General features: G+C 71.6%; 38 protein-coding genes (1 of these 38 running past the window's edge). 20 read left to right on the plus strand and 18 right to left on the minus strand.

Going from position 1 to position 57671, the window contains the following annotated elements; translation table 11 throughout:
- Together ABZX90_RS39170 and ABZX90_RS39175 are read right to left on the minus strand one after the other, a co-directional pair.
- Positions 1 to 1064 (minus strand): serine/threonine-protein kinase (locus ABZX90_RS39170; RefSeq protein WP_355213106.1); only part of this gene is annotated, 1064 nt, incomplete at its 3' end.
- A gap of 105 nt (positions 1065 to 1169) precedes the next feature.
- The gene (locus ABZX90_RS39175; RefSeq protein ID WP_351130839.1) at positions 1170 to 2879 is read right to left on the minus strand and encodes a serine/threonine-protein kinase; all 1710 of its coding nucleotides are present in this window, start codon (positions 2877 to 2879) and stop codon (positions 1170 to 1172) included.
- A gap of 511 nt (positions 2880 to 3390) precedes the next feature.
- On the opposite strand from ABZX90_RS39175, the gene ABZX90_RS39180 reads away from it, so the two are divergent.
- From ABZX90_RS39180 to ABZX90_RS39220, 9 genes are all read left to right on the plus strand, one after another.
- The gene (locus ABZX90_RS39180; protein ID WP_355213108.1) at positions 3391 to 7341 is read left to right on the plus strand and encodes an FHA domain-containing protein; all 3951 of its coding nucleotides are present in this window, start codon (positions 3391 to 3393) and stop codon (positions 7339 to 7341) included.
- A gap of 417 nt (positions 7342 to 7758) precedes the next feature.
- Positions 7759 to 9171, plus strand: coding sequence for an extracellular solute-binding protein (locus ABZX90_RS39185; protein ID WP_355213110.1), 1413 nt, complete (start codon positions 7759 to 7761; stop codon positions 9169 to 9171).
- Between the two features lie 7 nt (positions 9172 to 9178).
- Positions 9179 to 10519 carry a sugar ABC transporter permease gene (locus ABZX90_RS39190; protein ID WP_355213112.1) on the plus strand — a complete coding sequence of 447 codons (1341 nt, stop codon included), beginning with the start codon at positions 9179 to 9181 and terminating at the stop codon, positions 10517 to 10519.
- Positions 10516 to 11427: a carbohydrate ABC transporter permease gene (locus ABZX90_RS39195; RefSeq protein ID WP_351130833.1), complete on the plus strand. Its 912-nt coding sequence runs from the start codon at positions 10516 to 10518 to the stop codon at positions 11425 to 11427. The genes ABZX90_RS39190 and ABZX90_RS39195 overlap by 4 nt, the downstream gene beginning before the upstream one ends.
- A 151-nt stretch (positions 11428 to 11578) precedes the next feature.
- Positions 11579 to 13885 carry a bifunctional glycosyltransferase family 2 protein/CDP-glycerol:glycerophosphate glycerophosphotransferase gene (locus ABZX90_RS39200; RefSeq protein WP_355213114.1) on the plus strand — a complete coding sequence of 769 codons (2307 nt, stop codon included), beginning with the start codon at positions 11579 to 11581 and terminating at the stop codon, positions 13883 to 13885.
- Positions 13886 to 14008: 123 nt separating this feature from the next.
- On the plus strand, positions 14009 to 16168 hold the full coding sequence (locus tag ABZX90_RS39205; protein WP_355213116.1) for a CDP-glycerol glycerophosphotransferase family protein: 2160 nt from the start codon (positions 14009 to 14011) through the stop codon (positions 16166 to 16168).
- A gap of 1 nt (position 16169) precedes the next feature.
- Positions 16170 to 18386, plus strand: coding sequence for a CDP-glycerol glycerophosphotransferase family protein (locus ABZX90_RS39210; RefSeq protein WP_355213118.1), 2217 nt, complete (start codon positions 16170 to 16172; stop codon positions 18384 to 18386).
- 134 nt (positions 18387 to 18520) lie between these two features.
- Complete coding sequence (locus tag ABZX90_RS39215; RefSeq protein ID WP_355213156.1) at positions 18521 to 19774, plus strand: hypothetical protein; 1254 nt, start codon at positions 18521 to 18523, stop codon at positions 19772 to 19774.
- Between the two features lie 84 nt (positions 19775 to 19858).
- Positions 19859 to 21547 (plus strand): hypothetical protein, encoded by a 1689-nt coding sequence (locus tag ABZX90_RS39220; protein WP_355213120.1) that lies wholly within the window; start codon positions 19859 to 19861, stop codon positions 21545 to 21547.
- Here the strand turns inward: ABZX90_RS39220 and ABZX90_RS39225 are convergent.
- Positions 21537 to 21950 carry an organic hydroperoxide resistance protein gene (locus ABZX90_RS39225; protein WP_261709466.1) on the minus strand — a complete coding sequence of 138 codons (414 nt, stop codon included), beginning with the start codon at positions 21948 to 21950 and terminating at the stop codon, positions 21537 to 21539. The two genes, ABZX90_RS39220 and ABZX90_RS39225, sit on opposite strands and share 11 nt — an antisense overlap.
- A 124-nt stretch (positions 21951 to 22074) precedes the next feature.
- On the opposite strand from ABZX90_RS39225, the gene ABZX90_RS39230 reads away from it, so the two are divergent.
- On the plus strand, positions 22075 to 22572 hold the full coding sequence (locus ABZX90_RS39230; RefSeq protein WP_355213122.1) for a MarR family transcriptional regulator: 498 nt from the start codon (positions 22075 to 22077) through the stop codon (positions 22570 to 22572).
- On the opposite strand, the gene ABZX90_RS39235 is transcribed toward ABZX90_RS39230, so the two are convergent.
- Entirely contained in the window at positions 22466 to 24055 is a 1590-nt protein-coding gene (locus ABZX90_RS39235; protein WP_355213158.1) for a glycosyltransferase family 39 protein, read from the minus strand. The two genes, ABZX90_RS39230 and ABZX90_RS39235, sit on opposite strands and share 107 nt — an antisense overlap.
- A 93-nt stretch (positions 24056 to 24148) precedes the next feature.
- Between ABZX90_RS39235 and ABZX90_RS39240 the strand changes: the two genes are divergently transcribed.
- The 4 genes from ABZX90_RS39240 to ABZX90_RS39255 all read left to right on the plus strand — a co-directional run bounded on the left by ABZX90_RS39240 (position 24149) and on the right by ABZX90_RS39255 (position 29025).
- Positions 24149 to 25417, plus strand: coding sequence for a glycosyltransferase 87 family protein (locus ABZX90_RS39240; protein WP_355213124.1), 1269 nt, complete (start codon positions 24149 to 24151; stop codon positions 25415 to 25417).
- 54 nt (positions 25418 to 25471) lie between these two features.
- Entirely contained in the window at positions 25472 to 27103 is a 1632-nt protein-coding gene (locus tag ABZX90_RS39245; RefSeq protein WP_355213160.1) for a glycosyltransferase family 2 protein, read from the plus strand.
- Positions 27104 to 27267: 164 nt separating this feature from the next.
- Entirely contained in the window at positions 27268 to 28248 is a 981-nt protein-coding gene (galE, locus tag ABZX90_RS39250; protein WP_355213126.1) for a UDP-glucose 4-epimerase GalE, read from the plus strand.
- 108 nt (positions 28249 to 28356) lie between these two features.
- Complete coding sequence (locus ABZX90_RS39255; RefSeq protein WP_355213128.1) at positions 28357 to 29025, plus strand: methyltransferase domain-containing protein; 669 nt, start codon at positions 28357 to 28359, stop codon at positions 29023 to 29025.
- Positions 29026 to 29160: 135 nt separating this feature from the next.
- Here ABZX90_RS39255 and ABZX90_RS39260 read toward each other — a convergent pair whose 3' ends face one another.
- Positions 29161 to 29817 carry a TetR/AcrR family transcriptional regulator gene (locus tag ABZX90_RS39260; protein WP_355213130.1) on the minus strand — a complete coding sequence of 219 codons (657 nt, stop codon included), beginning with the start codon at positions 29815 to 29817 and terminating at the stop codon, positions 29161 to 29163.
- Positions 29818 to 29992: 175 nt separating this feature from the next.
- Between ABZX90_RS39260 and ABZX90_RS39265 the strand changes: the two genes are divergently transcribed.
- Positions 29993 to 30913 carry an ABC transporter permease gene (locus tag ABZX90_RS39265; RefSeq protein ID WP_351130822.1) on the plus strand — a complete coding sequence of 307 codons (921 nt, stop codon included), beginning with the start codon at positions 29993 to 29995 and terminating at the stop codon, positions 30911 to 30913.
- A gap of 16 nt (positions 30914 to 30929) precedes the next feature.
- A complete protein-coding gene (locus tag ABZX90_RS39270) occupies positions 30930 to 31751 on the plus strand; it encodes an ABC transporter ATP-binding protein (RefSeq protein WP_355213162.1) in 822 nt (273 codons plus the stop codon).
- A gap of 138 nt (positions 31752 to 31889) precedes the next feature.
- Here the strand turns inward: ABZX90_RS39270 and ABZX90_RS39275 are convergent, their stop codons facing one another.
- The 4 genes from ABZX90_RS39275 to ABZX90_RS39290 all read right to left on the minus strand — a co-directional run bounded on the left by ABZX90_RS39275 (position 31890) and on the right by ABZX90_RS39290 (position 41662).
- Entirely contained in the window at positions 31890 to 33041 is a 1152-nt protein-coding gene (locus ABZX90_RS39275; RefSeq protein ID WP_355213132.1) for a glycosyltransferase, read from the minus strand.
- A complete protein-coding gene (locus tag ABZX90_RS39280) occupies positions 33038 to 35989 on the minus strand; it encodes a bifunctional glycosyltransferase family 2 protein/CDP-glycerol:glycerophosphate glycerophosphotransferase (RefSeq protein WP_355213134.1) in 2952 nt (983 codons plus the stop codon). Before ABZX90_RS39280 ends, ABZX90_RS39275 begins: the two co-directional genes overlap by 4 nt.
- A gap of 37 nt (positions 35990 to 36026) precedes the next feature.
- The gene (locus tag ABZX90_RS39285) at positions 36027 to 36521 is read right to left on the minus strand and encodes a GtrA family protein (protein WP_351130817.1); all 495 of its coding nucleotides are present in this window, start codon (positions 36519 to 36521) and stop codon (positions 36027 to 36029) included.
- Positions 36522 to 36724: 203 nt separating this feature from the next.
- Positions 36725 to 41662, minus strand: coding sequence for an NAD-glutamate dehydrogenase (locus tag ABZX90_RS39290; protein ID WP_351130816.1), 4938 nt, complete (start codon positions 41660 to 41662; stop codon positions 36725 to 36727).
- 708 nt (positions 41663 to 42370) lie between these two features.
- Here ABZX90_RS39290 and ABZX90_RS39295 point away from each other — a divergent pair.
- The gene (locus tag ABZX90_RS39295; RefSeq protein WP_351130814.1) at positions 42371 to 42937 is read left to right on the plus strand and encodes a DJ-1/PfpI family protein; all 567 of its coding nucleotides are present in this window, start codon (positions 42371 to 42373) and stop codon (positions 42935 to 42937) included.
- A 51-nt stretch (positions 42938 to 42988) separates the two neighbouring features.
- Here ABZX90_RS39295 and ABZX90_RS39300 read toward each other — a convergent pair whose 3' ends face one another.
- The 3 genes from ABZX90_RS39300 to ABZX90_RS39310 form a co-directional block, all read right to left on the minus strand.
- Positions 42989 to 43654, minus strand: a complete 666-nt coding sequence (locus ABZX90_RS39300; RefSeq protein WP_351130812.1) for an HAD family hydrolase — start codon at positions 43652 to 43654, stop codon at positions 42989 to 42991.
- A gap of 63 nt (positions 43655 to 43717) precedes the next feature.
- Entirely contained in the window at positions 43718 to 44233 is a 516-nt protein-coding gene (locus ABZX90_RS39305; protein ID WP_351130810.1) for a hypothetical protein, read from the minus strand.
- Between the two features lie 679 nt (positions 44234 to 44912).
- Entirely contained in the window at positions 44913 to 45173 is a 261-nt protein-coding gene (locus tag ABZX90_RS39310; RefSeq protein ID WP_351130809.1) for a hypothetical protein, read from the minus strand.
- Here ABZX90_RS39310 and ABZX90_RS39315 point away from each other — a divergent pair.
- Positions 45172 to 45441 carry an Rv3235 family protein gene (locus ABZX90_RS39315; protein ID WP_351130807.1) on the plus strand — a complete coding sequence of 90 codons (270 nt, stop codon included), beginning with the start codon at positions 45172 to 45174 and terminating at the stop codon, positions 45439 to 45441. The genes ABZX90_RS39310 and ABZX90_RS39315 overlap by 2 nt on opposite strands.
- Before the next feature lie 214 nt (positions 45442 to 45655).
- Here ABZX90_RS39315 and secA read toward each other — a convergent pair whose 3' ends face one another.
- Entirely contained in the window at positions 45656 to 48499 is a 2844-nt protein-coding gene (gene secA, locus ABZX90_RS39320; RefSeq protein WP_351130806.1) for a preprotein translocase subunit SecA, read from the minus strand.
- 244 nt (positions 48500 to 48743) lie between these two features.
- On the opposite strand from secA, the gene ABZX90_RS39325 reads away from it, so the two are divergent.
- On the plus strand, positions 48744 to 49310 hold the full coding sequence (locus ABZX90_RS39325; protein ID WP_355213138.1) for a GNAT family N-acetyltransferase: 567 nt from the start codon (positions 48744 to 48746) through the stop codon (positions 49308 to 49310).
- Positions 49311 to 49521: 211 nt separating this feature from the next.
- Positions 49522 to 50775 (plus strand): crosslink repair DNA glycosylase YcaQ family protein, encoded by a 1254-nt coding sequence (locus ABZX90_RS39330; protein WP_355213140.1) that lies wholly within the window; start codon positions 49522 to 49524, stop codon positions 50773 to 50775.
- A 26-nt stretch (positions 50776 to 50801) separates the two neighbouring features.
- On the opposite strand, the gene ABZX90_RS39335 is transcribed toward ABZX90_RS39330, so the two are convergent.
- The 5 genes from ABZX90_RS39335 to mtrB form a co-directional block, all read right to left on the minus strand.
- Positions 50802 to 51548, minus strand: coding sequence for a response regulator transcription factor (locus ABZX90_RS39335; protein WP_351130801.1), 747 nt, complete (start codon positions 51546 to 51548; stop codon positions 50802 to 50804).
- A 205-nt stretch (positions 51549 to 51753) separates the two neighbouring features.
- Positions 51754 to 52479 carry a ribosome-associated translation inhibitor RaiA gene (gene raiA / locus ABZX90_RS39340; RefSeq protein WP_351130799.1) on the minus strand — a complete coding sequence of 242 codons (726 nt, stop codon included), beginning with the start codon at positions 52477 to 52479 and terminating at the stop codon, positions 51754 to 51756.
- A 282-nt stretch (positions 52480 to 52761) separates the two neighbouring features.
- Positions 52762 to 53721: a ComF family protein gene (locus ABZX90_RS39345; protein ID WP_355213143.1), complete on the minus strand. Its 960-nt coding sequence runs from the start codon at positions 53719 to 53721 to the stop codon at positions 52762 to 52764.
- A gap of 230 nt (positions 53722 to 53951) precedes the next feature.
- Positions 53952 to 55793 (minus strand): LpqB family beta-propeller domain-containing protein, encoded by a 1842-nt coding sequence (locus ABZX90_RS39350; protein WP_355213164.1) that lies wholly within the window; start codon positions 55791 to 55793, stop codon positions 53952 to 53954.
- Positions 55783 to 57671, minus strand: the 3' portion of a protein-coding gene (mtrB, locus tag ABZX90_RS39355) for an MtrAB system histidine kinase MtrB (protein WP_355213145.1). It continues 196 nt past the right edge of the window; the window shows 1889 of its 2085 coding nt (coding positions 197-2085); the start codon falls outside the window, past its right edge — the gene reads right to left on this strand; it ends in the stop codon at positions 55783 to 55785. The genes ABZX90_RS39350 and mtrB overlap by 11 nt, the downstream gene beginning before the upstream one ends.

Here is a 57671-nt window from a genome sequence, read left to right on the forward strand (position 1 = left end):
GGCGCCCCGCGCCGCGGGCGCGCCCCGGCCGTGCCGCGGGCCCCGCCGGCCAGCTCGTCGGGCGCCGGCACCCGCATCGAGGTGTGCGTGTCCCGGTTCGAGTCGGGCGCGGCCCCCGGCACGAGGGGGACGGCACCGCGCCGCGCCCGTGCCGCCGCGGGCGGCTCGGCGGTCTCCTCGTACTCCTCGTCCTCGTCCTCGGACTCCGCGTCCGGCGAGTCCACGTCCAGGGGCGGCATCCCGGCCAGCATCGGCAGCTGCTCCCGCAGCCGTGCCCCCAGCTCGGACGCCCGCAGCCGCGACGCGGGCGCCTTGGCCAGGCACTGCACGATGAGCTGCCACAGCTCGTCCGGGATGCCGGGGAGCGGGACCACGGTCTCCGTGACATGGCGGCGCAGGACCGCGCCGGGGTGTCCGCCCCCGAAGGGCGTGAACCCGGCGAGCAGCTCGTAGAGCACGGTCGCCAGCGCGTAGATGTCGACGGCGGCGCGCGGCGGCAGGCCCTCGATGATCTCGGGCGCCAGGTAGTCCGGCGTTCCGATGATCTTCGTGGCCCGGGTCCGGCGCGGCGAGTCGATGAGCTTGGCCACACCGAAGTCGGTCAGCAGGGCCGGGTGGGAGCCACCGGGGCCGAGCGGGCCCTGCATGTCGAGCAGGACGTTCTCGGGTTTCACGTCGCGGTGGACGACCCCGGCGGCGTGCGCGGCCGCGAGTCCGTCCGCGACGTCGGCGACGATCGCGACCGCGGCCTCGGGGGCGAGCCGCCGCTCCCGGTCCAGCCGGGTGCGCAGGTCGGTGCCCCGTACGAGGTCCATGACGAGGGCGAGGTCGTTGCCGTCCACCACCATGTCGCGCACCGCCACCACGTGGGGATGGTCCAGACCGAGCAGTGCGGTGCGCTCCTGGACGAAGCGCCCCACGAGCTCCTGGTCGGACGCCAGGTCCTCGCGCAGCAGCTTGATGGCGACGGGCCCCTCGGGTCCCTCGCCCAGCCACACCGTGCCGGCGCTCCCCCGCCCCAGGATCTGGTTCGCGGTGTACCGGCTGCCGATCTTGCGTGCCAAGACTGCTCCTACAGACGCGTGTTGCCGCTTAAAGTACGCGCCCGAGGAGCCAACCTTCACCGCCGAGACCGAAATCACCCGTCAGATATCGACAAATCCCCAGAGTCAGTTGCTCGGGGGGTTGTTTCCGCCGAGATCCTCGATCCATCCGCTGACCTGGTCGTAGTAGTGGGTCAGCTGACCCCAGAACGTCCGGCCCGAGCCGATCCAGTCCTGAAGGGGACTGAATTCCCAGACCAGCCAGGCGGCGACGAACAGGATGACGATCGTGAACAGGCACCCCTTGAGGCAGCCGAGCCCCGGGATCTTCATGGGGTTGGAGCTGCGCTGACGGGGCTCGCGCGGCTGACGCGGCGCGGGCTGCTGGGGCCGCTGCGGCTCGGGCGCGTACCGCTGCGGCTGGGGCTGCTGCTGGGGCGCGGGAGCGTAGCGCTGCGGCTGCTGGTGCTGCGGCGCGTACTGCTGCTGTTGCTGCTGCTGCGGGTATCCGTATCCGGGCGGCGGCTGCTGACCGCGCTGTGGACGCTGCTGCTGGGGCTGCTGGGGCTGCTGCTGCGGTCGGGCGACCTGCCGCTGGGGGCGGCGGCGCAGCGGGTCCTCGTTCGGGTCGAGGTACTGGACCTGCGTCTGTTCATTGCGGTCGCGGGCCGCGCGCATCTGGTTCTGCCAGGGGTGCGGGTCCTCGCCCTGGCCGGGCTGTCCGCCCGGCTGGTGCGGGGGCACCGGCGGCAGCACGGCGGTCGGGTCGGCCGCGCCGCGGTTCGGCAGCACGGCGGTGGGGTCGGCGGCGCCGGAAGTGTGCGGCAGCACGCTGGTCGCGCCGTACGGGTCGTAGGAGCCCGCGTTGTGGGGCAGCACCTGGGTGAAGTCGGCCGCGCCGGGCGTCTCCGGGACGGGCGCCGGGGCCGGGTCGGGGGCGAGCAGGGCGCCCACGCCCTCGGCGGCGGCGATCTGCGCGGCGTTCGCGTGCACGCCGACGCCCGCGGCGACGGCGCGCAGTGCGCGCGCGAGGTTCTCGGCGCTGGGCCGCTCGTCCGGGTTCTTGCGCAGGCAGCGCTCTATGACGGTCCACAGCGGGTCGGGGACGGTCGAGGGGCGGCGCGGTTCGGCGCTCAGGTGCTGGTGCAGCACCTCGAGGGCGGATCCGCCGCCGAACGGCGGGCGCCCGGTGACCAGCTCGTACATCAGGATGCCCGCGCCGTAGATGTCGACGGCGGACGTCTGCGGGCGCCCCTCGGCGGACTCCGGGGCGACGTACGCGGGCGTGCCCACGAATTCGTGGGTGCGCGTGAGGCCGGGGGAATCGGCGAGCCGGGCGATGCCGAAGTCGGTGAGCATCGGGTGCATCCCGCCGCCGTCCTGCTTGAGCAGGACGTTCGCGGGCTTCAGGTCGCGGTGCACCACGCCGTCGGCGTGGCTGGCGGCGAGCGCGTCGGCGACCTGGGCGGTCAGGAGGGAGGCGGCGACGGGCGAGAACGGCCCGTTCTCGCGCAGATAGCGGTGCAGGTCGGGCCCGTCGACCAGGTCCATGACGAGGGCGAGGAGATCGCCTTCGACGACGAGGTCGCGTACGCGCACGATGTTGGGGTGGGTCAGGCGCAGCAGCACCGACCGCTCGCGCAGGAACCGCATCACGATGTCCGCGTCGCTGGCGAGCTCTTCCTTCAGGACCTTGATCGCCACGGTCTCGCCGGGCTGACCGGCGACGGCCGCCTCCGCGCCCGCGGTCTCCCGCTGGCGGGCTCGCCAGACCGTGCCTGTGGCGCCGCGCCCCAGCGGCTCCTCAAGGAGGTACTTGCTCCCTACCGGCCGCACGTCATGCGCTCCCTGTTGCTTGCTTGCCTGGTCCGACCACCGTGATCACCGTGGTACAGGTGTTCCGACCCACTGTAGTGCCGCTCCAGCCGGCACCGGGCTGTCGTCCTCGTGTGCTTCCCCATAGGTCCCGTGCGCGTCTGTGGTCCGCATAAGCGCTTACGTACGCACCCCCGTCCGTGTTCGACGGAAAGGCGCCGGATGACGCTCGTTCATGCTCGTTCACGCTCGACAGAAAGACGCTCACTCCGGTCACTTGGTTGCCGCGGGCCGGGCGTGACCGATCTCAAGCGGACACCGGGCGGGCCATGGTCAGGCACTTTTACGGGCAGAGCCGACCAATCAAGATCACTTACGGGTGGGGGGCGGGCGTGTTGTCGGTGGCAGGTGCGAGGATGCCTCCAGTACTGGCCGACGTGCCCGTGCGCGGTGGGGGAAATCTGCGGTGGGGGACCGCAGCGCAGCCTCGTCCTCGTCGCGGACACCTGCGCGGAAGGGACCCCTGACGGCGATGCAGATCCGGCTGACCGTCGTAGACCCGCTGGGCCCGCCCTCGGAGCCGCGGGGGCGAGCCACCGCCTGCGATGTGCTGGTCACCGCGCCCGCCGGGACGGCGCTGGCCGCGGTCGCGTCGGGGCTGGCCTCGGCTGTCGGCGGGAGCGGGGGCACCTCCCAGGGCGAGCGGGGCCGTGAGCCCGGCGGAGGCCAGATCGTGCTCTACGCGGGCGCGGAGCGGCTCGACGCCCAGCGCTGCACACTCGGCGAACCGCCCCTGACCGACGGCGCCGTGCTCGGCCTGGGCGCACCCGCCGAGCCCGGTCCCGACCTGGACGACGTCTCCGCCCAGCTCCACGTGGTCGCGGGACCCGACGCTGGTGGCGTCCACCTGCTGCACGGCGGCCAGATCCACATCGGCCGCTCCGCGGACGCCGACGTGCCGCTGGACGACCCCGACGTGTCCCGCCTGCACTGCGCGGTCACCGTCACCCCCGAGGGCCGCGTCTCGGTCGCCGACATCGGCTCCACGAACGGCACGACACTCGACGGCTCGCGCGTCGGCAGCCGCCCGGTCCGCCTCACCGAGGGCGCGCTGCTGCGTGTCGGCGAGTCCGCCCTGCGGCTCGCCCCTCCGGGTGGCCCGGGCACCGTGGAGACGGCGCCGGACGGCGAGGGCCATGTACGGGTGGCGGCCGGAAGCGCCGACGACGGGACCTCCGGAGCCGCCCGGCCCGGCACCCCCGCGGGCGCCGGCACCACCGCCCGGCCGGACACGGCCTCCACGGCACCGGGCGGTTCCTCCCCGGCGGACTCGCGGGGCAGGTCCGACACCGAGCCGGGTGCGCCCTCGTCCGGGCCGCCGAGTGCGTCGCCGGGTGTGCCGCAGCCGCGCGGGGCCGTGCCCCACGCGCGCGGGGAGAGCGCCTCCCTCGCGCAGGGCGGCGCCCTCCCGCCCGTGGGCGAGACACATCACGCTTACGGGACCGCGGAGTGGGGGGCCTCCGGTGGCGGCGTCCCCGGGGCGCTGGAGCACGGACGGGCGGTGCCCCCGGCCGTGCCGGAGCAGGGCGGGGCACCCCGGATCGAGAGCAGGCCGCGCGGCAGGACGGCGGAGGGCGGCGGTTTCGCCCCCGGCGCGTCCGCGCGCGCGGACGCCCGCCCGGGCGGGCCCGCGGGAGCTTCCGGAGGACGGGCCGGGACGGAGGCCGCGGCCGAGGAGCCCTTCGGCACCGGGGCCGCCGACGCGTCCGTCGCCCTCGGCCCGGTCGTCCCGGGTGCGCGCAAAGGCACGCCGACGCGAGGCACGGACATCCCGCCGGGGGTACGCAGGCGGGGCGGTATAGGAGCCTGGGCCCGGCGTCTGGCCGGCGGCCGCGGAGGACCGGCGGGCACCGAGCAGGAGACGTACGACGACGGAGCCGTCGCGGTCGAGGACCTCCTTCCCGCCGTAGAGCGGTCGCCCGAGAGCTGGCCGGACCCGGCGACCCTGCTGCTCACCGCGCTGGGGCCGGGTCCCCGGCTGTGGGAGCGGGGCCCGGGACACCCCGAGGCGCTGACGGTGCGCCTCGGCACGGCCGACCGGGCCGCGCCGGACGGCTCGGGTCTGCTCCCCGCGGTGCCGGTGACCGCCGGGCTGCTGGAGGCCGGCTCACTGGGCCTGGCCGGACCGCGGGCGCGTCTCGCGGGGCTGGCCCGCGCGGTCGTCGCACAGCTCGCCGCCCTGCACTCCCCCGACACCCTGGAAATCGTCCTCATCAGCGCGGACCGCAGCCGCACGGTGGAGGAGCGCAGCGCCGAGTGGTCCTGGCTCGGCTGGCTCCCGCATCTGCGCCCGGCCCACGGCCAGGACTGCCGTCTCCTTCTCGCGTACGACCGCGAACAGGCGGCGGCGCGTACCGACGAACTCCTGCGCCGCCTGGAGGACCATCTGGCGGAGGGCGCACCGGGGGGCCGGGGCCCGCTGTCCACCGGCACCGGCGCGACCGTTCCGGCCGCCCGGACCGGGACGCACGACTACGGCGGGAGCGTCGGCCCGGCCGGCGCCGACGGCCCGCGGGGTGCGGTGCGGCGGCCTTCCTGGGCGCGGGCCGAGGGCCCCGACAACGGCGGTGCCGGTTACGACGGTCCGTTCACGGTGGTCGTCGTGGACGGGGACCCCGGAGGCGCCGACGTACGGGAGGCCGTGGTGCGCCTCGCGCAGGAGGGCTCGCGGGCCGGAATCCATCTGGTGTGCCTCGCCGAGACCGCGGCGGCGTCGCCCGCGTCGCCGGTGACGGAGACGTACGAAGCGGCCTGCGAGGCGTCGCCCGCGTTCCGCGCGTGCGGAGCGGTGGCGCTGCTCAGCGGGGACGTGGCCACCGCACTGCGGTTGATGCGGGTGGCACCGGGCGGGACCGGCGAGCGCGTCCCGGAGGGCGCGCCGCACGCCGGGGACCGGCGCGGCGGACCCGACCGCACCGGACCGGGAGCCGCCGGACCCTCGCACACCGGATCAGCGCGCTCCGGACCCGCGCATGCGGGGCCGTCGCACTCCGGTCCCCGGCACGACGGATCCACCCACAAAGGCATCCCCCACCCCGGAGCCGGAAGGGGAACCGGCGCCCTCGCTGACGCCGCCGCGCCGCGCGCGGGCCGTACGTCCTCCGGCACCGCGGGACAGCTGCCGCGCGGCCCCGTGGGACATGGCACCGTCGCCGCCGTGGACGCCGTGTCGGTCGCCTGGGCCGAGCGGTTCGCCCGGGCCCTCGCGCCGCTGCGGACGGACGCGGCGCACGGGGACCGGCACACGCGCGTGTCCGCACCCCTGCCTCAAGCGGCACGGCTGCTCGACGAGTTGGGGCTGGCACGGGCCACCCCTGCGTCCCTGATGGCGCGTTGGGCGGACGCCGCGGACGACACCGAGGCGCTCGGCGGACGGGCCCGGGCCGTGCTCGGCGCGGGCCCGCGCGGCCCCGTCGCCGTCGACCTGCCCGTCGAGGGCCCGCACCTGCTGATCGAGGGCCCCCCGGGCAGCGGCCGTACGGAACTGCTGCGCTCGGTGACCGCGTCCCTCGCCGCCGCCGAGCGGCCCGACCGGCTCGGGATCGTCCTGATGGACGGACGCGACGGCACGGGAGGCCATGGCGCGGGCAGCGGCGGGGAGGGGCTTCAGGTCTGTACGGACCTGCCGCACGTCACCACGCACCTCACGGCCAACGACCCCGTGCGGATGCGGGAGTTCGCCCAGTCGCTGAGCGCCGAGCTGAAGCGGCGGTCCGAGCTGCTGGGCCGGCTCGGCTTCGCGGAGTGGCACGCCGGGCGGGCGGCGTCCGGCCGGATCGTGGCCCAGCGCTCGGCCGGCCCGTCCTCGACCGGGACCTCGTCCCTGGGCGCCGCGGATCTCGACACCCCGCCGAGCTCGACACTGCGGCTGCGGCCGGCCGCCGCACGGCAGCGGACCGAGCCGGGGCCGCCGCTGGCCCGCCTGGTCGTGGTGGTCGACGACCTGGACGCCCTGCTGTCACCGCCGTTGGGGTCCCCGGGGCGCCCGGCGGCCGGTTCGGTCGTACGGGCACTGGAGGCCGTCGCCCGCGAAGGGGACCGTCTCGGGGTGCACCTCGTGGCGGCGGCCGGTGTCGGCGGCCGTACGGCGGGGTCGGAACTGGCGCGTTCCGCCACGTTGCGCGTCACCCTCGAAACGCCGTCGCCCGGCCCGGAGGAGCCCGCTCCCGGGCGGGGCCGGCTACTCCGACCGGACGGCCGGGAGACGCCCTTCCAGGGCGGGCGGGTCACGGGGCGCATTCCCCGTACGGCCACGCTCCGCCCGACGGTCGTCCCCCTGGAGTGGCACCGCATGGGCGACCCGCCGGCCCGCCGCCCGGTCCGCGAGCTGGGCAACGGACCCACGGACCTGGCCCTGCTGGCCAGTGCGCTGGAGCGTGCCGCGCGTTCCGTCTCCGCGGTCGAAGTGCCCTCCCTGTTGTAGCCCGCCCGCCGCGGGGCTCGTCCGGGGCCCCGCGGCGGCGCCGACACGGGGCCGGCACCACGCGGAGCACCGGCGGCACGGCTCGGCGCGGCACGACAACGCGCGTGCTGCCGGGGGCCGGCTTCACCGCCTGGCTCCACGACCCGGCACTGCGGTCCCCTGGCACCGTCACGCGGCTCGGCGCGACCGGTGGCCGGGCGGTTCCGTGGCCGTCGCGCGGCCCGGGCGCCCTCCGGCCGACGCCTCCGGCCGACCCCTTCGGCACCCTCCGGTTTCCATGACCGCACGTCACGACCCAATCACGATCGCCCACTTGACAGCACCGGCGGTCTTGCCGCCCCTCAGTGACCAGGCGTAGACCGGAGCGATCGGGACACTCGCTTTGACGTTCGACGAAGAACGAAGAACGGGGCAGTGATGCGCAGCAATCCTCGTACACGCAGGTCGCTCAATCGCTCCACACACCGATCCCGCAGAGCCGCACAAGCCGCCGCGGCCGCCGTCGTCGCAGGTGCGCTCACCCTCACCGCGTGCGGCGGCAACGGCGACAAGGACAAGGGAAACGACAACGGCAAGGGCACGGAGAGCAGCGGCACCGGCTCGGGCTCCGTCACCCTCCCCAAGCTCGACGGCGCCACCCTGGAAGTCGCCGCCGTGTGGACCGGGGCGGAACAGGCCAACTTCAAGAAGGTGCTGGCGGAGTTCGAGAAGCGCACGGGCGCGAAGGTCACCTTCGTACCGGCGCAGGACCCGATCATCAACTTCCTCGGCTCGAAGATCGCGGGCGGTGCGCCGCCGGACGTCGCGCTGCTCCCCCAGGTCGGCGCGATCAAGCAGGCCGTCGAGAAGAAGTGGGCCAAGCCCGTCGGCACGGACGCGCAGGCGCAGTTGACGAAGAACTACGCGCAGGGCTGGCAGGACCTCGGCAAGGTCGACGGCAAGCAGTACGCCGTCTACTTCAAGGCGGCCAACAAGTCGCTGGTCTGGTACAACACCAAGGTCTTCGAGAACGCGGGGGCCCAGGAGCCCAAGACCTGGAAGGAGTTCCTCACCGCCGCGCAGACGATCTACGACTCCGGTGTCACGCCCGTCTCGGTGGGTGGCGCCGACGGCTGGACGCTCACCGACTGGTTCGAGAACATCTATCTCTCCCAGGCGGGACCGGAGAAGTACGACCAGCTCGCCCAGCACAAGATCAAGTGGACGGACGCGTCCGTGAAGGACGCGCTGACCACGCTCGCCCAGGTGTGGGGCAACAAGAACTTCATCGCGGGCGGCGCGGACGGCGCGCTCCAGACGGAGTTCCCGGCGTCCGTGACGCAGACGTTCACCGGCGGTGACCAGCCGAAGGCGGGCATGGTCTTCGAGGGCGACTTCGTGGGCGTCAACATCGCGGAGACCAAGGCGAAGATCGGCACGGACGCGAAGGTGTTCCCGTTCCCCGCCGTGGGTGACAAGGCGCCCGTGGTGAGCGGCGGCGACGCGGCCGTGCTGCTCAAGGAGTCCAAGGCGGGCCAGGCGCTGCTGACCTTCCTCGCCTCGCCCGAGGCGGCGACGATCTGGGCGAAGCTCGGCGGCTATCTCTCCCCCAACAAGAACGTGGCCGACTCCGCCTATCCGAACGCCGTCCAGCAGTCCATGGCCAAGGCGCTGATCGCGGCCGGCGACGACTTCCGCTTCGACATGTCCGACCAGGCCCCGCAGGCCTTCGGCGGAACGCCCGGCAAGGGCGAGTGGAAGGACCTGCAGGACTTCCTGAAGAACCCGAAGAACGTGGCGGGGACGCAGGCGAAGCTCGAGTCGGACGCCGCAGCGGCCTACAAGGGCTGATCCGGCGATGACGTCGGCAACGGCCGGAGGCACCGCACCGGTGCCTCCGGCCCGTACACGCAAGAGCGTGACCGGCACCCGCAGAACCGTGGTGGCGCTTTTCCTGCTGCCCGCCCTGGTGCTGCTCGGCGCGCTCGTGGTCTATCCGATCGGGTACTCGGTCGTCCGCAGCTTCTACGACCAGTCGGGCGACGGGTTCGCCGGAATCGACAACTACAAGGCACTGTTCACCGACGACGGCATCCGTGGCGCCCTCAAGAACAACATCATCTGGGTGGTGTTCGCCCCGACGGTCGCGACCGCGCTGGGGCTGGTCTTCGCGGTGCTCACCGAACGGGTGCGCTGGGGAACGGCGTTCAAGCTGGTCGTCTTCATGCCGATGGCGATCTCGATGCTCGCGGCGGGCATCATCTTCCGGCTGGTGTACGACCAGGACCCGGACAAGGGCGTCGCGAACGCGGTGTGGGTGGGGGTGCACGACACCTTCGCCCAGTCGTCGGCGTTCCCGAAGGCCCACCCGGGCCGGCAGTCGCCCCTGGAGGCCGAGAAGGGCGGCTTCATCAGCCGGCAGGCCGTGCACACCGGGCAGTCCGTCACCGTCCCGCTCGTCGGCGTCGCCCCGGACCAGATGCCGGACAGCGCCAAGAAGGCTGTCCAGGCCGCGTCCGAGCCCGGCAGGGTCACCGGCACGGCATGGCAGGACTTCACCCGCGGCAAGGGCGTCGGCAGGCTCGGCCGGGTGGACCCGGGCGAGCTGGGCTACTCCGGGATGAAGATCGAGGCGGTCAGGGACGGCAAGGTCGTCGACTCGGCGAAGGTCGGCGACGACGGCACGTTCACGCTCTCGGACAAGGCGGACGGAGCCCGGCTGCGGCTCCCGGCGAGCAACTTCAAGGAGCCGTACAACGGCCTCGACTGGCTCGGCCCGTCCCTGGTCACCCCCGCCATCATCGGCTCGTACGTCTGGATGTGGGCGGGCTTCGCGATGGTGCTGATCGCGGCGGGGCTCGCGGGGGTGCCGCGCGAGCTGCTCGAGGCGGCCCGGGTCGACGGGGCGAACGAGTGGCAGGTGTTCCGCAGGGTCACGGTGCCGCTGCTCGCGCCGGTGCTCGCGGTGGTCGCCGTGACCCTGATGATCAACGTGCTGAAGGTCTTCGACCTGGTCTTCATCATCGCGCCGGGCTCCTCCCAGGACGACGCGAACGTGCTGGCCCTGGAGCTGTACCGCAAGGGCTTCTCGGAGGACCAGCCGGGCATCGCGAGCGCCATCGCGGTGTTCCTGCTCCTGCTCGTGATCCCGGTGATGCTCTTCAATGTGCGCAGGCTGCGGCGGGAGGTGCGGCGATGACCACGCATGCCGGACGTCTGACGAAGACGGCACCCGCCACGGCGGTGAACAGGGCCAGGCCCTCGCTCGGTTCGCGGATCGCGAGCGGTGTCAGCGGTGGCGTCGTCCGCGTATTCCTGCTGCTCGTCGGCCTGTTCTGGCTGGTGCCGACGATCGGGCTGCTGCTGTCCTCGCTGCGCAAACCGGAGGACATGAGCGCGAGCGGCTGGTGGAAGGTCTTCAGCGCTCCCTCGCAGCTCACGGTGGACAGCTACCAGAAGCTCCTGGAGAACAGCGACATCACCGACTCGCTGCTCAACACGGCGCTGATCACGGTCCCGGCGACCGTCCTGGTCGTCGTCATCGGCTCGCTCGCGGGCTACGCCTTCGCCTGGATGGAGTTCCCGGGCCGCGACTGGTGGTTCCTCGGTGTGGTCGGGCTGCTGGTCGTGCCGGTGCAGGTGGCGCTGATCCCGATCGCCGAACTCTTCGGGAAGATCGGCATCTTCGGGTCGGTCATCGGCGTGGTCCTCTTCCACGTCGGATACGGGCTGCCCTTCGCGGTGTTCCTGCTGCGGAACTTCTTCGCGGAGATCCCGAGGGAGCTTCTGGAGGCGGCCCGGCTGGACGGCGCGGGTGAACTGCGCCTGTTCGTCAGGGTCGTGATGCCGCTCGGCGGTCCCGCGATCGCCTCGCTGGGGATCTTCCAGTTCCTGTGGGTGTGGAACGACATGCTGGTCGCGCTGGTGTTCTCCGACTCGGGCAGCCAGCCCATCACGGTCGCGCTCCAGACGCAGGTACGCCAGTTCGGCAACAACATCGATGTGCTGGCGCCTGGCGCGTTCATCTCGATGGTGATCCCGCTGGCCGTGTTCTTCGCGTTCCAGCGGCAGTTCGTCTCCGGAGTGATGGCGGGCGCCGTCAAATAGGGGCGTCACAGGAGTGCTTGAGGGGCGGGCCGGACACCGGTTCGCCCCTCGCCGTTCACCAGAGATCCCCCGTATGCCACATCTGGCGTAACCAAGTCACCCCTTCGGCCGTTCCCGGGCAGGTATGCCCGCGCCGACCCATGGATGTCCGTTGCCCAGGTTCAGTGTCATCGTCCCCGCGTACAAGGTTCAGGCGTACCTGCACGAGTGCCTCGAATCCGTTCTCGAACAGTCCTACCCGGATCTCGAACTCATCGCGGTCGACGACTGCTCGCCCGACGCCTGCGGGGCGATCATCGACGAGTTCGCGGCCCGCGACGCCCGGGTCCTGCCCGTGCACCTTCCGGAGAACGTGGGGCTGGGCCGCGCCCGCAACGCGGGTCTCGAACGCGCCACCGGCGACTACCTGATCTTCCTGGACAGCGACGACAGCCTCACCCCGGACGCGCTGCACGCGATCGCCGACCGGCTGAAGGAGACCGGCGAACCGGACGTCCTGGTCTACGACTACGCGCGCACCTACTGGTCGGGCGAGGCCGTACGGAACCAGGCCTCGGCGCAGCTGACCGAGGAGGGCCCGGCGCCGTTCCGGCTCGACGAGCGGCCCGGACTGCTCCGACTGCTGATGGTGGTGTGGAACAAGGCGTACCGCCGGGAGTTCGTCGAGCGCGCGGACCTCACCTTCCCTCCCGGGTACTACGAGGACACGCCCTGGACCTATCCGGCGCTGATGTCCGCCGAGACGATCGCCACCCTCGACCGGGTCTGCGTGCACTACCGCCAGCGGCGGCACGGCAGCATCCTCGGCACCAGCAGCCGAAAGCACTTCGACGTCTTCGAGCAGTACGACCGGGTGTTCGCGCATGTCGACGCGCACCCGGAGCTGGACCGGTGGCGCCCGGTGCTGTTCCGGCGCATGATCGACCACTTCTCCACGGTGTTCGTGAAACGGGGCCGGCTGCCGCGCGCCGCGCGCGCCGAGTTCCTGCGCAAGGCCCGTGCGCACTACCGCCGTTACCGCGTTCCGGGCGCACCCGCCGGCCTCCGCACCCGGCTGCGGCACACGCTGGTCGGGCTCGGCACGCATCGCACGTACCGCCTGCTCTCCTTCCTGTCGCGGACCCGGAAGAGAGTCGTGCGGCTGATCACCGGGCTGCTGCGCGCGGCGCGCGGGGCCGCGCTCCAGTTCCACTACCGCGTGCAGCTCCGTCTCCCGCTGCGCGCCGACCGTGCCGTCTTCTCCAGCTACTGGGGCCGGGGCCACGGCTGCAACCCGGGTGCCCTGGAGTCCGCGTTCCGCACCTTCGCGCCGCATGTCCGCACGGAGTGGATCGCGCATCTCGAACACCACCACACGATCCCGGCCTCGACGCGCCGGCTGCGTCCCGGCACGGCCGGGTACTGGACGGCGCTCGCCCGATCCAAGTACCTGGTGAACAACGTCAACTTCGACCGGCGGCTGGTGAAGCGGCCGGGCCAGATCATGATCCAGACGCAGCACGGAACACCGCTCAAGCGCATGGGTCTCGACCTCCAGGACCGCCCGGCCGCCGCGCGCGGCACCGACTTCGCCGAGCTGCTGCGCAGCGCCGACAAGTGGGACTACTGCCTGTCCGCCAACCGCCACTCCACCCTGGTCTGGGAGCGCGTCTTCCCCTCCTCGTACACCACGCTGGAGTACGGGCTGCCGCGCAACGACGTGTTCCAGCAGGCGACTTCGGCGGACGTGACCCGGCTGCGCGAGTCCCTCGGCATCCCCCGGGGCGCGATCGCCGTGCTGTACGCGCCGACCTACCGCGACTACCGGCGCACCCAGCTCGGCAGCCTGGACCTGGAGCGCGTCCTGCGCCGGCTGGGTCCGCGTTTCGTGGTGCTGACCCGTGCCCATCACGTGTACGGGGCGCCGCTCACGGACTGTGCGGACGGCCGGCTCATCGACGTGTCCGGCCATCCGAGCGTCGAGGCGCTGTGCCTCGCCTCCGACGCGCTGGTCACCGACTACTCGTCCCTGATGTTCGACTACGCGGTCCTGGACCGGCCGATCGTCGTCCACGCCGACGACTGGGAGGCGTACGAGGCGGCCCGCGGCACCTACTTCGACCTGCGCGCCTTCCCGCCGGGCGCGGTCGCGCGCGGCGAGGACGAGCTGATCGACATCTTCGCGACCGGGCACTGGCGCGGCTCGCGCTCGTCGCAGCTGCGGGCCGCGTTCCGCGAGCGGTTCTGTCCCTACGACGACGGGCGCGCGGGCGAGCGTGTCGTACGGCGTGTGGTGCTCGGCGAGACAGCCGGTCTGCCGCCGTTCCTCCCGTTCGACGAGCGCCACCCGGTCCCCTCGGCCGCTGCGGCCCTCCGTCGCGTTCCGGGCTCCGCCCCGCCGGAGGGGACCTTGTCCGCCACACCGCTCGCGACCGTTCCCGCTCCGGGTGGCGCCGTTCCCCTGACCGAGACCCTCTGAACCGGAGTCCGCGTGCCCTCCAGCCCTTCGCGGCCCACGCCCACCCGGCCCACCACCTGGCGGCCGACCGGGCGCCCCGGGCGATGAATCCCCCGTTCGGCGCCCCTTGAGAGAAAGAACAGAATGCCCCGCTTCAGCGTCATCGTGCCCACCTTCGGAGTCGCCGGGCGACTGGCCCGCGCGCTGGACTCGGTCCTGACCCAGTCCTTCGGCGACGTCGAGCTGATCCCCGTCTGCGACGCGCCGGACTCCCCGGCTGCGGCGGTCGCCGCCGCGTACGCCGCGCGGGATCCCAGGGTGGCCCCGGTCCATTCGCCGCCGTCGGGCGGGCTGAGCGCGGCGCGCAACGCCGGGATCGCGGCGGCGACCGGCGCGTATCTGCTCTTCCTCGACGGCGACGACGACCTGGCGCCGGGTGCGCTGGCCGCCCTGGACGCGGGAATCCCGGCCGGTGTGGACGTCCTCTACTTCGGGCATCAGCGGGTGCACTGGTGGGAGGGCGAGTCGACCACACCTCCGCTGGACAAGGCTCCGGAGGTGCTCGGCGTGCACGTCCCGGCGTGGAGCGCCGCGTACCGCCGCGGCTTCCTGGCGGAACACGAACTCGCCTTCCCCGAAGGGCATTTCACGGACGCGGGCTGGGGCGGCCTGGTGACGGTGGCTGCCGAGCGCTCGGCCTTGCTGCGCACGGTCTGCGTACGGCATCACCTGCGCCGCCAGGGCAGCCGGCTCAACGCGCCGGGCGAGCACCATGTCGAACTCCTCGACCAGGTCGAGCGGGTCCTCGTCCGGGTGGCGGAACGGACCGTGCCGGCGGCCCGGTCGAAGGCGCTGTTCGGTCAGCTCTTCTCCCTGGTCCTGAAGACGGCGGCCCACCCCGCCAGGGTGCCCGCGCGCCGCCGCCGCGCCTTCTTCCGCCGGGCGGGCAAGCTCTACCGGCGCCACCGCCCGGCCGGGTTCCGGGTTCCGGCGGGCAGTCTCGGCGTGCAGCACCGGCTGCTCGCCGCCGGCGCCTACAGCGCGTTCCGTGCGCTGCGCGGCGCGAACCGGGCCGCCACCGGGGTCCTCCGGCGGGTGCCGCGGCCGAGGATGCTGCGCACCCGCGCGCTCTACGCCGCCCAGCTCCGCCGCCCTCTCGACGAGAACCTCGCGGTGTACTGCGCGTACTGGGGCCGCGGTTACGCCTGCAACCCGGCCGCGATCCACGCCAAGGCCCGCGAACTCGCCCCGCACATCCGCTCGGTGTTCCTGGTCGAGCCGGACGCGGTGGACGCGGTGCCGAAGGACGTCGAGCACGCGGTGATCGGCAGCCGGCGCGCCTGGGAGGTGCTGGCCCGCGCCAAGTACCTCGTCAACAACGCCAACTTCGCGGACGGGGTGGTCAAACGCCCCGGCAGTGTGCACGTCCAGACCCAGCACGGCACGCCGCTCAAGAAGATGGGCGTAGACCAGTCGACGTATCCGGTGGTGGCCGCGGCGAGCGGCAGCTTCACCAAGTTGCTGTCCAGGGTGGACCGCTGGGACTACAACCTCTCCTCCAACCGGCACTCCACCCAGATGTGGGAGCGGGCCTTCCCGGGCGGTTACGAGGCGCTGGAGTACGGCTATCCGCGCAACGACGTCTACTGCACGGCGACCGCCGAGGACGTGGTCCGGGTCCGCGAACGGCTCGGGGTGCCCGAGGGCAAGACGGCGCTGCTGTACGCGCCCACGCACCGCGACTACAGCACCGGCTTCGAGGCCCGGCTCGATCTGGAGGCCTTCTGCGAGGAGATCGGCGAGGAGTTCGTCGTCCTGCTGCGCGCCCACTACTTCTACGACGAGGGCCGCGGGCGGAGCGGCGGCCGGATCATCGACGTGACCGGGCACCGTTCCTCCGAGGACGTCTGTCTGGCCGCCGACGCGCTGATCACGGACTACTCGTCGATCATGTTCGACTACGCCAACCTCGACCGCCCGATCGTCGTGTACGCGGACGACTGGGAGGTGTACCGGGAGACGCGGGGCGTCTACTTCGACGTACTGGAGGAGCCGCCGGGCCCGGTGGCGCGCACCCCTCGGGAGCTGGCCGAGGTGTTCACCGAAGGCTCCTACGCGGACCGGGACGCCACGGCCCTGCGCGCCCGGTTCCGTGAGCGTTTCTGCCAGTTCGACGACGGCAGGGCCGCCGAGCGGGTCGTCCGCAGGGTTCTGCTGGGCGAACCCCCCGAGGCGATCCCGCCCGTCCTGCCGCTCGCCGAACGCGTCCCGGCTCCCGCCGCGTCCACCCTCGTAAGGAGCTGACGTGCCCCGCTTCAGCATCATCGTCCCCGTCTTCAAGGTGCAGGGCTTTCTGCGCGAGTGTCTCGACTCGGTCCTGGAGCAGTCGTACACGGACATCGAGGTCATCGCCGTCGACGACTGCTCCCCGGACGGCTGCGGCGCGATCCTCGACGGCTACGCGGCCCGCGACCCGCGGGTCCGGGTGCTGCACCTGCCGGAGAACGTGGGGCTCGGACGCGCCCGCAACGCCGGAATGCCGCTCGCCACCGGGGACTACCTCTTCTTCCTCGACAGCGACGACACGCTCACGCCGGGCGCGCTGCGCGCCGTCGCGGACCGCCTGGAGGAGACCGCCGACCCGGATGTGCTGGTCTTCGACTACGCGCGCACCTACTGGTGGGGCGGCACCCGCAGGAACGTGCTCGCGCGGGTGCTCGCGGAGGCCGGCGCCGGCACCTTCTCGGCGGCCGACCACCCGGAGATCCTCGACCTGCTGATGGTGGTGTGGAACAAGGTCTACCGCCGCGCGTTCGTGGAGCGGGAGGCCTTCGCCTTCCCGCCCGGGTACTACGAGGACACCCCCTGGACGTTCCCGGTGATGCTCAGCGCGGAGCGGATCGCGACGCTGGACCGGATCTGTCTGGCCTACCGCCAGCGCCGCCAGGGCAACATCCTGTCCACCACCAGCCGCAAGCACTTCGACATCCACGACCAGTACGAGCGGGTCTTCGCGTTCGTCGGCTCCCGCCCGGAGCTGTCGAGCTGGCGGCCGTATCTGCACCACAAGATGGGCGAGCACTGCCTCGACATCCTGTCCAAGAAGGACCGGCTGCCGGAGGAGGACAAGGCCGAGTTCTTCCGGCTGACGGCCGCGCTCTTCCGCAAGCACAAGAGGGGTCCCGTTCCCTCCGAACTGCGCGTCCTGGAAGGCGGCTTCACCCGCTACCGGATGCGGCGGCAGGCGGGCCGAGCGGGCCGGGAGCTCGGCCGGCGCGGGCAGCAGGTGCGCCGGGCGGCCGCCGCGCGGGTCGGGCGCGGCTGGTCCGCGGTGCACGAACACCGGCCGCTGGACCCGCACTTGGCGGTGTACTCCGCGTTCTCGCACCGGGGGGTCCTCGGTGATCCCGCAGCGGTGTACACCGCGGCCCGGGAACTCGCCCCGCACCTGCGCGGGGTGTGGGTGGTGCGGGACGAGGAGCAGGCGGCACTGCTGCCGCCGGAGACCGAGCACGTCCTGCTCGACTCGCCGCGCTACCGCCGGATCACCGCGCGGGCCACGTACTTCGTGAACAACGTCAACTGGGCCGGCTCGCTGGTCAAGCGCCCCGGCACCGTCCACATCCACACCCACCAGGGCACTCCGCTGAAGTTCATGGCCGCGGACCTGCTGCACAAGCCGGGCGCCCGGCACGGAATCGACGTGCCGCAGATGCTGCGCCGCGCCGACCGCTGGGACTACAGCCTGGTCGCCAACCGGCACTCGGAGCTGGTCTGGGACCGCGCCTACCCCTGCCACTTCACCTCGCTGCGCACCGGCAGTCCGCGCAACGACGTCCTCGTGCGGGCCCGCCCCGAGGACGGGGCCGGGGCGGCGGTCCGTGCCCGTCTCGGCGTCCCGGCCGGGAACCGGGTGGTGCTGTACGCGCCGACGCGCCGCGACTATGTCCGCGGCGGCCATGTCGACCGTCTCGACCTGGCCCGGTTCGCGGACGATCTCGGCGGGGACCACACCCTCGTCGTACGGCTGCATCCCTCGCTCGTGGACGGTCCGGCGCGCGGAATGGGTCTGGCCGAGCTGCACCGGCGCGGTGTCGTGGTCGACGCGACCGACGAACCGTGTGTCGAGGATCTGATGCTCGCCTCCGACGCCCTGGTCACCGACTACTCGGCCCTCATGTTCGACTACGCCAACCTGGACCGGCCGATCGTGCTGCTCGCCGACGACTGGGGCGCGTACGCGGCGAGCCGGGGCGCCTACTTCGACATCACGGCCGACGCGCCGGGCCATGTGGCGGGCACCCAGCGGGAGTTGGCGTGGCTGTTCGCGTCGGGGTCCTGGCGGGACGGCGAGTCGGCGCGGCTGCGGGCCGGATTCCGGGCACGGTTCTGCGAGTTCGACGACGGCCGGGCCGCCGAGCGGGTGGTGCGGACGCTGATGCTCGGCGAGAAGGCCGAGGGGCCGGCCCCGGTCGTCCCGGTCCCCGCTCAGGCGGGACACGACGTCCTCGCGTCCTCATGAGCGGCTCCGTGAACGGCCCCGTGAACAGCCCCGTGAACACGCCTGCGAAGGGCCCCGTGAGCGCCCCCGTGACCGCGCCTCCCCTCCTGGCCCGGGCGCGGGCCCTGCGGACACCGCGTTCCGTTCGCGCCCGGGTGATCCTGATCGCCGCCGTCTTCGCCGTCCTCCAGCTCGCCAACGTCACCGGCCGGGACACACCCGACACCAAGAACTACCTGTCGTACGCGCTGAGTCTGCGCGGCGAGAACAAGCACGAGGCCGCCGCTCGGACGATCGACTACGCCTGCGCGGGAAGGGCGTCCGTCGCACGGCGCAACCAGGCCGTCGACGTCGTGCGCTTCCACCGCGCGAGTCCGACGCGGCGGGTCGTGGCGGAGTGCCGACGCGACCAGTGGCGGGGAGTGTCCGCGCGGCTCGCGGCCGGGGAGACGGCCGGACACACCGTGCCGTTCATGCCGCCCCGCTTCATGCGGATCTTCGAGGTGCGGCCGGGATATCCGGTGCTGCTGGTCCCGTTCATCTCGGTGCTGGGGGTGACGTGGGGCCTGTGGGCGTCGAGCGTGTTCGTCACCGTGGCCGGGGGCGTCCTCGTCTTCCTCCTGCTGCGCACCCTGCGCGCCTCCACCGGCGCGGCTCTGGCCGGGCAGGCGCTCTTCCTCGTCCTGCCGTGCGGGACGACGGCGATGCGCCCGATGACCGAGGGCCTGCTGCTGACCGTGACGCTGGCGGCGTTGTGGGGCTGCGCGCTGGTGCTGGAGGGCCGTGCGCGGGCCGGGACCTGGCTGGTCGGCGGCTCCCTGGCGGTCCTCTTCACCGTGAAGCACTCGCAGGCGCTCTTCCTCGGGCTGTGCCTGGCCGGTGTCTGCGCGGTGCTCCTGGTGCGGCGGCGCCGGTGGGACGGGCCGCTGCGGACGCTCGGGGTGGTGGCGGGCTGTGGGGCGCTGGCCACCGTGCTGCTCGCGAAGGCGCTGCGCTACCCGTCCGAGTCGGAGAGCCTTCAGGACCTGCTCACCGGGCATTTCGCGCGCCCCGACCGCGCCCGGCCGTGGTCGGAGTTCCTCCATCTGGAGGTCGCCTTCTGGGTGGAGTGGGTGCGCCGCCAGTTCTGGGAGCCACTGTTCCTGACGGCCCTGGTGGCGGCCGGGTGGGGGGTGCTGCGGCGGCGTCCCGCCTTCGCCGGGTTCCTGCTGGCGGCGGCGGGCACCGGAGTGCTCAACCAGGCCGGGCACCCCGACATCAACATCTGGGGCGACCGGCTGATCGTGCTGCTGTGGCTGCTGCCGGCGGTGGGCCTTCCGCTGCTCCTCGACGAGGTCGTCCGGCCGGGCGCGGCTCTCGGCGGCACCGTTCCCGGGCCGTCGCGGAGGGACACCGAGGTCGCTCGATGAGGTGATCTTGGGCTACGTCCTTGATCACGGCGGGCATATACGGCAAATGCCGGAAACCGCTGAGCCCGTCTCCCCCACCGCCCGATGAGCGCCGAAGTCCTCGCACGGCGCGGGGCCGTCCGCGGTGCGACCGCGCTGCGCGGCGGGAGCGCCTGGCGTCCGACGCCGTACCAGTTCTTCGGCGCCCTGTTCTGGCTGGTGATGACGCTCGCCTACTGGCGGATCCCGCTGTGCTGCGACGCGGGACAGCACGCGGCGGTCGTCGAGCGCCTGCGGGCGAACCTGCTGCGTCCACTGCACCCGACGGCGGATCTGCCGGGTGCGGGCAGTCCGTACTACTCGCCGTACGCGGTGGCGCAGGGCGCCTTCGCCCGGCTGACCGGTCTCGGCGGCTGGGTGGTGGTGCGGCTGTCCGGCCCCGTCAACCTGCTGGTGCTACTGACCGGCGTCGGCCGCTTCGTGCGGGTGCTGACACCCCGTCCCTGGGCGCCGGTCCTCTGCCTGTTCGCGATGGTGCTGCTGTGGGGCACCGAGCGGGCCTGGTGGAGCGGCTACCTCGGGCTGATGTCGATGACCGGCAACCTCGGCTATCCCTCGACGTTCGCCATCGGGCTGGCCTTCTGGGCCTGGGCGTTCACGGCCGCGCGCGCGGCGGGCACCGGCGGCCCCGTCCGGTACGTGGGCCCGAGCGGCCTCAGGAGCTGGTGGGGGTACGGGGCCCTCGGCGCCCTGTACGGACTGATCCTGCTCGTGCATCCGATCACGTCGATCGCGGCGGTGCTCGGCGCGGTGGCGTTCGTGGCGGGCGGGCAGCGCGGATGGCGGCCGGCCGTGGCGGCCCGGTGGCTGCTGACCGGCGCGGTGGCGCTCCTCGTCGCGTCCTGCTGGCCGTACTTCGACGTCTTCGGGCTGACCGGGGACCGCAGTGTGGACGCCATGCACGAGCGGCTCTACGACGGGATGCCCGGACACTTCTGGCTGGCGCTGACCGGGGTGCCCGCACTGTGGCTGCGGGTCCGGCGCGCCCGGCGGCGCGGGGGGCACGGGTGGCGCGATCCCCTGGTGCTGATGTTCGCGCTGGAGTGCGCGGTGGTGGCGTACGGCCGGGTGAGCGGGCACTACACGTACGGCAGGATCCTGGGGCTCACGCTGGTGCCGCTCCAGTTCGCGCTCGGGGTGGAGCTGGCGGCGCCGCGGCCTTGGGGTCCGGGGCGGCGGCTGCTGGGCGGGACCGCCGCCGCCTGCGCCCTGGTCGGGTTCCTCACCGTGCAGGCCGGGGCGGTGGTGCCGCGCTCGCTCGACCCGGTCGGCTTCGACCAGCCGCCGCGCTGGCCCACCTACGACTGGGCGGCGCGGCACATCCGGCCCGGCGAGGCGGTCATCACGGACGGGTACTACTCCGTCCACCTGATCGCGGGCTACGGCCCGGACCTCGCGGCGCCCGCCTGGCCCGACCCCGCCCTCGACGAGGGCGAGCGGCTGCGGCGGCTCGCGGCGGTCCGCGGCTATCTCGACCCGGCCTCGACCCGGGCCGAACGCACCGCCGTCGCCCGCCGGTACCACGTCCGCTGGCTGCTGCTGACGCGCTGGCGGCGGGTGCCCGAGGAGGCGACGGTGGTGGCGTGGAGCCGGGAGACCGGGGAGGTGCTGGCCCGGGTCGGCACGGGGGCCGGCCCGGTCATGGACGAGCGTGCCGGTACCGGCCCCCGCACCGGCACCGGCACGACGACCGGTGCGGGAGCAGCCGGTTCCGGGGTCCGCCCTACTCGATGACGAGCTCGACGGGGATGTTGCCGCGGGTGGCGTTGGAGTAGGGGCAGACCTGGTGGGCCTGCTCGACCAGCTTGCGGCCGGTGGCCTCGTCCACGGTGTCGGGCAGCTCGACGCGGAGCGTGACGGCCAGGCCGAAGCCCTCGCCCTGCTTGCCGATGCCGACCTCGCCGGTCACGGCGGCCTGGGTGACGTCGACCTTCGCGGCACGGCCGACCAGGCCGAGGGCGCTCGCGAAACAGGCGGCGTAGCCGGCGGCGAAGAGCTGCTCGGGGTTGGTGCCCTGGCCACTGCCGCCCATCTCCACCGGGATGCCCAGCTGGAGGTCGAGCGTGCCGTCGGAGCTGACGGCGCGGCCCTCGCGGCCGTGGGTGGCGGTGGCGACAGCGGTGTAGAGCGCGTCCATGGGGACCATCCCTCTCAAGTCGAAATCCTGGCGGGGGCTGCCGGTCCGGCGCCCCACGACCAGAATTAGAGCACACAATTAAGTTGTGCACAACTTAATTGCCTGCAAGAGCTATCCTGGGGGCATGACCGCAACACCCGCCCCGAGCCCCCAGGCCCCGCCCGACGGGGACTTCCTCCGCCTCGACGAGCAGATCTGCTTCTCGCTGAACGCCGCCTCGCGCGCCTTCGGCGGCGTCTACCGGGTCCTCCTCAAGGACCTCGGACTCACCTACCCGCAGTACCTGGTGATGCTGGTGCTGTGGGAGCACGGCGAACTGCCCGTCAAGAAGGTCGGCGAGCATCTGCGGCTCGACTCGGGAACGCTGTCGCCGCTGCTGAAGCGGCTTGAGGCGGCGGGGCTCGTCCTGCGGGAGCGCAGCGCGCGGGACGAGCGGTCCGTGACGGTGCGGCTCACCGCGGAGGGGGCCGCGCTCCGGGAGCGCGCGCTTTCCGTACCGCGCCGGATCGCGGCCGCTACCGGCGCGGACCTGGAGGAGATCCGAGAGCTCCGGGCCCGGCTCGACCGGCTGACGGCCGCGCTGGACGAGGCTGCGCTGTCGGATTCCCCGGGATGTATGTAGGCCTGCGCACATAGAGGCGCAGCGTCACACCCCTGCGTACGACCTGCTCCCGGGGCACGAACTCCTCGTCGACCACGGCCAGCTTGACGCGCTCGGTCGGGTTGCCCGGGTACCAGGCCCGGGCCGTCGCGAAGGGCTCGGCGACCAGCCACACATGGTCGAGCCGGTCCAGCCTCCGGCGCAGTTCGCCGGGGTTCGCCTCCCGGCCGTACAGCGTTCCGGAGGCGGGCGCCGGGACGCTCAGGGCGACGTCGCGGACGCCGCGGAAGCCCTGCGGGTACGCCAGCGCCGCGCGCCGCGCGAGCGACGGCAGGAACAGCACCGGTTCGCCGGGGCGCACTTCCCGGTGGGCCAGGGCGGAGACGGCCGCCAGGTTGTCGGGGCGGCGGTCGGGGACGCGGTCCCGGCGCAGCAGCGGGAGCTGGACGGCGAAGACGAGGGTCACGGCGAGGACGCCGGTGAGCACCACGTGGGGCAGCGGCCGCGCCAGCCTCGTCACCAGGCGGTCGGCTCCGGCGGCCGCGAGCAGCGGGGCCCCGGCGAGGGCGTACAGCACATATCGCTCGTCGTAGAGCGGCGACCAGCGCGACACCGCCAGCAGCACCGCCGGCGGCACGGCCACCAGGGGCAGGGCGACGGCCGGGAGCGAGAGCGCGCCACGCCGGGTCCGCGCCGGGCCGTCCGCGAGGGCGGCCAGGACCAGGTACGGCACGATCACGAGCCGGGCCGGGCCGGTGAACAGCCCGAGCAGGCGCCGCACGCTGCCGAGGCCGGGCCGTTGCAGCCAGGCGACCTGTGCGGACTGACCCCGGGAGACCAGGACCAGGGGCGCCAGCACCAGGGCCACGGCCACGGCGGCGGCGATCCAGGCCCGCCACACCCGCGCCGGTACCCGTGCGAGCGCCAGTGTCGTCGCGTGGGCGAGGAGCAGGAGCAGGGCCATCTCGTGCAGCAGACAGGTGACGGCGACCGTCGCTCCGTACGCGCACCAGGGTCCCGGCCGGGTCGACCGTGCGGCCCGCACCAGCAGCAGGGTCGCTCCCGCCGCGCCGGCCGCGACGAGCGCGTAGGAGCGGCCCTCCTGGGCGAAGTGGCCGGTCATGGGCGTGACGGCGTACAGCAGTCCCGCCCACAGGCCGACGCGCGGGCGGCACAGGCGGACCCCGAGGGCTGCCACGAACCCGGCGGTCGCGGCGGCTCCGCAGACGGAGGGCAGGCGCAGGGCGACCTCGCCGGGATACGGGGCGAGGACGGGGTGCATGAGGAGGTAGTAGAGGCCGTGCACGGCGTCCACGGAGTGCAGCAGATGCCAGATCTGGGGCACCGAGCGCCGCGCGACCTGGAAGGTCACCGCCTCGTCGCGCCACATGCCGCCGCGGTCGAGCCCCCAGAGCCCGATCGCCAGCATGACGAGCACGGGCAGGAGAACGGCCACCGCCTCCGGACGCCCTGCCGCCGACCGCCTCACCCACGCATGCACCATGGGCACGATTTTTTGCTATTAAACAACCTTTGATCGGTATTGACGGCGTATCGGACGGTATGACCCATCCATGCGGCTTACGATCCGGGCTTGATGAGCGTCCTCAGGAACCACCGCCCGCTTACCCTCGCCGTCGCCTGGCTCGCCAGCCGCGCCCTGATGCTGTGGCTTCTCGCCCACGACCACCTCGCCCCGCTGGGCGGCGGCGGGGTGTCCCGCGAGGTCGGCCATCTGTACTTCCGCTGGTACGGCGTCCTGTCCGAGGGCGCGTTCCCGGTGGGCGACCGGCTGTGGCAGTACCCGCCGGGCGCCGGCCCGGTGCTGCTGGCGCCCGCGCTGCTGCCGTCGCTGACGTACTTCACCGCGTTCGTGACGCTCACGCTCGTCGCCGACGCGGTGATCGCCGTCGCCCTCACGCGCGCGGGACGGCGGCCCGGCAGCAGTCTGCGCGGCGCCCGCCTGTGGGTCCTGGGCCTGCCTCTCCTGCTGCACATCCCGCTCGCCCGGTACGACGTGCAGGTCACCGCCTTCGCCGTCATCTCCCTGCTGACGCTTTCGCGCTCCACGCGCGCGTGCGGCGCGTTCGCCGCGATGGGGGCCCTGGTGAAGGTGTGGCCCGCGCTGGCGCTGATCGGCACACCCCGGGGCCGCACCACCCGGGAGGTCCGGACCTCGGCGGCCATCACCGCGGCCGCGCTGCTCGCCGTCCTCGCGACGGTCTTCAGCGGCTCGTTCGACTTCCTGCGCCAGCAGAGCGGCCGGGGCGTGCAGATCGAGTCCCTCGGCGGCACCGTACTGGGCTTCGCGCACCGCGCCGGATGGCCGGGCAGGGTCCGCTACCAGTACGGCGCGATGGAGTTCGTCGGACCGTACGTCAGCTCGGTCGCGGCCTGCTCACTCGCCCTGACGGTCGCCGCGTTCGGGCTCCTGCTGCTGTGGCGGGTGCGGGCACGGCGCTGGACGGCGGCCACCCCGTACGACGCGGCGCTCACCGCCGTCCTGCTGTTCACCGTGACGAGCCGGGTGATCAGCCCCCAGTACATGGTGTGGCTGCTGGGCCTCGCCGCCGTCTGCCTGACCTCGCGGCACACCACACAACGCCCGGTCGCCGCGCTGATCGTGGCGGCGACCGCGGTCAGCTCGGCCGTGTACCCGGGGCTGTACGGCGAGGTCGTGCACAGCACCTGGACGGGCTGCGTGCTGATGCTCGTACGCAACGGCCTGCTGGCGGCGGCGGCGATCGTGTCGTTCGTACGGCTGTGGCGGTCGGGCCTGCCCACGACCGCCCCGCACCGCACCAGGCCGGACCGGCCCGCGCGGAGCCCACACCGGATTCCCGCCGCACTCCGAACAAGACAGTGAGCAACTCTTAACGGAGAATTACCCGAAATACCTACGATCCGCCCCGTGGATCCTATGAACCCTCACCATGCGCAGGTCAGCATCGTCGTCATCGGGTACGACGACGCCGCCCATGTGGCGGACGCCGTGCGCTCGGCGCTCGCCCAGGGCCCGGCCGTGCGCGAGGTGATCGCCGTGGACGACCGCTCGACGGACGGCAGCGCGGCCCTCCTCGACGCACTCGCCGCCGGAGAGCCGCGCCTGACGGTGATCCACCGCCCGGCCAACAGCGGCGGCTGCGGCAGTCCCCGCAACGACGGCATCGACGCGGCCGCGGCCCGGTACGTGATGTTCCTGGACAGCGACGACGTGCTGCCGCCCGGCGCGGTGGACGCGCTCCTCGGCGCCGCCGAGGAACACGGCGTCGAGGTCGCGGCCGGGCTGTGCGTGCGCCGCGAACTGCCCTCGGGCCGCGAGATCCCCTGGGAGCCCGCGCTCTACGCGCGGCCCGCCCTGATACCCCACCCCTCGCGCCGCCTCCGTCTCGCGCACGACACCCTCTGCGTCAACAAGCTGTACCGCACCGACTTCCTGCGCGAGCACGGCATCCGCTTCCCCGAAGGCCGCTTCCCGTACGAGGACTTCGTGTTCACCGCGCGCGTGCTGGCCGCCGCGCCGCGCGTCGCGCTGATCCCCGACACCGTGTACATCTGGCACGTCCGGCGCACCGCCGAACGCCTGTCCATCTCGCTCGACCGCGCCGGCATCGGCAACTGGCGCGCACGGACCGAGGCGAACCAAGCGGCGTACGAGATCCTCCTGGGCGCCGGCGAGAAGCACCTCGCGCGGGCCGCACACTCCAAGTTCCTCGACCACGAGCTGCGGATGTACACCCGCGAACTGGAACTGCGCACTCCCGAATACCGGCGCGCCTGGTGGGACCTCACGCGCGCGTACCTGTCGACCTTCGACGCGACCGACTTCACCGTCAATCCGACCGCCCCCGGCCGCCTCGTCGCCCGCGTGATCCTCTCCTCCCCCGCCCCGCGCGACCTGCCCCGCCTCAGGGAGCTGGCCGCCCGCCCCGCACGGCTGCTCCCGCCCTACGCCCGCGCCTCCGACGGCACCCCCGTCTGGTCCTCCGACCTTCCCCAGGTCACCCTGGAGAACTTCCTGGACCGCCCGGCCCACCTCCTGCCGGCCGCCGTCGACGCGGAACTGCGGCCCCGCGCGCGGGGCACCCGGCTGCGGCTGCGCCTGCACGAGCTGTACGGGCGGATGGCGGAGGCGGGCCCCACCTCGGTGGACGTGGAGTTCACCCACCGGGAGGACGGCCGGGTGGGCCTGCGCGGCACGGCGCCCCTGCTGGCCGACCGCTACGGCGACAGCTGGTCGGCACAGACTCCGGTGGACCTGTCGGAGCTGGGCGCGGGCACCTGGGACCTGCGCCTGACCGTGTGCTTTCGCGACGGCACGAGCCGGGAGGTGACGGCGCACGCGCGCGGCGGCCCCGGCCTGCTGCGCCGCCGCGCGGTTCTGGGCGGTCGGCGTGGTGTTCTCGGTGTTTTCGGTGGGTCCGGTGGGTCCGGTGTTCATCTCGTGCAGCCGTACCGGACGCACGCGGGGGCACTGGCTCTGCGCACGGCGTCCGGTTGGCGAGGAATGACCGAAGTGGTGTACCGAAGGGTGGCCCGCCTGCTTCACTGAATACGCGAAGAAGCGAATACGCGGAGAGGCTGCCGCGGAGACACTGCGCGCGAACGCGGACACCGTACGCGCGCGCCCGTCCCGGACCGCACGACGCACCCAGCACCCAGCACCCAGCACCCAGCACCACGCACCACGCACACTGACGAGGGGAACGGCCGCACATGACCTGGCTGATCACCGGCGGCGCCGGCTACATCGGAGCGCACGTCGTCCGCGCGATGCGCGAGGCGGGTGAGCGGGCCGTGGTGTACGACGACCTGTCCACGGGGATCGCCGAGCGGGTGCCGTCGGACGTTCCGGTGGTGGTCGGCTCGACCCTGGACGGCAAGCTGCTCGCCCGGACGCTCACGGAGCACTCCGTCACCGGTGTCGTCCACCTGGCGGCGAAGAAGCAGGTCGGCGAGTCCGTGGACCTGCCCCTGCACTACTACCGGGAGAACGTCGAGGGCCTGCGCGTCCTGCTGGAGGCCGTGACCGCGACGCCCGTGTCCGCCTTCGTCTTCTCGTCCTCGGCCGCGGTGTACGGGATGCCGGACGTGGAGCTGGTGACGGAGGAGACGCCGTGCGTGCCGATGAGCCCGTACGGCGAGACGAAGCTGGCGGGCGAGTGGCTGGTGCGCGCGACCGGTCGCGCCACGGGGCTGGCCACGGCCTCCCTGCGCTACTTCAACGTGGCCGGCGCGGCGACCCCCGAACTGGCCGACATGGGCGTCTTCAACCTCGTCCCCATGGTCTTCGAGAAGCTGACGCAGAACGCTGCGCCGCGCATCTTCGGCGACGACTACCCGACCCCCGACGGCACGTGCGTCCGCGACTACATCCACGTGGTCGACCTGGCCGAGGCGCATGTGGCCACGGCCCGCGCCCTCCAGTCCTCCCCCGGTCTCGACCTGACCCTCAACATCGGCCGTGGCGAGGGCGTTTCGGTCCGCGAGATGATCGACCGCATCAACGCCATCACCGGCTACGACCGGCCCCCGGTCACCACCCCGCGCCGCCCCGGCGACCCGGCCCGCGTCGTCGCCTCCGCCGACCGCATCGCCACCGAACTGGACTGGAAGGCCCGCTACGACGTCGAGGACATGATCACCTCAGCCTGGTCGGGCTGGGTACGCCACCACCCAGGAGCCAGCTGCACCTAGCCCCGGCGGCCCGGGACGGGGTCCGGTCCCCGAAGCAGCACGGCCGGCAGTACATGCCCTGAGCGAACGCCGCCCACGGCCCGGAACGGCGTCCCTACGATCGACACCATGGGATCCGGTGCGACGTACGACACACACGCCGACTGGTACAACGACTTCATGTCGGCGGGCACCGCCGGGGAGTACCTCGCGCGTGTGCACGACACGATCGGGGAGCTCCTGGACCCCGGCACGGGCACCTGCCTCGACGTCTGCTGCGGCACGGGAGCCCATGCTCCGGCATTGGCCGAGCAGGGCTGGACACCCGTGGGCGTGGATCTGTCCGGTGGTCAACTGAGCTATGCCGTGCGGCGGTTGCCCGTGGTGCAGGCCGACGCGACCTCGCTGCCGTTCCGTGACGGCTCCCTGCCGGCCGCCGCGTGCGTGCTCGCCCACACGGATGTTCCGGACTACGCGGCCGTGTTGAGCGAGGTCGCCCGGGTGCTGCGACCTGGCGGACGGTTCGTGCACCTCGGGGTGCACCCGTGCTACATCGGCGCGTTCGCCGACTGGAGCGAGCGCCCGAGCATCGTGGTCGACGAGCGGTACGCCGACCGCTCCCGCAGCTTCGAGGCGTGGAACCCGGCGGGCGTTCGGGCTCGCGTCGGGGCCTGGCACCTGCCGCTCGCGGACCTCCTCAACGCCACCACCGCGGCGGGGCTGCGCCTTGTGCGCACCGCCGAGGCGGGCCCGGGTGGAGTGCCCGACCTGTTCGGGCTCCTGGCTATGAAGGACTGAGCGTCTGAGGGTCCGAGCGGGCCGGAGACCTGGCGGCCGGAGGAACCTGACGGTCGGAGAACCGGCCGAGCGAGGGAACCGGCCCGGCGAGCGAGCGGGCGAGTGAGCGGGCACGAAGGGCCGGTACCGCTCAGGTCACAGCGCCTTCAACGCCGCCGCCGTCGCGCGGGCCAGGCTCGCCAGGTAGCCCTTCGGCACCTTGGGGCCGCGGACCACCACCGCGCGCCAGTACAGCGGCCCCGACATCAGGTCGAGCGCGAGGTCGAGGTCGACCCCCTCGCGCACCTCGCCCCGCGCGGTCGCCGCCGCGACGATCCCGCTCGCGACCCCCTGCTGGCCCTCCCGCAGCGCCTTCTGCATGGCGTCCGCGATCTCGGGGTTACGGGCCGCCTCGGCCTGCAGGTCGGGGATGATCTGGCCGGCGACCGGATGCCGCAGGGCGCGCGAGGTGACCTCGTACAGCAGTCGCAGGTCGCCCTCCAGAGAGCCCGTGTCCGGGGCGGGCAGGCCCTGGACCGCGACCGCCGAGACCAGGTCGAGCACGAGATGGAGCTTGGAGCGCCAGCGCCGGTACACCGCGGTCTTGCCGACACCGGCGCGGCGCGCGATGCCCTCGATCGACATCCGGGCGTAGCCGACGGCCGCGAGTTCCTCGAAGACGGCACCACGGATGGCCTCGGTCACATCCTCCCGGAGGACGGCCGCACCGGCGGGAGCCCGGCGACGCGGGGCCTTCCCGGCGGCCGGCGCGGGCGTGGCGGCACTCGCGGCGGTATCGGCGTTCGTCGTCATGCGCACCAGCATAGGCCGTTACGACGATACGGTTGCGTTCCGACGTCCACTGGGCCTACGCTCACGTTGCGACGATACGGACCCGTCCCGACGTAAGAAAACGGCAAGAACGACGACGTCGGAAACGTTCGGGACGGACCTCGCGCACCCCACCCCCCGAGCGAAAGCAACGGATGTGAGCCAGGTCCTCCACACATCGCCCCCGACAGCGACGCCGGCCTCCCCCGCCGACGACGCCGCGGCCCTCGCCGCCCGGTACGGCCTCACCGTCAGCGGCGCCCGCCCGAGCCTGCGCGCGTACGTCCGCCAGCTGTGGGCACGGCGCCACTTCATCACCGCCTTCGCCACCGCCAAGCTCACCTCGCAGTACAGCCAGGCGAAGCTCGGCCAGGTGTGGCAGGTGATGACCCCGCTGCTGAACGCGGCGGTCTACTACTTCATCTTCGGTGTGCTGCTCGGCACCAAGCACGGTGTCCCGGACTACATCCCGTTCCTGGTCACCGGCGTCTTCATCTGGACCTTCACGCAGAGCTCGATCATGGCCGGCACCCGGGCGATCTCCGGCAGCCTCGGCCTGGTCCGCGCCCTGCACTTCCCGCGCGCCGCGCTGCCGGTGTCGTACGCCCTCCAGCAGCTCCAGCAGCTGCTCTTCTCGATGGCCGCACTCGTCGTCATCCTGCTGTGCTTCGGCGTCCCGGTGAGCGCCTCGTGGCTGCTCGCGGTACCCGTGCTGGTGCTCCAGTTCACGTTCAACGCGGGCGTCGCCATGATCATGGCGCGGATGGGCGCCAGGACGCCGGACATCGCGCAGCTCATGCCCTTCCTGCTGCGCACCTGGATGTACGTCTCGGGCGTCATGTGGAGCATCGACAAGGTGCTCAGCGGCAGCGACCTGCCGCGCTGGGCGATGATCCTGCTGGAGAGCAACCCGGCGGCCGTCTACATCGACCTGATGCGCTTCGCGCTGATCGACAGCTTCCACGCGCACCAGCTGCCGCACCACGTCTGGGCGCTCGCGGTCGGCTGGGCGCTGGTCGCCGGCGTCGGCGGCTTCATCTACTTCTGGAAGGCTGAGGAGACGTACGGCCGTGGCTGACATCATCACGCAGAACATCCGGCCGCAGGACACCGAGAGCACGGCCGGGGACACCACCGCGACCGGCTCCGAGCCCATCCCCACCGTCGTGGCCGACCGCGTCGACATCGTCTACCGCGTCAACGGCACCGGCGCCGGCCGGGGCAGCGCCACCGCCGCCCTCAACCGGATGCTGCGCCGCAAGCAGTCCGAGAAGGCGGCGGGCGTCCGCAAGGTGCACGCCGTCAAGTGCGTCTCCTTCATCGCGTACCGGGGCGAGGCCATCGGCCTGATCGGCACCAACGGCTCGGGCAAGTCCACGCTGCTCAAGGCGGTCGCGGGCCTTCTCCCGGTGGAGAACGGCAGGATCTACACCGACGGCCAGCCCTCACTGCTCGGCGTCAACGCGGCCCTGATGAACGACCTCACCGGCGAGCGGAACGTCTATCTCGGCGGCCTCGCGATGGGCATGAGCCGCGAGCAGGTCAAGGAGCGCTACCAGGAGATCGTCGACTTCTCCGGCATCAACGAGAAGGGCGACTTCATCACCCTGCCGATGCGGACCTACTCGTCCGGCATGGCCGCGCGGCTGCGCTTCTCCATCGCGGCGGCCAAGGACCACGACGTCCTGATGATCGACGAGGCCCTCGCGACCGGCGACCGCTCCTTCCAGAAGCGGTCCGAGGCCCGCATCCGCGAGCTGCGCAAGACCGCGGGCACGGTCTTCCTGGTCAGCCACAACAACAAGTCGATCCGCGACACCTGCGACCGCGTGCTGTGGCTGGAGCGCGGCGAGCTGCGCATGGACGGCCCGACCGAGGACGTCCTCAAGGAGTACGAGAAGTTCACGGGCAAGTAGTGCTCGGACAACGCCGGAGGCGGAGCCGTGGGACGGCTCCGCCTCCGGTCGTTCCGCGCACCGGCGATCGCCCGGCACTCCCGGAGTCCGCGCGTACGGCTTCTCGGCACCCCGGGATCGCCCCGTAGCGGCGACGGCTCAGCGCTCCAGGAACGCGAACAGCTCCTCCCACCTGCGGACGACCTCGTCCGTCGCGAAGCGCTGGATGTTCGTGCGCGCCGCCTCGCCCATGGCGTCCCGCAGGGTCTTGTCGCACATCAACGTGTCGAGCCGGCGGGCCAGTTCACCGGTGTTGCCGAGGGTGGCCAGCAGACCGTCCTCGCCGTCCCGGACGATCTCGCGGACGCCGGGCGCGCAGTCGAAGGCGGCACACGGCAGACCGGCGGCCATGGCTTCCATGAGGGCGAGCGGGAACCCCTCGCCCCGCGAGGAGAGCACGAAGACCGAACCGCTCCGCAGCGCGCCCGGCACGTCGCTCGTCCGCCCCATCCAGTCGACGGAGCCGTCGAGCCCGAGGGCCGTGCACTGCTTCTTCAGGATCTCCTCGTCCTCGCCGGAGCCGTAGATCCGCAGCCGCCAGTCGGGGTGGCGCGGGGCGGTCTCGGCCCAGGCGTCGAGGAGCATGTCGATGCCCTTCTGGTCGTCCAGCCGTCCGATGCTGACGACGACGTTCCCGGTGCGCGGCGAGGGCACCTCGGGCATGAACGGAATGGGGTTCGGCATGAAGGACGCGTTGTTCATGCCCTGCCCGATCCACAGGTCGGCGTCCTCGCGGGTGAGCGCCAGCATCCGGTCGACGTCCTTGTAGTACTTCAGGACCCGCCGGAAGCGCGAGGTCGTCCGGGCGTACGCGAAGGACTCGTGGCTCATCCCGATGACGGTCAGCCCGCCCGTGTCGGCGAGCTCCACCCATTCCATGGCCCACACCTGGGTGACGATCACGACGGCGCCGGGCCGCGCGGCCCGGAACAGCGCGGTCAGCTCGGCCGCCTGCTCGCGCATGCCCGCCCGCCGTTCGGCGCGCAGCCTCCGCTCGGTGACGTCGAGCCGCCCCCGCAGTCCGCGCGCCGGTCCGACACGCGGCGGATGGACCTCGTACAACGTCGTGGTGGCGTACGGGACTTCGCCGAGGTCCTGGGGGACGGCGGGCCGGGTGACGCCCACGACGTGCACGCGGTGGCCGCGCTCGGTGAACAGGCGGGCCATCTGGTGCGACCAGGTGGTCACCCCGCCCAGTTCGTCGACGCTGTTGGAGACGAAGAAGATGTCCCGCTGCGAACGGCCGGTCATCCACGCCTCCAGTGTGCGAAGAACTGGTCGACGACGCTCCGCGCCGCCGTCCCCTTGTCGTACTCGCCGAAGTCGGCGGTGAACTGCTCACGCTTGGGTGCGTACTTGACGGACTGTTCCTCCAGCGAGCCGAGCACCGCGTGCAGTTCGTCCTCGGTGCGTACGACGGGGCCGGGTGCCCGCTCCAGCAGGTCGAAGTAGGTGCCGCGGCCCTCGTGCACGTAGGCGTCGTAGTCGTACGCGAAGAAGAACATGGGCCGGTCGAGAAGGGCGTAGTCGAACATCACGGACGAGTAGTCGGTGATCAGCCCGTCGGCGAGGGCGAGCAGCGGGGTCATGTCGTGGTACGCGGTGACGTCGATGACACGGCCGCGGACGGAGGGCGGGAGCACGACGTGGTTCAGGTAGTGGGAGCGGACGAGGAGGACATAGCGGTCGCCGAAGGTGTCGGCGAAGCGCTCCACGTCGAAGGGCAGCTCGAACCGCCGCTGTCCGCTGCCGCGGTGCCGGAAGGTCGGTGCGTACAGAAGGATCTGCTTGTCCTCGGGGATGCCCAACTCGGCGGCCGGCGCGCCGCGTTCACGTCGCCCGTCGACCTCCTCCCGCTGCCGTGCCTGCGCGAGGGCGTCGTTGCGCGGGTAGCCGACCCGCAGCAGGGTCCGCTCCTGGAGCCGGAACGCCCGCGCGAGGGTGCGCACATCGTGCTCGGAGCGGACGAGGAACCGGTCGAAGCGGTCCAGGGTGCGTTGCTGTTCGGCCTGCGCCTCGCGGGACTTGAGCTTCCATTCGGGTTCGTCGAAGCCCATCCGCTTGAGCGCTGAGCCGTGCCAGGTCTGGATGTACGTCGTCTGCGGCCGCTTGGTCAGCTTCAGCGGGTAGCTCTGGTTGTCGACCCAGAACTCGGCCTGCGCGAGCGCCCTGAGATAGGGCAGCGACCAGCGGCGTACGAGGGTGGCGTCGTCCGGGAAACCGTCCGGACTGCCGGTGTGCGACCAGACCGCCTGGAACTCCAGGCCCTGGCGGCGCATCTCCTCGTAGATAGCCCGGGGGCTGTCGCTGTACTGGCGGCCCAGGTGGCTCTCGAAGACGACGAGCCCCTTCCTGACGGGCAGCCGGCTGAACACCTCGTGGTAGAGGCGGATCTTGGTTTCCCCCGAGGTGAGTTCCTTGCGCAGGGAACGGGCCTTGCGGTAGCCCGACTTGGCGAGCGTGCCGGCCCGGCCGTGCACGCCGCGCTGTACGAGGACGTTCGCCTTCTTGTCGGGGACCAGCCGGAAGGACAGGTGCCCGCGCGTGGAGACAACCGGTTCGATGCGGTCGGCGACCAGTCGGGTGAGCCGGGGCCGGACGGGCAACTGTCCGGTGACCAGGCCGGGTTCGGCCGCGGTGAGCCGGGTGGTGGTGCGCACGCCGTCGACGTCGAGGTGAAGGCGTACGTCCCAGACCGCGTCCACGATGCCCAGCGGACGCACGGACGCGAGGTCCGCTGAGCCCTCCCAGGCGATGGCCTCGCCCGCGTGCCACACGTTTGTCACGGGGAAGCGGAAGGTCTGGAAGCGCACTCCGGCGCGGCGGGCGTAGAACTCCAGCTGTCCGGCGATCCGGGCGCCGGGCGGGATCACACCGAGCGGGTTGGTGACGCGCCCGGCGAGGCGGACGGTGCCGGCGGTACTCGTGTACGAGGTCAGCACATTGCGCAGGAACATCTTCTCGACCGGCTTGGTGTGGTGGCCGAGGTCGGTGACGTCCAGGACGTGCCGGCCGAAGGGGTCGTCGAGATGCTCGGCGCACCAGTACACGCGGCCGTCGCGTTCGACGAGCGGCGAGGAGATCTTGTCGCGGTTGGTGAGCGTGTCCACGGCGGGCAGCAGATTGTCCCAGTCGCTCACCTGGAGGAGGTAGGCGCAGATGGCGACGATGGGCTCGGTCTCGTCGAAGGCGGCGCGGTCGATCGACTCCAGGTACTGGCGGGCGATCGACGCGAACTCCTCGCGGTAGGCCGCGTCCCGGAAGGGCAGCTCGCGCAGGTGCAGCACGAGGTCGTGCTTGAGGAACTTGACGTCCTTGGCGAACTTCAGCTCCAGGAGGCCCTTGTCGGCGAGGAGTTGGTCGACCCGCCGGTGGATCTCCATGCGGTGGGTGAAGTTGGCGATCTCGTCACGCCGGTTGCTGATGGACTTCGCCGCCGCCTTGTCCGCGACCCTCCAGTCGTACACCCGGTTGGGGATGAGGGTGATGCGGCGGGCCGTGGCGTACGCCTGGGCGGAGAAGAGCAGGTCCTCGTAGTGGATGCCGACCGGGAAGCGCAGCCCCTCGTCGAGCAGGAACCGCCGGCGGTAGCACTTGTTGGTCGACAGGGTGTCGAAGACCAGCAGGTCGGGCAGCTCGGAGATCGACTCCAGGGTGCGGGTGCGCTCGTACAGCCAGGGATACCACTTGACCTCCTTGGCCGTGCGCGAGTCGACGTGCACGCGCACGCACAGGCCCGAGACCAGGTCGGCGCCGGTGTCCTCGGCGGCCTCCAGCATGTTGCGGCAGGCGTTGCGCTCCAGGACGTCGTCGCTGTCGAGGAAGAGGACGTACGTGCCGCGGGCCTCGGTGATGCCGCGGTTGCGGGGGGCGCCGCAGCCGCCGCTGTTCTCGGGCAGCCGGTAGGCGCGGACGCGTTCGGGGTGCGCGGCCGCCAGTCCCCGCGCCACCTCGTACGAGCCGTCGGTGCTCCGGTCGTCGACGATGACGACCTCGACGTCGTGCAGCGTCTGGTCCAGGACGGAGCGCACGGCCGTGGGCAGCCGGGCGGCGTCGTTGTAGACGATGACGACCACGGAGACGGCCGGCCGCCCCGCCCCGGACCCGTCGGCCTCGACCACGGACGGGGCGAGCGCGGTCCCCGGCTCGGCGGCCTCGCTCCCTTGCTCGGCGACCACGCGATGTTGATCCACATTCATCCTATTAATCGTAGACACTGTGAAGCGTTTTGGGCCGCTATCGACTGTTCTTCGCATGTTGGAACACCCACGTGCGGTACACCACGAAGCGGAACGCCGAGGCCAGCACGATCGACAGCGCCTTGGCGATGTTCGAACCGAGCGAGCCGCTCATCCCCAGGCCGTGATAGCCGAGATAGAACAACGCGCTCTCCATGGCGACACCGAGCCCGCTGAACGCGAAGAAGAGGACGATCTGGCGCCGGGTGCGCGAGGCCCGGTCCCGGTAGGCGAAGAAGCGGAAGCCGAGGTAGTTCGTCCCCATGGCGACACAGCTGGCGATCACCGTGGCGACCATCGGGGCCCACATCAGGCTGTGCAGCGCCAGGTTGAAGAAGAGGATGTTGACAGCGACTCCGCTGCCGCCGACGACCGAGAAGCGGGCCACTTCCAGGACGAGCCGACGGGTCTTCGGGGCCTTCGGAGCGCTCCGGGGGCGGATGACGGGCGGGGCCGCCACAGGGGCCCGCCGCTCGGAGAGGTGCACTGTCACGGGTCCGAGTCCTCCACACGTCTGTCCGTCGGTCGAGCCGTCAGTCAAGCCGTCAGTCGAGCCAACCTTAAGCTAAATGTCTTATTTACCAGGTATAGGTAAATCGCGAGCCGGAGTTTCGTCAGAGAACTGCGAGAGATCAGCAAGGAAAAGCGAAGTGCCCGGACCGAACGGTCCGGGCACTTCGACGAGGGAACTACCGACTACGAGTGCGTGCGCAACAGCGTCCGCATCGTCCGCATCGCCACCGACAGGTTGGCGAGGTCGAACGAGTCCGAGCCCTGGATCTCCTCCAGGGTGGTGCGGGCCCGTCCGAGGATCGCCGTGTTCTTCTCCTGCCAGGCCTCGAAGCGCTGCTCGGGAGTGGAGCTCCCGTTGCCCACCGCGAGGACATCGGCGGTGAGCGCCGCGTGGGCCGCGTACAGGTCCTCACGGATCGACGCGCGGGCCATGGACTGCCAGCGGTCGGCGCGCGGCAGCTCGATGATCCGGTCCATGAGCTGGGTGATGTTCAGACGGTCGGCGAGGGCGTAGTAGACCTCGGCGACGGCCATCGGGTCCTTGCCCATGCGGTCGGCCACCGAGACGATGTCCAGCGCCGGGAAGGCGGAGGAGAACCCGGCCACGCGGGTGGCGAGTTCGTCCGGCACACCGGCGCTCGACAGCTCGTCGTAGATCTGCTGGTACCACTCCAGGTCCGCGCCGCGAAGCAGCTTGGGCAGCTCCGACCACACCTGCTCGACACCGTCACTGAAGAAGGTGATCGTCTCGGCGAGCTGGAGCGGCTGCGGCCGGTTGTTGAGCAGCCAGCGCGTGCCGCGCTCGACGAGACGCCGCGAGTGCAGCCGGATCCGGGTCTGGACGTCGGCGGCGACGACATTGTCGAGCGCCTCCACCGCGTCCCACACCGCGCTGGAGTTGAAGATCGCGCGGGCCGCGGTCTGCGCCCGGACGATCTCCTCCAGAGAGGCACCCGTCTCCTCACGGAGGCGGTGCAGGAAGCTCGTACCGCCCGTGTTGACCGTGTCGTTGACCAGGACGGTCGTCACGATCTCGCGGCTCAGCGCGTGCCCGTCGATCTGCTCGCGGAACTTGTCGCGCAGCGCCGTCGGGAAGTACGCGTGCAGCAGGCTCTGCAGATACGGGTCGTCGGGCAGCGAGGTGGCGAGCAGCTCGACGGAGACCGTGATCTTCGTGTACGCGAGGAGGACCGCCGTCTCCGGACCGGTCAGACCCTGACCGGCGTTGAGCCGCTCCCGGATCTGCCGCTCGCTGGGCAGGAACTCCAGGGCCCGGTCGAGGTGCCCCTCACGGACCAGATGGCGCAGGAACCGCTGCTGGGCGTGGAGCATGCTCGGGGACTGGGCCAGCGCGTTGGAGATCGCCACGTTCTGCGCGTAGTTGTTGCGCAGCACGAGGGCGCCGACCTCGTCGGTCATCTCGGCGAGCAGCTTGTTGCGCTGCTTGACGGTCAGATCGCCGTTGGTCACCACCGCGTTGAGCAGGATCTTGATGTTCACCTCGTGGTCGGAGGTGTCCACGCCCGCGCTGTTGTCGATGGCATCGCTGTTGATCCTGCCGCCGTGCTGGGCGAACTCGATCCGGCCGAGCTGGGTCAGACCCAGGTTGCCGCCCTCGCCGACGGCCTTGACGCGCAGGTCGGCGCCGTCGACGCGGATCGCGTCATTGGCCTTGTCGCCGACGTCCGCGTGCGACTCGGCGGCCGACTTCACATAGGTGCCGATCCCGCCGTTCCACAGCAGGTCGACGGGCGCCTGGAGGATCGCCTTCATCAGGTCGGCCGGCGTCATCTTCGCGGCGCCGGACTCGAGGCCGAGTGCCTCCCGGACGTGCGCGTTGACCGGGATGGCCTTGGCGGTGCGCGGGAAGACGCCGCCGCCGGCCGAGATCAGCTCGGTGTTGTAGTCGGCCCACGAGGAGCGCGGCAGCTCGAAGAGACGGCGGCGCTCGGCGTACGAGGTCTCCGCGTCCGGGTTCGGGTCGATGAAGATGTGCCGGTGGTCGAACGCGGCGACCAGACGGATGTGCTCCGAGAGGAGCATGCCGTTGCCGAACACGTCGCCGGACATGTCGCCGACGCCGACCACGGTGAAGTCCTGCGTCTGGGTGTTGACGCCCAGCTCCCGGAAGTGCCGCTTCACGGACTCCCAGGCGCCGCGGGCGGTGATGCCCATCTTCTTGTGGTCGTACCCGGCGGAACCGCCGGAGGCGAAGGCGTCGCCGAGCCAGAAGTTGTAGCTCTCGGCGACCTCGTTGGCGATGTCGGAGAAGGTCGCGGTGCCCTTGTCGGCGGCGACGACGAGATAGGTGTCCTCCCCGTCGTGCCGGACCACGTCCACCGGGGGCACGATCTCACCGGCGACCATGTTGTCGGTGATGTCGAGCAGCGCGGAGATGAAGGTCCGGTAGCTGCGGATGCCCTCGGCCAGCCAGGCGTCGCGGTCCACGGACGGATCGGGCAGCTGCTTGGCGACGAAGCCGCCCTTGGCGCCGACGGGCACGATGACGGTGTTCTTCACCATCTGCGCCTTGACCAGACCGAGGATCTCCGTGCGGAAGTCCTCGCGGCGGTCGGACCAGCGCAGACCACCGCGCGCGACCTTGCCGAAGCGCAGGTGCACACCCTCGACGCGCGGCGAGTACACCCAGATCTCGTACGCCGGGCGCGGCGCCGGGAGGTCCGGGATGGCCGTCGGGTCGAACTTCATGGAGACGTACTCGTGCGGCGTGCCGCCGACCGCCTCCTGGAAGAAGTTGGTGCGCAGGGTCGCCTTGATCAGGTTGAGGAAGGACCGCAGGATCCGGTCCTCGTCCAGCGAGGCGACCTGGTCGAGCGCGGCGTCCAGCTCTTCCAGCAGGGCGTCGGTCAGCTCGACACCGGCGCGCTGGCGCTCCGGCGACATCCGCGCCTCGAAGAGCGAGACGAGCAGCCGGGTGGTGTGGACGTTGTTGCGGAGGGTGTCCTCCATGTAGTCCTGGCTGAAGGTGGAACCGGCCTGGCGCAGGTACTTCGCGTAGGCGCGCAGCACCATCGACTGCCGCCAGGTCAGCCCGGCGCTCAGCACGAGGGCGTTGAAGCCGTCGTTCTCGGCCTGTCCGGTCCAGGTGGCGGCGAAGGCCGCCTGGAACCGCTCGCGGCCGTCGTCGCCGAGGTAGTCACCGTTGCCGTTCAGGGACTTGGGCAGGCGCAGCCCGAAGTCGTAGATCCACGCCGTCGTACGGTCCGAGCAGCGCAGTTCGTACGGCCGCTCGTCGGTGACCTCGACGCCCATGCGGTTCAGGGCCGGCAGGACCGCCGAGAGCGAGACCTGCTCGCCGGTGCGGTAGATCTTGAAACGGCGCTCGCCGGGTGCCGCGCCCACCGGCTCGTACAGGCTGAGCGCGAAGTCCCTGGTGAGTTCCTGCCCGAGCGCCTGGAGGTGGACCAGGTCGGCGACCGCGGAGCGCGGGGAGTGGTCGGCCTTGTAGCCCTCGGGGAAGGCGTTGCCGTACCGGCGCAGCAGTTCGGCGGCGCGCTCCTCGCCGCACTCGGCGGTCAGCGCCTCCGCGAAGCCGTCGGCCCAGGAGCGCGCGGCCTCGACGAGACGCGCCTCGATACGGTCCTTGTCGGCGTCGGAGAGCTGCGGCAGCTCGGTGCCGGGTTCGACCCGGACCACGAAGTGCAGCCGGGACAGGATCGACTCGGTGTTCCAGGCCGTGAAGTCGACGCTGGTGCCGTTGAGCTCTTCCTTGAGGATGTCGATGATCCGCAGGCGCACACCGGTGGTGTAGCGGTCGCGCGGGAGGTAGACGAGGGCCGAGTAGTAGCGCCCGTACTCGTCCTGGCGCAGGTAGAGCCGCAGCCGGCGCCGCTCCTGGAGGTACAGGACGGACGTGACGATCGCCCGGAGCTCGTCGGCGGGGGTCTGGAACAGCTCGTCGCGCGGGTACGTCTCCAGGATCTGGAGGAGGTCGCGTCCGTCGTGGCTGTTGGGCGAGAACCCGGCGCCGCGCAGGACTTCCTCGACCTTGCGGCGGACGACGGGCACCCGGCGCACGGACTCGGTGTACGCGGCGGAGGAGAACAGGCCCAGGAAGCGGCGCTCCCCGATGACCTCACCGTTCTCGTCGAACTTCTTGACCCCGACGTAGTCCAGGTACGAGGGCCGGTGCACGGTGGCCCGGCTGTTCGCCTTGGTCAGGATCAGCAGCTTGTGCTCGCGGGCCTTGGCGCGGGCGTCGGCGGGCAGCCGCTCGAAGGACGGGCTGACCGGGTGGCTGTCCTCGCCGTGCTGCGGGTCGGAGCGCAGGATGCCGAGCCCGGTGCCGGGGACGGCGGCCAGCGAGTCGTCGTCGCGGAGCTGGTACTCGCGGTACCCGAGGAAGGTGAAGTGGTCGCCGGAGAGCCAGCGCAGCAGCTCACGGGCCTCCTCGACCTCCTGGTCGCGCAGATCGTCGGCGGTCGGCTCCTTGGGGAGCTCCTCCGCGATCCGCAGCGCCGCGTCGCGCATCTTCTCCCAGTCCTCGACGGCCTCACGGACGTCGGACAGGACGCGCAGCAGGTCGGCGGTGATCTGCTTCAGATCGGCGCGGTCGGTCTCCCGGTCGATCTCGACGTGGATCCACGACTCGACGTGCGCGTCGTGCGGCAGATCCTCGGCGGAGGGCCGCGTGGGCAGCACCTCGATGAGCTTGCCGGTGAGGTCGCGCCGTACGACGACCTGCGGGTGGATGACGACGTGGATGCCGCGCCCCTGGCGGGACAGCTCGTTCGTCACGGAGTCGACGAGGAAGGGCATGTCGTCCGTGACCACCTCGACGACGGAGTGGCTGCAGGTCCAGCCGTTCTCCTCGACGGTGGGAGTGTGCACGCGCACGTTGGCCGTGCCCTGGGGGCGGTTCTCGGCCAGTCGGTAGTGGGAGAAGGCCGCTCCGAAGACATCGACCGGGTCGCGGTCGGTGAGGTCCTCCGGGGCCGTGTGCAGGTAGTAGCGCTGGAGGAACGCGAGCACGTTGTCCCGGTCGGGGGTGCCCTCGCCCGTCGTCCCAGTCGGTAGGTGCCCCCCGACCGGGCTGTTCTCAGCTACCCGGGCGGCCCGTTCGAGCAGCTCGGCCTTGGCTTCGTCCAGCTTGGTCTGCATTGTCCTCTGGCTCCTGTCGCGCGCCGTTGCGTGACGTTGAAGGAAGTACGGTCTCGTCGCTTCCGACGCAACGCCGCGACGCGGGGTGTCCGGTCTGCTTCGACGCTATGCCGCAAGGTGAGATGAGCGGGGGGTTATCGGTCATTCTCGACGCCCGTGGAGACTGTGACGCTGCTCTCGGCGACGTCCGTCCCCGGGGTGTCATCGACGTACGGAATGCGTTGCCGTCGGCGCTCGCCGCGTTTCCGCTCGCGCACACGGCGTTCGCCGTCATCCCGTCCCGCCCGCGAAGATCAGCGATGGACGCCCGGTCACGGATGTCGTCCGTGCGCTCCGGGCGCGGGGCAGGGGCGACGATGCCCCCGCGAGATATCGCGCTGATCACGCCACCAGGCTATCGCCCCCTACCCCGGGGTCGTCATGAGCCGTATGTGTACAAAACCGGGGGTGGAACTTTGACACTATGCACAGGCACGAACGGGGCGAGGACATGCAGTGCGGGCCGACTGCGAGCTACCTTCGTACTACGGGCAGTGTTCCGTGGCAGCCGCTGTGTCCTGTGGCAGCCGGGATCCGTGGACGGGCCCCGCCGACGCGGGCGACCCACCCGAATGAGCGCGCGGCCCCTTGGCAAGCACCTCCTCCGGAGGCAGGTTGACCGGGACGACCAACGGAACGCGCACGTACGGCCGACGGGAGCGCAGCATCATGGCAGCGAAGATCCTCATAGTCACCGGCGACGCGGCGGAGTCACTGGAGGTCCTGTACCCCTACCAGCGCCTGCGCGAGGAGGGTTACGACGTCCACATCGCCGCCCCCACCCAGAAGAAGCTCCAGTTCGTGGTCCACGACTTCGAACCCGGCTTCGACACCTACACCGAGAAGCCCGGCTACACCTGGCCGGCGGACCTCGCGTTCTCGGAGGTCGACCCCGGCGCGTACGTCGCCCTCGTCATCCCCGGCGGACGCGCCCCGGAGTACCTCCGCAACGACCCCGAACTCCGCAAGATCCTGAAGTCCTTCTTCGACGCGGACAAGCCCGTGGCCCAGATCTGCCACGGTCCCCTCCTGACCGCCGCCGTCGACAGCCTCAGCGGCCGCCGCGTCACGGCGTACCCCGCGCTGGAACTCGACATGCAGGCGGCAGGCGCGACCTTCCACGACGCCGAGGCCGTCGTCGACGGCACCCTGGTGTCCGCCCGCGCCTGGCCGGACCACTCCGCCTGGATGCGCGAGTTCCTCAAGATCCTGCGCGCCAAGGCCCCCGTGACCTGACACCGACCGGACGAAACCGCGCGGGGCGGCCGCCCGGTCCTCCGGCCGCCCTCAGGCCGCCAGCCGCCCGGCCTCCTCGACGGCCTCCTCCAGGCTGTCCACCACGGGAACGCCGACCACTTCCAGGCTGGCGCGGCTGTGGGAACCGCCGGTGTAGAGAACCGCCCCGGCCCCGACATGCCGAGCGGCGATCGCGTCGTCCGCGGCGTCGCCGATCACGACCACGCGAGACGGCTCGACACCCGCGATCGCTCCGAGGTGTCGCACCATGTGCTCGGCCTTGCTGCCGCCGGAGGGCCCGGTCCGCCCGTCGACCCGGACGAAGTGGGGCTCGATGCCGAAGCCGCGCACCAGCGGGACCAGGTCCTCGTGCCCGTACATGCTCAGGAGGGACTGGCTGCGACCCGCCGCCTCCCACCCGGCGAGCAGCGCGGGCACCCCGGCGGTGAGCTCGCACGCTCTGCGGTGCTCGGCGTAGTACCGGTGGAAGGTCTCGTCCATGATCTGCCACTCGGCGTCCGTGGGCAGCCGCCCCATCAGCCGCTCGTAGAACTTCGGCACGGGCACGCAGTACATCGCCCGATACCGCTCCAGCGTGATCGGCTCAAGACCCAGCTCGGCGAACGCCGCGTTCGTCGCCCCGATGATCGCGACATTGTCGTGGAACAGCGTGCCGTTCCAGTCCCACACAATGTGCGCGCTTCCTTGCTTCCCCATACCGAGAACGTACCCGCCACCACGGACAACATCTCATCGCGGGCGCGGGCGCGAAGCGGGCGGCTACTCCCCGAGTCCGATCAGGTTGGGGATCTCCTGCGTGGCGAACCACAGCAGTACGTGGTCCTCGGCCCCGTCGACCACGAACTGGGCGTCGTCGTCCCCGACGTCCGCCGCGCCCAGCGCGTCCGCGGCCGCGGTCACGTCCGCCTCGGCGTCGGCCGCGTCGACGTGCACGGCGGCCGCCTTGCCCAGCGGCACGGCCTGGGAGACCCGCACCTCGCCGAGCGCCAGGGGATCGAGCCCCCGGTCGGGGTCGACGACCGCGGCCCGGTCCGGAACGTCGACCGCGACGACGACCCGGCGCCGCACGGCCCCCGGATCGACCGCCAGGAGCCGCAGCGAGGCCAGCGCGGCACGGCTCAGCGCCGCGTACTCCAGTTCCTCGATGTCGTCGGAGAGATACCACTCGCGCAAGGCGGGCGTGACCGCGTACGCGACGAACGGTCCCGCCTCCAGCTCTCCCGTCTTGTACGCCTCGGCGAGACCGGAGAGGGTCAGGGGGACGTAGACGCGCATGGCTGGCCGCTTTCGTAGTCGGGGGCTCCGAGGGTTCGCGGTCCGAGCACTCCGGGGAGGACGGTCCCGCGCCTCCGGGGAGGGCCTTCAGGATACGTGCGGGCGTCCCCTTTCGAGTTCCCGGCCGCACCCTCCGTGGCGTCCACCCCGGGCCGGCAATTCACCCGGTACAGCCCTTCGCCGCAAAGGGTTCCGCCCCTCCCGGCCACCCTGATAGGTGAACTTTCCGGGCACCGCGGCACGCGCCCGCCGTCCTTGCGGAGGCCCGCTCCCGCCTCGTACAAGATCCCCAACACGAAAGTTACCGACCGGTATCGATCGGTCCCAACGAGCGGGGACGACGCATGAACAAGGTGATGACCAGGACAAGGCGCCACCCGGGCACCCGTCCGCCCGGCCGCCAGGACACCCGCCGCCCCGGCAGCACCCCACCCCGCACCCCGGGCACGGGCGCCCCCACCGGGACTCCGGGAGGCAGCCCTCCGCAGGACGGGGGCGCGCCCCCCGCACGGACCACGAGCGGCCCGCCGGACCTGTCGTCCCCGCAGACCACGCCCCGCCCGCCCACGGGTCGGCCGTACGCGGCACGGGCCACGGGCCACCTGTCCTCCGAGCCGACCGCCGACCGCCCCTCGGCGGCAGGACCCGAGAGCCGCCCGTACGCGGTACCGGCCACGGGTCAGCAGGCGACGGTGGCGTCCGGGAGCCGGGCGTCGGGGGTGGCGTCCGGGAGCCGGGCCTCGGCGGTGGCGGCGGGAAGCCCGTCGTCGGCGGTGGTTGCCGGCAGCCCGTCTCCGGCCGCGGCGCCGGGTGAGGCGCAGCCGACCGCCAGCACATCCGCCGAGGCAACTCGCCGGCCCGCTCCCCAGCCGCGCCCCACCGATGTCTTCGCCGAGCGGCTGCTGGCCGTTCTGAGCGGTGCGCGTCCCGTCCACTGCATGCTGCGGCACACCGCGGGCCGCGCGTACGACGAACTGGCCTGGCTCGCCGAACGCGGCCCCCTCCGTACCCGCGGCTCCCGTCCCGTCGTCCGGGACATCGGTTACTACGTCGCGCGACCGGGCGCCGTCGAGGCCTTCGCCCGCATCGGCGCGGGCGACCAGCTCCGCGCCATGGCCTTCCGGCTGGAGCGGGGCCCCGACCTCCGCTGGCGCTGCACGGCGATCGAACTCGGCGGCCCCCGCATGCCCCGCCCGAAGGACGACTGAGCCGGGGCCGAGGGACGACTGAGCCAGGGCCGAAGGGCGACTTACCCGGACCGAACGGCGACCCGGGCTTCCACGGCCGCCGAGCCCGGCCCGGGACAACAGCCGCCCAGACCGGCCCGGGGCAACGCGAAGGGCCGGGCACCGAGGTGCCCGGCCCTTCCAGCGCGTTACCGGTCGCGGTCGGCGGCAGTCACCGGCCGCCCGCGACCCTCACTCACTTCTTGCGGCGACGCGACGCGCCCTTCTGCTGCTTGCGGCGCTCCGCGCGCGTGAGGCCGTCCGCCTCGGAGCGCACGGGCTCGTCGTCGCTGGTGAAGTCACCCTCGACGATGCCACCCTCACCGTCGACGGTCGGCGCGGAGAAGTGCAGCCGGTCCGGCCGCTGCGGGGCGTCGAGCCCCTTGGCACGGATCTCGGGGCGCATCCCGCCCGCCGGCACCGCGTCCCGCTTGGCGAGGGACGGCGCGGACTCCTCGACCGGAACCTCCTCGACCTGCTGCTCGACCTGGACCTCCAGGTTGAACAGGTAGCCGACGGACTCTTCCTTGATGCCGTCCATCATGGCGCTGAACATGTCGAAGCCCTCGCGCTGGTACTCGACCAGCGGGTCCTTCTGGGCCATCGCACGCAGGCCGATGCCCTCCTGGAGATAGTCCATCTCGTAGAGGTGCTCGCGCCACTTGCGGTCCAGGACCGACAGCACGACCCGGCGCTCCAGCTCACGCATGATCTCGGAGCCGAGCTGCTCCTCGCGGGCCGCGTACTGATCGTGGATGTCGTCCTTGATGGACTCGGAGATGAACTCGGCGGTCAGACCGGCACGGTCGCCGACCGTCTCCTCCATCTCGTCGACGGTGACCTTCACCGGGTAGAGCTGCTTGAAGGCGCTCCACAGCCGGTCGAGGTCCCACTCCTCGGCGAAGCCCTCGGCGGTCTCGGCCGCGATGTAGGCGTCGATGGTGTCGTCCATGAAGTGCTGGATCTGCTCCTGGAGGTCCTCGCCCTCCAGGACGCGACGGCGCTCGCCGTAGATGACCTCGCGCTGCCGGTTGAGCACCTCGTCGTACTTCAGGACGTTCTTGCGGGTCTCGAAGTTCTGCTGCTCGACCTGCGACTGGGCGGACGCGATCGCGCGCGTGACCATCTTGTTCTCGATCGGCACGTCGTCCGGCACGTTCGCCATCGACATGACGCGCTCGACCATCTGGGCCTTGAACAGGCGCATCAGGTCGTCACCCAGCGAGAGGTAGAAGCGGGACTCGCCCGGGTCGCCCTGACGGCCGGAACGACCGCGCAGCTGGTTGTCGATACGCCGCGACTCGTGGCGCTCGGTACCGAGCACGTAGAGGCCGCCGAGGTCCTTGACCTCCTCGAACTCCGCCTTCACCGCCTTCTCGGCACGCTCCAGGGCGGCGGGCAGGGCGTGCGCCCACTCCTCGATGTGCTCCTCGGGGTCGAGGCCGCGCTGGCGCAGCTCCGCCTCGGCGAGGTCGTCGGGGTTGCCGCCGAGCTTGATGTCCGTACCGCGGCCGGCCATGTTCGTGGCGACCGTGACGGCACCCCTGCGGCCGGCCTGGGCGACGATCGTCGCCTCTCGGTCGTGCTGCTTCGCGTTCAGCACCTCGTGCTGGATGCCGCGCTTGGAGAGCTGCTGCGAGAGGTACTCGGACTTCTCGACCGAGGTGGTGCCGACCAGGATCGGCTGGCCCTTCTCGTGCTTCTCGGCGATGTCGTCGACGACCGCCTCGAACTTGGCGACCTCGGTGCGGTAGATCAGGTCGGACTGGTCCTTGCGGACCATCGGCCTGTTGGTCGGGATCGGGACGACGCCGAGCTTGTAGATCTGGTGGAACTCGGCGGCCTCGGTCATCGCCGTACCGGTCATGCCGGAGAGACCCGGCATCTCCTTGCCGTTGTGGTCGTGGCGCTTGTAGAGGCGGAAGAAGTTCTGGAGGGTGATCGTGGCGAGCGTCTGGTTCTCGTCCTTGATGTCCACCCCTTCCTTCGCCTCGATCGCCTGGTGCATGCCCTCGTTGTAGCGGCGGCCGGCGAGGATACGGCCGGTGTGCTCGTCGACGATCATGACTTCGCCGTCGATGACGACGTAGTCCTTGTCCTTCTTGAACAGTTCCTTGGCCTTGATGGCGTTGTTCAGGTAACCGACGAGCGGGGTGTTCACCGACTCGTAGAGGTTGTCGATGCCCAGCCAGTCCTCGACCTTGGCGACGCCGGGCTCGTGGATGGCGACGGTGCGCTTCTTCTCGTCGACCTCGTAGTCGCCGGTCTCCTCGATGCCCTTGAGGGGGTTGCCGGGCTCGCCCTTCTTGAGGCGGGTGACCAGCTTGGCGAAGTCGCCGTACCACTTGGTGGCCTGGTCGGCCGGGCCGGAGATGATCAGCGGCGTACGGGCCTCGTCGACGAGGATGGAGTCGACCTCGTCGACGATCGCGAAGTTGTGGCCACGCTGGACGAGCTCGTCCTGGGACCACGCCATGTTGTCGCGGAGGTAGTCGAAGCCGAACTCGTTGTTCGTGCCGTACGTGATGTCGCACGCGTACTGCTCGCGGCGCTGGGCCGGAGTCATGTTGGCGAGGATGCAGCCGACTTCGAGTCCGAGGAACTTGTGGACGCGGCCCATCATTTCGGAGTCGCGCTCGGCCAGGTAGTCGTTGACCGTGATGAGGTGGACGCCGGCTCCGGAGAGGGCGTTCAGATACGCGGGCAGGGTGCCGACGAGTGTCTTGCCCTCACCGGTCTTCATCTCCGCGACATAGCCGAGGTGGAGCGCGGCGCCACCCATCATCTGCACGTCGTAGTGACGCTGGCCAAGGGCGCGCTTGGCAGCCTCACGGACGGTGGCGAACGCCTCGGGCAGCAGGTCGTCGAGGCTCTCGCCGTCGACGTACCGCTGCTTGTACTCATCGGTGAGGGCCCTCAGCTCGGCGTCGGAGAGGTCGACGAAGTCCTCTTCGATGGAGTTGACCTGGTCCGCGATGCGGTGCAGCTTGCGCAGGATCTTGCCTTCGCCTGCACGCATGATCTTCGAGAGGACGGACACGGGGGTTTGTCTCCTTGCCGGTCGGGCCTGGGACGGTCGGTTTCAATGGCAGTTTCAAATCACAGCTTGAGCAACGGCCATCGTAAGCGAGGACCACACCGCGCCGGGAGGTCTGCCCGTGACAGCCACTAGGACAACGGGCCGGGGTGGCCGAAGGTGCCGCGTCGGCACAGCGAAAAGTAGCGAACCGCTCACTCACGGCAAAGGAATGGCGTCCTTCGGGATGCCCGAGCAGAATCGGCCGATGGACCCCGTCACGCTGACCACCGACCGTCTTGTCCTGCGCATCGTGGAGGCGGACGACACCGACGCCGTCTACGAGGCCGCCCAGGATCCCGACATCCAGCGCTGGACCACGATCCCGTCGCCCTATCTGCGCGAGCACGCGACGGGCTTCACGGACCAGATGGTGCCCGAGGGCTGGGCGGACGGCTCCGCCTTCGCGTTCGGCGTCTTCCTCCCCTCCGGGGAGTTGGTGGGCATGCTCTCCATCACCATGCGCTCCCTGGGCGTCGGCGAGGTCGGCTACTGGGCGACGAAGGAGCACCGCGGCAACGGCTACATCGCCGAGGCCGCCGTCGCGGCCTCCCGCTGGGCGTTCACGGACCTGTCCGTCGACCGCGTCGAATGGCGTGCCGAGGTCGGCAACACCGGTTCCCGCGCGGTCGCCGAACGCGCCGGCTTCACCATCGAAGGGACCCTCCGCTCCGCCATCAACAACAAGGGCGTACGCAGGGACTGCTGGGTGGGCTCGCTGCTCCCGTCGGACCTGGGCCTCCCGTCGACGGCGCCGTACCTGCCGGCCAGGTGAGGACCGAACCGGGTGCGACCCCGGCTCCCGACAGGGGTTCCGACACCTCGCGAACCTCGTGACTCCTCGTGGCCTCTTGTCGCCGTTTCCGGCACCTGGCGACCCCTGGCACGGGTTCCGGGCCTGGTGACCCCCGGCACCGGTTCCGGCGCCTCCTGGCACCGTCACCCGGCCCGCACCCGTTGTCAGTGGCACCGCCTAACGTGTGAGCATGACGAGTCTCCCGCGTCCCGCCACCGAACTCTCCGCGGACGAAGCCCGCCGTATCGCCCTGCGGGCCCAGGGTTTCCTGGGCGTCCCGGACCGCAGGGCGGGCGTCCGCGGAGTCCTGCGTCACCTCGGCGCGGTCCAGCTCGACACGATCTCCGTCCTCGCCCGCTCCCACGAGCTCATTCCGTACGCCCGTCTCGGCGCCGTCGGCCGCAGGGCCGTCGAGCAGGCCTACTGGACGTCCGCACCGGCCGCCGACACACCCCCGGCACCGCACGCCTTCGAGTACTGGTCCCACGCGGCCTGCATCCTGCCCGTGGAGGAGTGGCCCCACTTCGCGTTCCGCCGCCGCGCCTACCGCGCGCGTCCGCACTGGAACCACGACCTGCCGGACGGCGCCTACGACCAGGTCGTCAAGCAACTGCGCGCCGAAGGCCCCCTCACGGCCACGGACTTGGGCGGGGCGAAGAAGACCAGCGAGTGGTGGGACTGGTCGGGCACCAAGGTCGCCGTCGAGCGCGCGCTGATGTACGGCGAGGTGGTGTGCGTGGAGCGGCGCGGCTGGAAGCGGGTCTACGACCTCGCGGAGCGTGCCATCCCGAAGTTGCTGCTCCACGACGAGCTGGACGACGCGGAGTGCCTGCGCCGTCTCGTCCGTCTCGCCGGCCAGTCCCTCGGCGTCGGCACCCGCGCGGACATCGCGGACTACCACCGGCTCAAGGGTGAGCAGGTCGACGCGGTGATCGCGGACTCGGGCCTGGTCCCGGTGTCGGTGGAGGGCTGGGGCAGGCCCGCCGCCGGGAAGGGCGGCGCCCGGAGCCTCGGCGGGAGACCGGCGGGAGACGCGTGGGCGGACCCGGCGGCACTGGAGACGGCCCCGCGCGGTCGCCACCGTACGACGCTGCTGTCGCCGTTCGACTCCCTCATCTGGGAGCGGGCGCGCACGGAGCGGATCTTCGATTTCACGCACCGCCTGGAGGCGTACACGCCCAAGCCGAAGCGGATCCACGGCTACTTCGCGATGCCGGTCCTCGCCGGCGGCCGGCTCGTCGGCCGGGTGGACCCGGCCCGGGAGGGCCGCACGCTGGTCGCCAAGCAGGTCACCGTGGACGGCGCCAAGGCGGTCCCGGCGGTGGCCCAGGCCCTGGCGGAGGCCGCGAGCTGGGTGGACTGCACGGATGTACGGGTCGAGCGGGTGGACGCACCGGAACTGCGCGAGCCGCTCATCGGGGAGCTCGTCCGCGTCCTCGGGTGAGAGCCGGCGGAGTCCTCGGGTGACGCCTAGCGGATCTCGAGGATCTTCTCCCGCATCGCGTACACCACGGCCTCCATCCTGGAGTGCAGCTGCAGCTTCTCCAGGATGTTGCGCACATGGTTCTTCACGGTGTTCTCGGAGATGAACAACTCCTTGGCGATATCCCGGTTGTTCATTCCCGTGGCGACGAGCTTGAGGACCTCCAGCTCGCGATCGGTGAGCCGCGGCGCGGGCACCAGCCGGCGCTCGTCCGTCCGCTGGATCATCGACTTGAACTCGGTGAGGAGTTTCGACGCCATCGAGGGGCTGATCTGCGACTGCCCGTCGGCCACCGCGCGAATGGCCGTGGCCACCTCGTCCGTGGAGATCTCCTTGAGGAGATACCCGGTCGCACCCGCCTTGATCGCGTCGTAGAGGTCGGCCTCCTCGTCACTGATCGTCAGCATGATGATCTTCGCGCTGGGGGCCACCTCCTTGATGGAGGTGCACGCCTCGATACCGCCGCGCTTGGGCATCCGTACGTCCATCAGCACGATGTCGGGCAGCAGGTCGGCGGCCTTGTCGACCGCCTCGGCCCCGTCACCCGCCTCGCCGACGACCTGGATGTCCTCCTCGGCCGCGAGCACGATCTCCAGACCGCGGCGGAAGAGGGCATGGTCATCCACGACAAGGACCCTGATGGGCTCCTTGCGCGAAGAGCCCACGCCCAGGCCGGTGGCGACAATGCCGTCGTCGGCATCACCGCCACGCATCGGTCCGAAGCTGTCCGCCATCGTTCCTCCCCCTGAAGGCCGTGGCCCGTGTTTCTGTGCCATCGCCAACCCAAGGCAACGGCCCACCGGTTGGGCCGGTGCGGCCATGATTCCATGCCCGGACGTGCGCGCGGTGACATCGCGGGACGTGAAGTGGTCGCACACCGGTGCCCCTGGGGGCGCACTCGCGCTCCAGGGGCACCGGCTCAGCCGTCACCGGGGATGGTCAACCGCCGAGCGCGCCGCCCGGCGCGTCCGCCCCGCCCTGGGTGACCATCGGGTCCGTGCTGAGGTGGATGACGCCGTAGTCGTACGCGTGCCGCCGGTAGACGACACTGGGCTCCTTTGTCTCGGAGTCGACGAAGAGGTAGAAGTCGTGCCCGACCAGCTCCATCTCGTAGAGCGCCTGGTCGAGCGTCATCGGTTCGGCCACGTGGGTCTTCTCGCGGACGACACAGGGGCCTTCGCCCATGATCTCGAGAGAGCCGATCTTCTTTGTCGGCACGGCGTCCGGCTCCTCGTCGTGGACGACGCTGCCGTTGCCGTTCAGGGTCGCGGCACCCGGGACGACGTCGGCGACCTCTGCTGCCGAGATCCTGCCGCTGCCGCGGCGGGTGTAGCGCTTGTCGTGCTGCTTGCGCAGCCGGGCCTCGAGCTTGTCCGCGGCCAGGTCGAGTGCTGCATACGCGTCGCTTGCCGCTGCCTCCGCCCGGATCACCGGTCCGCGGGAGTGGAGCGTGATCTCCACTCGGTCACTGCGGTCGGCCTGTCGGGGGTTGGGCTCCTTGGACACCTCGACGTCGAGGCTGATCACCTTGCCATCGAGCTTCTGGATCTTCTCCAGCTTCAGCTTCTCGGCCACGTGCTTGCGGAACCGCTCGGGCACCTCGGTCTTGCGGCCCTTGACGACGATGTCCACGCAGAACTCCGTTCCCGGATAGCCCCGCTCCACTGGCGGAGCATCTCCCTTTTGCACCAGGCCCCGGTGAGCACCGGAACCTCGGACTCGGTGACTTTCACCTCCTCCTCCCCCAAGGACAAGATCTCCACCCCACCGATGCGGGTGATTGCTGAAAACCCGCGACACGGCATTCGGATGTGCGAGGTAGGGCCTGCGCCATTGCCTCACAACCGAACATATCTCGCCCGGACGGATGTCGTCACCCTCTACTGAGACGTACCTCCGTTCAGGTGAATTGACCCACTCATTACCTGCAACGATGCAAGTTCTCGGTCAGTTCCGGTTTATTTCGAAGGCGTCCGGCGACGCAGCGATCACGGCCGAGCTGACCGTGTCACCGTTCGTCCCTCCGGCCTGCTCCCTACCCGCGAATCGCCCGTACCCCTCCGCCTGTTCCGCCCTCTCACCCGTCCATCGCACAGCCCGTTCCGCCCTCTGGCCCGTCCATCGCACCGCCCGCACGCCCGACTGCGCGGCCCGTACGGCCCGCGCCGCCTCCGTCAGCGACGCCCCCGTCGTCATCAGGTCGTCCACCAGTACGACTCTGCCTCCTTCGGCCAGCAGCCGCTCGCCCCCGGCGACGACCTCCAGGGCACCCGCCAGATTCTCCAGCCGCTGCCGGGAGTTCAGCCCGGACTGGTCGGCCACGGCGCGCCGCTGCCTCAGCACGCCGAGCACCCGGGCAGGTGTTCCCGTGCGCCGCAGCTCGCCCGCCGCCGCGAGCGCGATCCGCCGCGCCGGATCGTGCCCCCGCGCCCGAACCGCCGTCCGCGCCGACGGCACGGGTACGAGCAGCACAGGCCCGCATCCTGTTCCGAGCCCCGGGACCACCGAACCGACGGTCTCCGGTCCCTCCCGCTCGCCCCACGCTTCCCCCTTCCCGAGCCTCAGCCGCCCTTGCCAAGCCGTGGGCCGCCCGGCCGGACCAGGACGTCGTACCGGCCGCAGACCCGCCCGCACAGCCCCTGCGAGGGCCGCTCCCAGAGGTGCCGCCAGTGCCAGCGCACCCCGTTCCTTGTGGGCGAGCAGCGCGGCCCGCACCTCGTCCCCGTAGGGAGCCGCCGCGTGCACCACAGGCAGCCCCGCCGGCTCGGGTACCGGTCGCACCCGGCACGGAGCGGCCCCGCTCAGGGCGGCACGGCACTCAGGGCAGAGCACCGTGCGAGGCCTTCCACAGCCTCCGCACTCGGCCGGCAGCACCAGATCCGTGAGGTCCTGCCACCACCTCCGCATGGCCACCACTGTGCCAACGCCCGGCCCGCCCGGCCACCCCTGTGGATAACCGCCTGTGGACAACTCCCCGGAGCGGCCGTACACGGCTGGACGGCAGGGCGGGCAGACGGCGGAGAGGACGGGCGGCGGGGCGGGCGCACGGACCGCCGGCGAACGTACGGACCGACCCCGGACACAGCGGCGGGCCCGCCCGGTGACCGGACGAGCCCGCCGACGCAGAACACACGGCGCTACCCGGGATAGACCGGCGCCGTCCCGTCCTGGACCACCTTCTGCCACTGCTCCCCCGCCGACAGCCGCACGATCCCGTCCGTCTCCGAGTACGCCACCAGCGGCAGCTGCTCGTCCTCGGACGCGGCGATCTCCTTGACGTTGGCCAGCGCGGAGGGCGAGGTACCCATCGGAGTGGAACCGTCGACCTGGACGTAGCGCATCTGCTGCACGCTGCCCTTCTCGCTGCCGACCACCACGAGCCGGCTGTCCCCCGCCCATGACATGGCCGTGACCTCCTCCAGCTGGGGTGCCACTGATCCCAGCTCGAAGACGGACGCGCCGCGCGGCTCACGGGGCTTGGACCGCTCGATGCGCCCGATCTGCAGCGAGCTCTTGCCGTCCTTCTCGACGATCAGCGCGATGCGCACGCCGTCGGCGGCCACCCGCACCGCCTCCACGCGCCCGTCGAGCAGCGGCGTCTCGACGACGATCGGCTCGCCCGCACCCTTCTGCAGCAGAAGCAGCCGGGGGTTCTCCGGGTCGCGGTCGGCCACCCACAGGTCGCCCTGCGCGTCCCAGCTCGGCGTCGTCAGCCGGTCGTCCGCCGTCTTGCCCTGGCTCCGCACCAACGGCTCGCCGAGCGAACCGCCCGACACCAGCGACCCGACGTACAGGTTCCGGCCGTCGGCCGACACCCCGGCCGCGCTGGTCTCGTCGCGCGACACCGCGGCCGCCCGCAGCTTCTTGCCGCCCTCGCCCAGCGCACCGGGCACCGGCTCGGGCGTCTTGTCACGGTTGCCGCTGGGCATCCGTACGAGCCGCTGCTCGTGGTCGATGAAGTACTGGTCCGGGTGCTGGCCCGTGACGTGCGAAGCGACGTCCTTGGCCCCGGCCTTGGCCAGCACGCACAGCTGTGAGCCGTCCGACTTCTGGAGCTCCACCTCGTCGACGCCGGTGGGGGTCAGGTCCTGGAGGGTGAGGAGGAGTTGGGCCGCCATCTGGCGGCACTGCGGGCCGCCGACGTGGTCGGCCTTCGCGTTCAGCGGCACGGTGACCCTGTTGCTGTCGTCGGGCGACAGCGACGTGTCGCGGTCCTTCAGCTCCGTGCCCGAGGGGAAGCGCGACCTGACCACGGGGGCCAGCCAGCTCGTCGGCCCCTTCAGGAGCGCCCGCACGATCTGCGTCATCGGGTCGACCTGCGCGCGCACATAGACCGGGTCGGCGACGGTCCCCAGAGGACGGCCGCTGCCCGAGGTCCCGTTCGACGCGTAGAAGTACTTGTTCACGGACACGTAGTTGCGCTGGAAGTCGGACGTGCCCATCAGCACGCCCTGCGGCAGCCCGTCGATGCGCCACTGCTTGTTGCTCTTCAGCCTGGTCAGGTGCACCGACCCGCTGTACGCGCCGGAGTCCGGCGAGTAGGCGTGCCGGTCGTCCACCCTGGCGACCTTGCTGCCGCTCAGCCGGAACACGACGTCACGACTGCCGTCCTTGGCCTCCGAGGGCAGCCCCACCGAGTTCGGGGCGTCCGCGAGGACCGTCGTGGAACGGTACGGATCCCACGCCTTGCGGGCGCCGTCTGTGAGGTACTTGCCGGCCGTCTCGTACTTGGCGTCGTCGCTGGTCAGCGCCTCGAGGAAGCCCTGCACGATCTCCGTCGCCGAGGCGCCGGGATGCGGCGGCATGGCGTAGACGCGGACCTGCGAGTCCTGGCGCGGCGTGGACTCCACCCCGCGCAGATCCCCGCTGTCCGGCATCGAGGCGCACCCCGCCAGCAGCAGGGCTCCACAGCCCACATACGCCACGACGCGCACCGGACGGCGTCCGCGGACGCCGCTCCCCCCGCGGTCAGCGCCCACGAAATGCCTCCCCATGTCCGAGCTCCTCCGGCGTCTCGCCGTCCCGCCCCCGCTCCTGCGCGGTCCGTTCCCGGCCGGTGCCGGATGTCTCCTCCTGGCGGCGCACGGTCCCGGCCGGCCGGGGCACCACGCGCGCGCCGTTGCCCGGCAGCGCCGTCGGATCGGCCGTGGGCGACACCCCGGCCAGCCGTGGGGGCATCTGCCCACGCGGCGGTATCGGAGCCGTCGCGGCCCCGGGCTGCTGCACGGGCACCGTGGCGAGCTTGGCACCGCCGCCGTGCGGCAGACCGGCGTCGTCGAGTCCGCGGTTGCGCCGGGAGTCTTTGGGTTCCAGCGGTATCGGCGATCCCCTGAGGGGTTCGTCGGCCGTCCGCGGCAGGGTCAGCCGGAACTGCGAACCGCCGCCCGGCTCGCCCCAGGCCTGCAGCCAGCCGCCGTGCAGCCGCGCGTCCTCCAGGGCGATGGACAGCCCGAGACCCGTGCCGCCGGTGGTACGCGCGCGTGCCGGGTCGGCCCGCCAGAAGCGGCTGAACACCCGGGTCGCCTCGCCGGGCTTGAGCCCGACGCCGTAGTCGCGGACCGCGATCGCGACCGCTCCGCCCGCCGCGGCGAGCCTGACGACGACGTCCTTGCCCTCGCCGTGCTCCACGGCGTTGACCACGAGGTTGCGCAGCACCCGCTCGACCCGCCGGGCGTCCGCCTCGGCGATCAGCGGCTGCTGGTCGCCGACGACGCGTATGTGCGTGCCCTTGCGCTCGGCGAGCGGCTCGGCTCCGCCGACCACCCGTCGTACGACTTCTCTGAGGTCGATGGCGTCGGCCTCCAGCGCCGCCGCACCCGCGTCGAACCGGCTGATCTCCAGCAGGTCCGCGAGCAGCGTCTCGAACCGGTCCAGCTGGTCGGCGAGAAGTTCGGCCGACCGCGCGGTCACCGGATCGAAGTCCACGCGCGCGTCATGGATGACGTCGGCGGCCATCCGCACGGTCGTCAGCGGTGTGCGCAGCTCGTGCGACACGTCGGACACGAACCGTCGCTGCATCCGCGAGAGGTCCTCCAGCTGCTGGATCTTGAGCTGGAGGTTCTGCGCCATCTTGTTGAAGGCCTCGCCAAGACGTGCGATGTCGTCCTCGCCGGTGACCTTCATACGTTCCTGGAGGCGTCCGGCGGAGAGCCGCTCGGCGATCCCGGCCGCCATCCGCACCGGTGTGACGACCTGGCGCACCACGAGCCAGGCGATGGCCCCGAGGAGCACCACGACGAACAGTCCGGCCGTCGCGAGCGTTCCCTTGACCAGGCTCAGCGACTTCTCCTCCTGCGTCAGCGGGAAGAGGTAGTAGAGCTGGTACGCGTCTGCGTTGGGGTCGTTGACCTGCTTGCCGATGACCAGAGCGGGCTGGGATTCCCGGCCGTCCTTGTAGACGACACGGGTGTAGCTCTGCGCCGCCGCGGTGCTCCTGTCGACCCGGGCGCGCAGATTCTCGGGCACGCTCACCGTCGGGTCGACCTGGCCGGAGTACCGGGGCGCGAGGCCGCCGCTGCCGTTGCCCGACGCGGTGGAGTTGAGCGTCACGACGTCGAACGCGCCCTGTCCACCGCTGGACAGGGACACGACGAGGTCGGTCATCCACTGGCTGACGTTCTTGGACGGGCGGCCGTCCGCGGTCGGGCCGTCGTCGCCGTTCGCGGTCGCCCCGAAGTCCGCCTGCTGCTTGGCCGCCGCGAACCCACCGGTGGCCTGGCTCTGCGAGGCCTTCACCTTGGCGTCCAGCAGGCCGTTGCGCACCTGTCCGATCACGACGAAGCCGAGCAGCAGGACGACGCCGAGGGACATCAGCAGCGTCGTCGCGACGATCTTGAGCTGGATGTTGCGCCGCCACA

It is taken from the genome of Streptomyces sp. NPDC002935, assembly GCF_040611295.1.
Taxonomy (GTDB): Bacteria; Actinomycetota; Actinomycetes; order Streptomycetales; family Streptomycetaceae; genus Streptomyces.

Coding starts and splice junctions, on each gene's coding strand:
- ABZX90_RS39180 (WP_355213108.1), top strand. CDS start 3,391: ATGCAGATCCGGCTGACCGTCGTAGACCCGCTGGGCCCGCCCTCGGAG.
- ABZX90_RS39185 (WP_355213110.1), top strand. CDS start 7,759: ATGCGCAGCAATCCTCGTACACGCAGGTCGCTCAATCGCTCCACACAC.
- ABZX90_RS39190 (WP_355213112.1), top strand. CDS start 9,179: ATGACGTCGGCAACGGCCGGAGGCACCGCACCGGTGCCTCCGGCCCGT.
- ABZX90_RS39195 (WP_351130833.1), top strand. CDS start 10,516: ATGACCACGCATGCCGGACGTCTGACGAAGACGGCACCCGCCACGGCG.
- ABZX90_RS39205 (WP_355213116.1), top strand. CDS start 14,009: ATGCCCCGCTTCAGCGTCATCGTGCCCACCTTCGGAGTCGCCGGGCGA.
- ABZX90_RS39220 (WP_355213120.1), top strand. CDS start 19,859: ATGAGCGCCGAAGTCCTCGCACGGCGCGGGGCCGTCCGCGGTGCGACC.
- ABZX90_RS39225 (WP_261709466.1), bottom strand. CDS start 21,950: ATGGACGCGCTCTACACCGCTGTCGCCACCGCCACCCACGGCCGCGAG.
- ABZX90_RS39230 (WP_355213122.1), top strand. CDS start 22,075: ATGACCGCAACACCCGCCCCGAGCCCCCAGGCCCCGCCCGACGGGGAC.
- ABZX90_RS39235 (WP_355213158.1), bottom strand. CDS start 24,055: ATGGTGCATGCGTGGGTGAGGCGGTCGGCGGCAGGGCGTCCGGAGGCG.
- ABZX90_RS39240 (WP_355213124.1), top strand. CDS start 24,149: ATGAGCGTCCTCAGGAACCACCGCCCGCTTACCCTCGCCGTCGCCTGG.
- ABZX90_RS39245 (WP_355213160.1), top strand. CDS start 25,472: ATGAACCCTCACCATGCGCAGGTCAGCATCGTCGTCATCGGGTACGAC.
- galE (WP_355213126.1), top strand. CDS start 27,268: ATGACCTGGCTGATCACCGGCGGCGCCGGCTACATCGGAGCGCACGTC.
- ABZX90_RS39255 (WP_355213128.1), top strand. CDS start 28,357: ATGGGATCCGGTGCGACGTACGACACACACGCCGACTGGTACAACGAC.
- ABZX90_RS39260 (WP_355213130.1), bottom strand. CDS start 29,817: ATGACGACGAACGCCGATACCGCCGCGAGTGCCGCCACGCCCGCGCCG.
- ABZX90_RS39275 (WP_355213132.1), bottom strand. CDS start 33,041: ATGACCGGCCGTTCGCAGCGGGACATCTTCTTCGTCTCCAACAGCGTC.
- ABZX90_RS39280 (WP_355213134.1), bottom strand. CDS start 35,989: ATGAATGTGGATCAACATCGCGTGGTCGCCGAGCAAGGGAGCGAGGCC.
- ABZX90_RS39290 (WP_351130816.1), bottom strand. CDS start 41,662: ATGCAGACCAAGCTGGACGAAGCCAAGGCCGAGCTGCTCGAACGGGCC.
- ABZX90_RS39295 (WP_351130814.1), top strand. CDS start 42,371: ATGGCAGCGAAGATCCTCATAGTCACCGGCGACGCGGCGGAGTCACTG.
- ABZX90_RS39300 (WP_351130812.1), bottom strand. CDS start 43,654: ATGGGGAAGCAAGGAAGCGCGCACATTGTGTGGGACTGGAACGGCACG.
- ABZX90_RS39305 (WP_351130810.1), bottom strand. CDS start 44,233: ATGCGCGTCTACGTCCCCCTGACCCTCTCCGGTCTCGCCGAGGCGTAC.
- ABZX90_RS39315 (WP_351130807.1), top strand. CDS start 45,172: ATGCTGCGGCACACCGCGGGCCGCGCGTACGACGAACTGGCCTGGCTC.
- ABZX90_RS39310 (WP_351130809.1), bottom strand. CDS start 45,173: ATGCAGTGGACGGGACGCGCACCGCTCAGAACGGCCAGCAGCCGCTCG.
- ABZX90_RS39325 (WP_355213138.1), top strand. CDS start 48,744: ATGGACCCCGTCACGCTGACCACCGACCGTCTTGTCCTGCGCATCGTG.
- ABZX90_RS39330 (WP_355213140.1), top strand. CDS start 49,522: ATGACGAGTCTCCCGCGTCCCGCCACCGAACTCTCCGCGGACGAAGCC.
- ABZX90_RS39335 (WP_351130801.1), bottom strand. CDS start 51,548: ATGGCGGACAGCTTCGGACCGATGCGTGGCGGTGATGCCGACGACGGC.
- ABZX90_RS39345 (WP_355213143.1), bottom strand. CDS start 53,721: ATGCGGAGGTGGTGGCAGGACCTCACGGATCTGGTGCTGCCGGCCGAG.